Source organism: Streptomyces sp. NPDC111744, from assembly GCF_055634995.1.
Genome location: NZ_JBVKCG010000036.1, coordinates 1 through 50,168, shown reverse-complemented (window position 1 = coordinate 50,168; position 50,168 = coordinate 1). Strand labels below are relative to the sequence as shown.

Annotated in this window: 46 protein-coding genes, 2 pseudogenes and 4 CRISPR repeat arrays; of the genes and pseudogenes, 29 read left to right on the top strand and 19 right to left on the bottom strand. The window is 70.1% G+C overall.

Going from position 1 to position 50,168, the window contains the following annotated elements:
- Positions 1–94 precede the first annotated feature (94 nt).
- The 13 genes from ACZ7OO_RS41055 to ACZ7OO_RS40995 all read right to left on the bottom strand — a co-directional run bounded on the left by ACZ7OO_RS41055 (position 95) and on the right by ACZ7OO_RS40995 (position 10,907).
- Positions 95–283 (bottom strand): hypothetical protein, encoded by a 189-nt coding sequence (locus tag ACZ7OO_RS41055; RefSeq protein WP_471512510.1) that lies wholly within the window; start codon positions 281–283, stop codon positions 95–97.
- 82 nt (positions 284–365) lie between these two features.
- Positions 366–2,789, bottom strand: coding sequence for a DNA translocase FtsK (locus tag ACZ7OO_RS41050; protein WP_471512509.1), 2,424 nt, complete (start codon positions 2,787–2,789; stop codon positions 366–368).
- 95 nt (positions 2,790–2,884) lie between these two features.
- Positions 2,885–3,286: a hypothetical protein gene (locus ACZ7OO_RS41045; RefSeq protein ID WP_471512508.1), complete on the bottom strand. Its 402-nt coding sequence runs from the start codon at positions 3,284–3,286 to the stop codon at positions 2,885–2,887.
- Between the two features lie 11 nt (positions 3,287–3,297).
- Positions 3,298–5,367: a hypothetical protein gene (locus tag ACZ7OO_RS41040; protein ID WP_471512507.1), complete on the bottom strand. Its 2,070-nt coding sequence runs from the start codon at positions 5,365–5,367 to the stop codon at positions 3,298–3,300.
- 130 nt (positions 5,368–5,497) lie between these two features.
- Entirely contained in the window at positions 5,498–5,707 is a 210-nt protein-coding gene (locus ACZ7OO_RS41035; RefSeq protein ID WP_467727253.1) for a hypothetical protein, read from the bottom strand.
- Positions 5,707–6,213, bottom strand: coding sequence for a hypothetical protein (locus ACZ7OO_RS41030; protein WP_471512506.1), 507 nt, complete (start codon positions 6,211–6,213; stop codon positions 5,707–5,709). The genes ACZ7OO_RS41035 and ACZ7OO_RS41030 overlap by 1 nt, the downstream gene beginning before the upstream one ends.
- Before the next feature lie 122 nt (positions 6,214–6,335).
- Positions 6,336–8,018, bottom strand: a complete 1,683-nt coding sequence (locus ACZ7OO_RS41025; protein WP_471512505.1) for a DUF2637 domain-containing protein — start codon at positions 8,016–8,018, stop codon at positions 6,336–6,338.
- A 122-nt stretch (positions 8,019–8,140) separates the two neighbouring features.
- The gene (locus ACZ7OO_RS41020; protein WP_471512511.1) at positions 8,141–8,320 is read right to left on the bottom strand and encodes a DUF5999 family protein; all 180 of its coding nucleotides are present in this window, start codon (positions 8,318–8,320) and stop codon (positions 8,141–8,143) included.
- 187 nt (positions 8,321–8,507) lie between these two features.
- Positions 8,508–8,687, bottom strand: coding sequence for a hypothetical protein (locus tag ACZ7OO_RS41015; protein WP_471512504.1), 180 nt, complete (start codon positions 8,685–8,687; stop codon positions 8,508–8,510).
- A 133-nt stretch (positions 8,688–8,820) separates the two neighbouring features.
- Positions 8,821–9,099: a hypothetical protein gene (locus ACZ7OO_RS41010; protein ID WP_471512503.1), complete on the bottom strand. Its 279-nt coding sequence runs from the start codon at positions 9,097–9,099 to the stop codon at positions 8,821–8,823.
- A gap of 151 nt (positions 9,100–9,250) precedes the next feature.
- On the bottom strand, positions 9,251–9,637 hold the full coding sequence (locus ACZ7OO_RS41005; protein ID WP_471512502.1) for a hypothetical protein: 387 nt from the start codon (positions 9,635–9,637) through the stop codon (positions 9,251–9,253).
- Between the two features lie 156 nt (positions 9,638–9,793).
- The gene (locus ACZ7OO_RS41000; protein ID WP_471512501.1) at positions 9,794–9,952 is read right to left on the bottom strand and encodes a hypothetical protein; all 159 of its coding nucleotides are present in this window, start codon (positions 9,950–9,952) and stop codon (positions 9,794–9,796) included.
- Between the two features lie 169 nt (positions 9,953–10,121).
- On the bottom strand, positions 10,122–10,907 hold the full coding sequence (locus tag ACZ7OO_RS40995) for a hypothetical protein (RefSeq protein ID WP_471512500.1): 786 nt from the start codon (positions 10,905–10,907) through the stop codon (positions 10,122–10,124).
- Positions 10,908–11,391: 484 nt separating this feature from the next.
- On the opposite strand from ACZ7OO_RS40995, the gene ACZ7OO_RS40990 reads away from it, so the two are divergent.
- The 3 genes from ACZ7OO_RS40990 to ACZ7OO_RS40980 all read left to right on the top strand — a co-directional run bounded on the left by ACZ7OO_RS40990 (position 11,392) and on the right by ACZ7OO_RS40980 (position 13,929).
- Positions 11,392–12,150 carry a GntR family transcriptional regulator gene (locus ACZ7OO_RS40990; protein ID WP_471512499.1) on the top strand — a complete coding sequence of 253 codons (759 nt, stop codon included), beginning with the start codon at positions 11,392–11,394 and terminating at the stop codon, positions 12,148–12,150.
- 202 nt (positions 12,151–12,352) lie between these two features.
- Positions 12,353–13,363 (top strand): AAA family ATPase, encoded by a 1,011-nt coding sequence (locus ACZ7OO_RS40985; RefSeq protein ID WP_471512498.1) that lies wholly within the window; start codon positions 12,353–12,355, stop codon positions 13,361–13,363.
- The gene (locus ACZ7OO_RS40980) at positions 13,360–13,929 is read left to right on the top strand and encodes a phosphotransferase-like protein (protein WP_471512497.1); all 570 of its coding nucleotides are present in this window, start codon (positions 13,360–13,362) and stop codon (positions 13,927–13,929) included. The genes ACZ7OO_RS40985 and ACZ7OO_RS40980 overlap by 4 nt, the downstream gene beginning before the upstream one ends.
- Before the next feature lie 7 nt (positions 13,930–13,936).
- Here the strand turns inward: ACZ7OO_RS40980 and ACZ7OO_RS40975 are convergent, their stop codons facing one another.
- Together ACZ7OO_RS40975 and ACZ7OO_RS40970 are read right to left on the bottom strand one after the other, a co-directional pair.
- Positions 13,937–14,773, bottom strand: coding sequence for a DUF1932 domain-containing protein (locus ACZ7OO_RS40975; RefSeq protein WP_471512496.1), 837 nt, complete (start codon positions 14,771–14,773; stop codon positions 13,937–13,939).
- Between the two features lie 4 nt (positions 14,774–14,777).
- Positions 14,778–15,425, bottom strand: coding sequence for an HAD family hydrolase (locus ACZ7OO_RS40970; protein WP_471512495.1), 648 nt, complete (start codon positions 15,423–15,425; stop codon positions 14,778–14,780).
- Positions 15,426–15,532: 107 nt separating this feature from the next.
- On the opposite strand from ACZ7OO_RS40970, the gene ACZ7OO_RS40965 reads away from it, so the two are divergent.
- The 4 genes from ACZ7OO_RS40965 (at position 15,533) to ACZ7OO_RS40950 (ending at position 19,696) form a co-directional block, all read left to right on the top strand.
- Positions 15,533–15,814 (top strand): helix-turn-helix domain-containing protein, encoded by a 282-nt coding sequence (locus ACZ7OO_RS40965; RefSeq protein WP_471512494.1) that lies wholly within the window; start codon positions 15,533–15,535, stop codon positions 15,812–15,814.
- Positions 15,815–16,179: 365 nt separating this feature from the next.
- On the top strand, positions 16,180–17,442 hold the full coding sequence (locus tag ACZ7OO_RS40960) for a hypothetical protein (protein WP_471512493.1): 1,263 nt from the start codon (positions 16,180–16,182) through the stop codon (positions 17,440–17,442).
- Positions 17,443–17,556: 114 nt separating this feature from the next.
- Positions 17,557–19,119 (top strand): helix-turn-helix domain-containing protein, encoded by a 1,563-nt coding sequence (locus ACZ7OO_RS40955; protein WP_471512492.1) that lies wholly within the window; start codon positions 17,557–17,559, stop codon positions 19,117–19,119.
- Position 19,120: 1 nt separating this feature from the next.
- Positions 19,121–19,696, top strand: coding sequence for a transcriptional regulator (locus ACZ7OO_RS40950; RefSeq protein WP_471512491.1), 576 nt, complete (start codon positions 19,121–19,123; stop codon positions 19,694–19,696).
- On the opposite strand, the gene ACZ7OO_RS40945 is transcribed toward ACZ7OO_RS40950, so the two are convergent.
- A complete protein-coding gene (locus ACZ7OO_RS40945) occupies positions 19,693–20,304 on the bottom strand; it encodes a hypothetical protein (protein ID WP_471512490.1) in 612 nt (203 codons plus the stop codon). The genes ACZ7OO_RS40950 and ACZ7OO_RS40945 overlap by 4 nt on opposite strands.
- Before the next feature lie 185 nt (positions 20,305–20,489).
- On the opposite strand from ACZ7OO_RS40945, the gene ACZ7OO_RS40940 reads away from it, so the two are divergent.
- The 5 genes from ACZ7OO_RS40940 to ACZ7OO_RS40920 all read left to right on the top strand — a co-directional run bounded on the left by ACZ7OO_RS40940 (position 20,490) and on the right by ACZ7OO_RS40920 (position 25,735).
- Positions 20,490–20,726: a hypothetical protein gene (locus tag ACZ7OO_RS40940; protein WP_471512489.1), complete on the top strand. Its 237-nt coding sequence runs from the start codon at positions 20,490–20,492 to the stop codon at positions 20,724–20,726.
- Positions 20,726–20,998 carry a hypothetical protein gene (locus tag ACZ7OO_RS40935; RefSeq protein WP_471512488.1) on the top strand — a complete coding sequence of 91 codons (273 nt, stop codon included), beginning with the start codon at positions 20,726–20,728 and terminating at the stop codon, positions 20,996–20,998. Before ACZ7OO_RS40940 ends, ACZ7OO_RS40935 begins: the two co-directional genes overlap by 1 nt.
- Before the next feature lie 57 nt (positions 20,999–21,055).
- Positions 21,056–21,450: direct repeats of the CRISPR family, unit length 29 nt; unit sequence CGGGACACCTCCGCTCGCGCGGAGCCGAC.
- Positions 21,451–21,606: 156 nt separating this feature from the next.
- Positions 21,607–22,875 carry an IS21 family transposase gene (gene istA / locus ACZ7OO_RS40930; protein ID WP_471512487.1) on the top strand — a complete coding sequence of 423 codons (1,269 nt, stop codon included), beginning with the start codon at positions 21,607–21,609 and terminating at the stop codon, positions 22,873–22,875.
- The gene (istB, locus tag ACZ7OO_RS40925; protein ID WP_471512486.1) at positions 22,875–23,723 is read left to right on the top strand and encodes an IS21-like element helper ATPase IstB; all 849 of its coding nucleotides are present in this window, start codon (positions 22,875–22,877) and stop codon (positions 23,721–23,723) included. The genes istA and istB overlap by 1 nt, the downstream gene beginning before the upstream one ends.
- A 126-nt stretch (positions 23,724–23,849) precedes the next feature.
- Positions 23,850–24,610: direct repeats of the CRISPR family, unit length 29 nt; unit sequence CGGGACACCTCCGCTCGCGCGGAGCCGAC.
- Between the two features lie 249 nt (positions 24,611–24,859).
- A complete protein-coding gene (locus ACZ7OO_RS40920) occupies positions 24,860–25,735 on the top strand; it encodes an IS5 family transposase (RefSeq protein ID WP_471512485.1) in 876 nt (291 codons plus the stop codon).
- A 21-nt stretch (positions 25,736–25,756) separates the two neighbouring features.
- Here the strand turns inward: ACZ7OO_RS40920 and ACZ7OO_RS40915 are convergent, their stop codons facing one another.
- Complete coding sequence (locus tag ACZ7OO_RS40915; RefSeq protein WP_471512484.1) at positions 25,757–26,215, bottom strand: SUKH-3 domain-containing protein; 459 nt, start codon at positions 26,213–26,215, stop codon at positions 25,757–25,759.
- 250 nt (positions 26,216–26,465) lie between these two features.
- Here ACZ7OO_RS40915 and ACZ7OO_RS40910 point away from each other — a divergent pair, with 250 nt between their 5' ends.
- Both ACZ7OO_RS40910 and ACZ7OO_RS40905 read left to right on the top strand, forming a co-directional pair.
- On the top strand, positions 26,466–27,482 hold the full coding sequence (locus ACZ7OO_RS40910) for a hypothetical protein (RefSeq protein ID WP_471512483.1): 1,017 nt from the start codon (positions 26,466–26,468) through the stop codon (positions 27,480–27,482).
- A 343-nt stretch (positions 27,483–27,825) separates the two neighbouring features.
- Positions 27,826–28,830 (top strand): DNA polymerase Y family protein, encoded by a 1,005-nt coding sequence (locus ACZ7OO_RS40905; protein WP_471512482.1) that lies wholly within the window; start codon positions 27,826–27,828, stop codon positions 28,828–28,830.
- Between the two features lie 193 nt (positions 28,831–29,023).
- On the opposite strand, the gene ACZ7OO_RS40900 is transcribed toward ACZ7OO_RS40905, so the two are convergent.
- Positions 29,024–29,875, bottom strand: coding sequence for a replication-relaxation family protein (locus ACZ7OO_RS40900; RefSeq protein WP_471512481.1), 852 nt, complete (start codon positions 29,873–29,875; stop codon positions 29,024–29,026).
- Between the two features lie 529 nt (positions 29,876–30,404).
- Between ACZ7OO_RS40900 and ACZ7OO_RS40895 the strand changes: the two genes are divergently transcribed.
- From ACZ7OO_RS40895 to ACZ7OO_RS40825, 15 genes and pseudogenes are all read left to right on the top strand, one after another.
- Entirely contained in the window at positions 30,405–30,749 is a 345-nt protein-coding gene (locus ACZ7OO_RS40895) for a hypothetical protein (protein ID WP_471512480.1), read from the top strand.
- A 260-nt stretch (positions 30,750–31,009) separates the two neighbouring features.
- Positions 31,010–31,456, top strand: a pseudogene (locus ACZ7OO_RS40890) (lamin tail domain-containing protein).
- 314 nt (positions 31,457–31,770) lie between these two features.
- A complete protein-coding gene (locus ACZ7OO_RS40885) occupies positions 31,771–32,433 on the top strand; it encodes a hypothetical protein (protein ID WP_471512479.1) in 663 nt (220 codons plus the stop codon).
- 497 nt (positions 32,434–32,930) lie between these two features.
- A CRISPR array of direct repeats spans positions 32,931–33,203; the repeat unit is 29 nt; unit sequence CGGGACACCTCCGCTCGCGCGGAGCCGAC.
- A gap of 262 nt (positions 33,204–33,465) precedes the next feature.
- A CRISPR array of direct repeats spans positions 33,466–34,349; the repeat unit is 29 nt; unit sequence CGGGACACCTCCGCTCGCGCGGAGCCGAC.
- Positions 34,350–36,148: 1,799 nt separating this feature from the next.
- The gene (gene cas3 / locus ACZ7OO_RS40880) at positions 36,149–38,593 is read left to right on the top strand and encodes a CRISPR-associated helicase Cas3' (RefSeq protein WP_471512478.1); all 2,445 of its coding nucleotides are present in this window, start codon (positions 36,149–36,151) and stop codon (positions 38,591–38,593) included.
- Positions 38,594–39,075: 482 nt separating this feature from the next.
- Positions 39,076–40,737: a type I-E CRISPR-associated protein Cse1/CasA gene (gene casA, locus ACZ7OO_RS40875; protein WP_471512477.1), complete on the top strand. Its 1,662-nt coding sequence runs from the start codon at positions 39,076–39,078 to the stop codon at positions 40,735–40,737.
- A complete protein-coding gene (gene casB / locus ACZ7OO_RS40870) occupies positions 40,734–41,366 on the top strand; it encodes a type I-E CRISPR-associated protein Cse2/CasB (protein WP_471512476.1) in 633 nt (210 codons plus the stop codon). The genes casA and casB overlap by 4 nt, the downstream gene beginning before the upstream one ends.
- A 14-nt stretch (positions 41,367–41,380) precedes the next feature.
- A complete protein-coding gene (gene cas7e / locus ACZ7OO_RS40865; RefSeq protein ID WP_471512475.1) occupies positions 41,381–42,544 on the top strand; it encodes a type I-E CRISPR-associated protein Cas7/Cse4/CasC in 1,164 nt (387 codons plus the stop codon).
- A 5-nt stretch (positions 42,545–42,549) separates the two neighbouring features.
- Positions 42,550–43,284: a type I-E CRISPR-associated protein Cas5/CasD gene (cas5e, locus tag ACZ7OO_RS40860; RefSeq protein ID WP_471512474.1), complete on the top strand. Its 735-nt coding sequence runs from the start codon at positions 42,550–42,552 to the stop codon at positions 43,282–43,284.
- A gap of 105 nt (positions 43,285–43,389) precedes the next feature.
- Positions 43,390–44,070 (top strand): type I-E CRISPR-associated protein Cas6/Cse3/CasE, encoded by a 681-nt coding sequence (gene cas6e, locus ACZ7OO_RS40855; RefSeq protein ID WP_471512473.1) that lies wholly within the window; start codon positions 43,390–43,392, stop codon positions 44,068–44,070.
- A 65-nt stretch (positions 44,071–44,135) separates the two neighbouring features.
- A pseudogene (locus tag ACZ7OO_RS40850) lies at positions 44,136–44,285 on the top strand (type I-E CRISPR-associated endonuclease Cas1e); the annotation flags it as partial.
- A 227-nt stretch (positions 44,286–44,512) separates the two neighbouring features.
- Positions 44,513–44,725, top strand: coding sequence for a hypothetical protein (locus ACZ7OO_RS40845; RefSeq protein WP_471512512.1), 213 nt, complete (start codon positions 44,513–44,515; stop codon positions 44,723–44,725).
- 22 nt (positions 44,726–44,747) lie between these two features.
- Entirely contained in the window at positions 44,748–45,095 is a 348-nt protein-coding gene (locus ACZ7OO_RS40840) for a hypothetical protein (RefSeq protein ID WP_471512472.1), read from the top strand.
- A gap of 193 nt (positions 45,096–45,288) precedes the next feature.
- Entirely contained in the window at positions 45,289–45,534 is a 246-nt protein-coding gene (locus ACZ7OO_RS40835; protein ID WP_471512471.1) for a hypothetical protein, read from the top strand.
- Positions 45,535–45,539: 5 nt separating this feature from the next.
- Positions 45,540–45,956, top strand: a complete 417-nt coding sequence (locus ACZ7OO_RS40830) for a hypothetical protein (RefSeq protein WP_471512470.1) — start codon at positions 45,540–45,542, stop codon at positions 45,954–45,956.
- 193 nt (positions 45,957–46,149) lie between these two features.
- Positions 46,150–46,701, top strand: a complete 552-nt coding sequence (locus ACZ7OO_RS40825) for a hypothetical protein (protein WP_471512469.1) — start codon at positions 46,150–46,152, stop codon at positions 46,699–46,701.
- Between the two features lie 506 nt (positions 46,702–47,207).
- Here the strand turns inward: ACZ7OO_RS40825 and ACZ7OO_RS40820 are convergent.
- Positions 47,208–49,688: a helicase associated domain-containing protein gene (locus tag ACZ7OO_RS40820; protein WP_471512468.1), complete on the bottom strand. Its 2,481-nt coding sequence runs from the start codon at positions 49,686–49,688 to the stop codon at positions 47,208–47,210.
- Positions 49,689–50,168 lie beyond the last annotated feature (480 nt).

Sequence of the window (50,168 nt, the reverse complement as noted above, 5' to 3'; positions counted from 1 at the left end):
AGCCCCGCACCACGAACCCGGGAAGACCGTGAAACGAGCCGAAACCCTCACCGAACATGTCCGCTTGAAACAGCAGCGAGGTTAAACGCCAAGCTCAGGTGCGGGAGAACAGGCTGGCCACAGCGCTCAGTACGCCGCTGATCGCGGGGGCGAGGCCGGTGGAGGCGAGGGCGAAGCCGAACGCGATGCAGGTGAGTGCGGCCACGGTGGTGACGGAGCCGCCGCGCAGCAGGGCGACGACGATCACGAACAGCAGCAGGGCGAGCGAGACGGTGACGGCCACGGAGTGGTCCCTTCCGGGGTTGGGTGTGGGTGGGTGCCGCCCGGCGTGCAGGCCGGGCGGCACAACGGGCAGGAAGCAGGGCTCAGTCGACGGTGGCGGTGAGGTCCGCGCGGATCTCGCGCAGGACGTCGTCGCATGCGTCAGCAGCGACCAGGACCTCGCGGGCCTTGCCGCCATCGGCAGGGCCGACGATCCCGAGGTGCTCCAGCGCGTCCATGACCCGGGTCGCGGTGGCCAGGCCGGTGCGCAGCTTGCGCTGGAGCATCGACACCGACCCGAACTGACTGCTGATGACCAGTTCGGCGGCGGTGAGCAGGGTGTCGGCAGCGACGTCCGGCGGGCTCTGATCGCCCGTGTCCGTCCCGCTGGCCGGGGTGGAGGTGGGGCCGTAGACGCCGTGGTCGACCAGGCGCAGCCGTCCGTCGGCGACCAGGTCGGAGAGGGCGTTGCGGATGGTGCCGGCGGCGGCGTCGACCAGGTCCCGGATCTCCTTGGTGGTCATCTCCCGGTCGACGGCGGCGAGGATCTTTTCCTTGACCGTGGGTGCCTTGGTTCGGGCGGGCTGGACGACCGGGGGCGGCGCGAACTGGCCGATCGTGAGGTCGCCGTCGCCGTAGTCGTCGTCACTCCCGCCGTTCTTCTTGCCGACGGGGGGTTCGATCGTCCAGTCGTGCCAGAGTCCGAGTTCGGTCAGCCGCTCGATCTCGCGGTCGGTGAGCTGGCAGATGCCGTCTTCGGGGAACAGGTCCCCGAGTCCGTCGGGGCTGCCGTCGTCGGGCAGGTGCGCCCATAGCGTGCGCATCATCTGTGCGCCGGAGCCGGTGACGGTGTGTCCCATGCCCTGGGTGGCGGCGCCGGGGACGTCCTGCGCGGTGCCCATCATCCGGTCCATCAGGGAGACGTGGGCGCCGAGCCGGTCGGGGATGGGGGCGAGGTCGACGTCTCCGGCGAGTCCGCCGGTGGCCTGCCGGGCGGCGATGCCGCCGGTGATCCGCAGGACCACGCCGATACCGCCCTGGACCTGGTCCCGCAGGGAGGCGGCGCCGCCCAGCTTTTCCAGGTTCAGGGACTGTCCGGCGAAGACGATGCCGATGCCGAACTTGCGGCCCTCGCGGGCGATGACGTCGGTCATGAACCCGATGTCGTCGCCGAGCAGGTCGTCACCGACCAGGCTGTTGAATTCGTCTAGGACCAGGATGAGGCCCGGGTAGGGGGAGTGGGCGGAGAAGTCGTGGCCGACTTCGGCGTTGATCTCGCCGCGCAGGTCCATCAGTGCGATGGCGGCCTTGAGCAGCCACCAGGTGAAGACGGCGCCAGCGCTCTGCCGGTCGACGTAGCGGCCGACGGCGGACATCTGCGCGTCCGGCCGTGCCGAGGTCACCCAGGTGGCCAGTCCGGCCAGTGCCCACGCCGCGCACATCAGCGCGAGCGAGACGGTCTTGCCGGAGCCGGTGACGCCGACCAGGAAGCCGTGCAGGGTGCCGGATGCGCTGCGCATGTGGACCTTGGCGTCGCGGCCGTCGGGGGTGGTGCCGATTGTGTACCGGCCGTACGTGTCCAGGGTGAGCAGCTCGCGGGTGGCTTTGCGGCCGGAGGCGAGCGGCGCCGACTCGTACACCGTGACCAGGACCTGGTTGCCGTGCGTCTCGGTGACCAGCCGCATCTCTTCCGACCGAATCCCGAACGCGGTGCACAGCTGCTCGTGGGAGACGCGGGCGACCTGTCCGGGCTCGACTTCGGCGAGGATCATGCCGCGTGCGGGAATGCCGTCCTGTGCGGGGCGCTGCTCGATGCGAAGGACGCGGCTGCCGGGGATCGCGCCGCCGGGCCGGGCGACCAGCTGCTCCCACATCGACTCGATGCTCCGGCTGGTCTCTCCGGTGGGGGCGACGGTCAGCAGGATCCGGCCGGGCCCGTGGTCGGTCTCGCGCATGGATACCGCGAGGGTCGGCACGCCGAAGGCCGCGGCGATGGCCTCTTCCTCGATGCGGCCGACCGGGGTGCCCTGCGGGGCGACGATCTCGCACTCGAAGTCCGGGTGCGATGCGGAGATCGTCTGGTGGATGGTCTCCAGGTGGGTGTGGGGGGCGACTTGGTGCTGGTCCCACAGGCGCATGACCAGTCCCTCGAACCCGGACGGGTAGGCGATGCCGGTGAAGTCGCCGGGCGTCCAGGCGGAGCGGGTGGCGGGCAGCCACGCGGCCATGAGGCCGCCCCAGCCGAGCGCAAGGGGGATCTCCCACCAGCGGGTGCCGGGGGTCATCGCGGCGGCGGCGTAGACGGCGCTGCCGGTGACCGGTCCGAGGAGCCGCTGTGCGCTGCGGACGGTGCGGTGGAAGTTGCCGGTCTTGGTCTGCCGGTACAGGCGCCACATGCTGGCGCCGCCGATCGCGGCGGCGCCGATGTGGGCGGCCGGCATGTTGACGTTGGGGAGTACGGCGAGTGCTGCGGAGGACACCCCGTAGGCGCCCATCTCCCACTTCGCCCGCGTGGGCATCCTGCGCATCACGGCAGTTCAGTCCTTCCAGACATGGAGGAGGGGGCCGCCCGCGGTGCGGTGCGGCCCCCTCCGGGGTGGGTTGTGCGGGATGGTGGTGCGGGTCAGGACCGGTAGAAGCCGGGTTTGGCCTGCCGGGCGGGGGAGGTGGTGACGGCTTCGTACACGCCGCCGTACTCCGCCTGGTGTTCGTGCTGGAGCTGGCGGGCGGCCTGGTGGACCCGGTCGGCGGCGCCCATGAGCTGGGTGGAGCCGCCGACCACCTCGCCGAACCGGGCGCCGACTTCGACGACCGCCATCACGTGGCGCGGGTCGACCTCGGCGACCGCGCACAGTTCCGCGACGTCGATCGCGAACCGGGAGTCGTCGCGCATCGACTGCGCGACGGTCTCGGCTGCGTCGAACAGGTCACTCGCGGCTTTCTGCAGGGCCCGGAACTTCGCGCCGACGGCCGTGTAGCTGTTGGCGGCGCCGTCCGCGCCGATCGCGGGTGCGATCTCTCCCACGACGTCTCCTCTCAGTGTTCGTTGTGGAGGCGTGCGGACGGGGCGTGCAGACCCGCATCCTGCGCGGCTGCCTGGGTGGGCCGGTAGTGCCGGGCCATCGCGGTCTCTTCGGCCTCGGCGGCCTCCGCCGCCGCGAGCGACGACTTGGCCATCCGCTCGATGTAGCCGACCAGTTCGGCGACCGCTTCCATCAGTTCCGCGTGCGCGGTCCGGGTCCGGGTGCCGTTGACGTTGTGGTTGACGGCCAGATCCGCGCCCATCGCCTCGAGTTCGGCGAGCAGGCGCCGGGCCTGCCTGCCCAGCTCGACACAGGCGTCGTAGGTGGTCATCCCGGCGGACACCAGCTTCGACAGGGCATCGAGCGCGCCCCCGAGGGTGATTTCCGTGGCGTGCTGCGCGGCCATCCGACCGGGGATACCGATACCGACGGCGGCCGGCACTCCCGCCGTGCCGGTACGGGCGGGGGAAGCGGGCATGGGGATGGCCTCCTTGGGGCGGGTGGTGCCGGGCCGGGAGCCGGCCGGACGCTGCGGAGCGCGCGGCAGGAGCGGCGGCCCGGTGCGCGGCAGCTGCGGGCGGGGCGGAGCGAGCGGGGTGGGCTCCCAGCGGGTGCCGTGCGAACGGGCGGGACCGTCCTGCTCCACCGTGATCACCACGTCCGGACCGTCGTCGGTGTCGAACGCTGACGCGCGCGCCCATGCCCAGCCCGGGGAACCGTCCGTACCTCCGCTGTCCTTACCGCCGCTGCCCTTGTTCCCGGGCCCTTTGCTGCCGGGGTTGGGGGTGTGGGTCTTGCGGAAGTCGGCCCGCCTGGAGCGCGGGCCGCCGTTGGCTTTCCAGTCCTGGCGGCGTTTGTTCCAGCGGTCGCCGATCGTCTCGTACACCGCCTGCCGGAACGTGGTCCGGCCGCGGGGCTTCCAGCCGTTGTTGACCGGTCCGGGGCCCGCGCCGGCGGCCCGGCCGGAGCCGCCGCCCGCACCCCGGGTGCCGCCCGTGCCGCCGGTGTTCTGGCGGCCCTTCCACCGGTTCCTCAGCTGGTCCCCGGTCGCCTCCCAGAACGTCGGCGCGGGCTTGCCATTCTGTGCGCGGCGTACGGCATTGCGCACAGCGCCCTTGGACGGTGTACCGCCCGAGCCGCCCTTGGGAGTGCCGGACGACCCGGTGCCGCCGCCCGTACCGCCAGGAGACTTGACCTGACTGCCCTTGGACCACCAGTCGGCGACCTTGCGGCCCATCGACCGGCGGCCACCGCTCCCGCCGGAACCGCCGGAACTGCCACCAGGGCCGCCGCCGTTGCGGCCGGAGCCCCATGTACCGCCGCCCCGGGAACCGTTCCCCGAGCCGCCGCCGGGGCCGCCGCTGTTGCGCGTGCCGCCTCCGAAGGTTCGGCCGGGGCCGCCGCCGGCGGAACCGCCGCCACGGCCTGACGGGCCGGTGTGGCCTGTGTTGGTGCGGCCCGTTCCGGTGCTGCCCAGCGTCGAACCGCTGGAGCGCACCGGTCCGGACCGGCCTCCCTGGCCCGCGCCGGATCCGCGCCCGAAGGTGCCGTTCCCGAACGCGCCGCCCCGGCCGCGACCGCCGGAGCCGCCGCTACCGAACGCGCTGCGGCCGTAGTCGTGGCTGGACGGCACGCCCCGGCGGCGGACCGCCGATGCTTCGGCTCCCAGCCGGTGCGCGTCAGCGGTGGCTTTCGCGGCCAGCAGCTCGATCTCCCGGCGGTGCCGGGCGGCTTCAGCCCGCAGCGGGACCGCTTCGGTGATCCAGGTCTGCATACCCTCGAACGCGGCGAGGGCGATCGCGAGGACCGCCGCAAGGGACAGTGCGCCCGCCCGGGGTGCTCCCGCATCAGCCTGGCCGGGCGGCTCGTTGCCCTCGCTGCGCAGGACCGCCGCCCCGTCCGGAGCGGCGGGCGCGTGCGGGATGTCGGGGGCGTCCCAGGGGGAAATTCGAACACCCCCGCCGTCGCCGGGATCGGCGGGTGCAGGGATGGAGAGGTCGGGTGCGGGGGGCAGATCCGGAGGCGGCGGGGAGCCGATCCGGGGGAGTGTGAGGACGTTGTCCGGGCGTTGATCGTCGGACACGACCCCTCCCTTCCTGGTAACCGTCCGTGACCACGAGAGGAGCCCTCGCACGCGTACGCGTACACGTGGTTGGGACCCCCCGTCAAGGACATTCGGACGGTGATGATGACGGTGATGATGACGGTCGCGTTCACTGGCAGTGAGCGCGGTACAGGCGCTCCAGCTCTTGGGAGAGCTGGTTGAACACCGCGTGGTCGCCGGACTTCTTGACCTTCTGGAGCGCGCCGATTTTCAGCAGGTCGTGCCAGGCCCGGAAGAAGCTCTCCGGGCCCTCTGCGCGGGCCTGTTCGAATCGGCGGTTCCAGTGCGCGGCCTGCTTCGGGGAGAGGCCGGCGGCCATCAGGCGCCGCGCTTCTGCTGGCCGAAGAAGTCGCCGAGCAGCTTCGGCGCGCCGCCCGGGTGGTCGTCGTTCTGACCGGCCGGGGCGAGTCGCTGGAGCGTCTGCTCAGCGCTGTTGCGGGCCGCCGCGTGCACGGCCGCCTTCTTGTGGGCCTTGGCCAGCGCCTTGTCCTTGCGGCGCTGCATCACGGTCTCCGGCAGCGTCTCCTCGTACGCAGCCACCGTGCTGTTGATGGCGCGGGCGGCCTTGCGCAGGGCCCGCGCCGCTTCCCGCAGGGGCTTGGCGCGCTTACGGGCCCGCGACGCGGCGGACAGGCCAAAGGGCAGGTCACCGGGCAGGCGGCGGGTCTTCACGTCGGCCTGGAGGGCGTCGGCGAGACCGTCATAGGACTGCGCGTCGGACAGCAAGCTGCCACGGTGGGCGGCCTGCCAGCCCTCGCGCTGCCCCGGCACCGCCAGCGCCTGCACGCCCTGCGTCACTCGGGTAGCGATGTCTTTGCTGGTCACGTGGGATTCCTCCTGGTCTACTGGGGGAGCTGTCGACTGTCTTCCGGCAGTCGCAGCGAGGGCCAGCCCACTTCCGATGGGCTGGCCTTCACTGGTGTGTGCCGGACGGGTGTTGGTGTGGGTCACCGCTCGGGGCGGTAGCCGCTCGCGAGCAGGTCGGCGGCCTCCTGGCGGTACTCGGAGGCGGTGCCGGCCGACGTGACGCCCACCTGCCGCTGGATCTCGGCGAGCGGCAGCTGGTCGGCGGTGCCGTCGGCGGCGAGGACCATCCGGGCGACCTTGCGGACCGCGCGCTGGCGCGGGGTGAGCCGTGCGGTGTCTTCCAGTTCGACCGCGCGCCGCTCGATTTCGGCGGCAGCGAGCCGCGTTTCGGCGGCGGCGTACTCGGTTTCGGCTTCACGCTTCCTGGCGTCCTGCGTGGCAGCGCGGGACGCCGCTGTGCGCTCCTCTTCGTCCGCCGCGCGGCGGACGGTTTCGGCGGCGCGGCAGCGGGCTTCGGCAGCAGCCGCCTCGGTTTCGGCAGTGGCCCGGTCGGCTTCGGCAGCACGCTTGCGGGCCTCTGCGATCGTGGCTGTTTCGATGGCCTGCGTCTCGGCGGCGGCGGCCCGGTCGGCGTCCGCTGCCTCCTTCCGCTTCTGGGCTGCCTGACGCTCCAGTTCGGCCGCACGGACGTCGGCGGCGGCCGTGGCCTCCCGCTGTTCAGCCGCCGCCCGGTCGGCGGCGGCCTGGCGGGCGCGGGCCTCGGCGAGCAACGCGGTCTCCAGAGCGGCCTGTTCCTGCTCGGCGGCCCGTTCTGCGGCGCTGACCTGCGCACGAGCGTGTGCACGGGCCTGCCCTGTCTCCGCCTCGACCTGCGCGCGGACGGCTTCGACCATGCCCTCGGACTTCAGCCGGTCGGCCTCCGCCCGTGCCTGTGCCTGCTCCTGGCGGGTCTGGGACTCCAGGCGCCGGCGCTCGGCGTCCTCCGCCCGTTCCTGCGCCTCGCGTTCCTGCCGCTCAGGCAGGGCGAGGGCCTCGGCGACGGTGTAGCCGTAGGCGGCCATCGTCATGGGCAGCCGCTCATCCTCGGTCGCCGCGTCCAGGCTGCCGCCGTGCTTGCGCCTCAGCCACTGCTCGTAGCCCTTGAGGTCCCGCTCGCGGCGGGTCATCTCCGGGTACGAGGTGACCCCGTACAGCCGCATCCGGCGGTAGATCCGCGGCGTCCCGAGCGGGCTGAGCACCCAGCGGTGCAGCGGGATCCGGTCGGTGGCCGTACCGGCTTCGAGCTGCACTTTCTTGATGAACAGCTTCCGGGCGGCCTCGACGCCGATCACGAACAGCAGCGGCATGACGCCGTGGCTGGCGGCCCGGACCGGGTCGGTGTTGATGTCGCCCTGCGACGACGCGTTGAACCAGATCGTCGCGGCCGTCATCGTGTGCGCGGCCACCCGCAGCAAATGCCACGGGGTGTCCTTGCGGATCAGGTACAGGTCCAGCGCGAGGAACGCAATGATGCTGGCGTCCACGCCGACCGGGAACCAGGGCGCGAGCCCTCGGCTGAATCCCCAGTTCAGGGCGACTTTGGCGAGAGTGCTGTAGGACATCGCGAAACCGATGACACCGACCAGCGTGCCGCCGAGCGCGGCGGCCGCCGACAGGGCCAGCATCAGCCGGTCCCGGCCGGTGTTGATCGCGTTCCGGTTGTCCGTCTCCGAAACGAACTCCGGTGCTCCCGAAACGAAGCCGGGCGCGTCCGAAACAGCGGTTGGTGGAGCCGAAACGGGGGTGTCGGGTGCCGCCTGGCGCGGCACGTCGGTGATCGTCATGGGGACCTCCGAAGGGGTCGGTCAAGGGCGTGCCCGAAACGAATCCGCCCGCTCCCGAAACGGGGGCGGGCGGTGCCGAAACGGCGGCCGGTGCAGCCGAAACGGCCGCACGGTGGTCGGAGTCAGGCGGGGCGGTGCGGGCCCACGATGCGACCGTCGGGCAGGAGGTCGCCGGTGTCGTCGAAAGCGAGCAGCCCGTTGCAGAGCAGGCTCCAGCCCTGCTCCGGGTGGGCCACCAGGACGGCGGCGGCCTCCCGGTCCGGACTGTCCGCCGACGGGCACGGCGAGTCATGCCGGCACAGCGAGCGGGGCAGTCGGCCGGTCGGGGTGGTGGGGGTCAGGGTGGGCATCAAGGCCTCCCGGCAGGTGGTCGGTCGCGCGGCTGCGCGGCTCCCCTGGACGCCGCACAGCCCGACCGCCGACGGGGGCGGGGCCGGGCTGTGCGGGTCAGGCAGTCGGCAGAGGTGGCGGTGCCGGACTGGCGGATCGTCAGCGCTGGTTCTTCTTGCGCTGACGGTTGAGGTAGGCGTCCTGCAGCGCGGCGAACGACTCGAACAGCCGCTGCCCGGTGGGGCAGCGGCTGGTGTCGGTGCACGACGTGCAGGTTCCTTGGTGGGCGCGGTGCGCGGTGTGCGCGGCCTGGTAGCGGGCGAGCAGATCGTCAGGCACGGTCAGTGCCCGGCAGCCCGGCAGGCATCACAGACGCCTCCCGACCAGCCCTCGAACCAGCCGCTGCACACGGAGCACTGGCCGCTCACGGCCAGGACCAGACGTAACGCGGTAGCAATCAACCAGCGCGTCATCAGCGGGCCTCCGTCCCGGCCGGGACGACGACGGCCAGCTGCTGCCGACCCCGGCACGCGCTGCACGCCGACCAGCGTCCGCACAAGCCGCATGCGTCCTGCTCCGTGTCGTCCAGGTTGACGGCGGCGAGCCGGGCCCGCATCTCCGCCACGGTGCGCGGTGCGCGCCGTCCGGCGGGGATCCGGGCGTCCTGCTCACGGACGACGGCCAGGAGGTGCTGACCGAGACGCTGGTGGGCCTCATCGGTCGTGATGGTGCGTGTCATGCTGTCAGCCACAGGGACTCCTTCCCGAGTTCCTGTACTGGCGGCCCCGGAGCTCTCACCTTCCGGGGCCGCCGCCTGTGACTGGCCGGACGGCCAGCCACGGCCCGTCTCCCGCTCCCACCCGCCGGTGGGCGGGAGGCGGGAGGCGGACCGTGGCGGATCGTCAGGCAGCCGCCGCGAACGACTGGGGCGTGCGGCCCTCGCGGACCAGGCGGTCCGACGTCGTCCACGTGTCGCCGACCGCGTACGGCTCGGCGTCGACGCGCATGATGTCGCGGACGATCACCGTCCACAGCGCGGTACGCCGGAGCAGCGCGCTGGCCCGCTCGGGGTCACGGATGACGGCCAGCACTTCGTACGCGCTGATGCTGGTCTGGTAGATCGCGCCGACCGCGCGGGGGCCGATCTCGGCGTCGACCCGCGCGTCACGCTGCGGGTGCGGGCGCCCGCCAGCCGGGGTCGGCCGGTCCGGGGCCTTCTCGTGCGGAAGCGGACGCTTCGGCAGCTCCGGACGGCTGACCAGGGTGGGGGTGGCTGTCATGCTGTGCATGTGGTGGGTCGTCCTCTCACAGAAGGGTGACCTACGACAGGACCCCCGGGGAGGCACCCCCGGGGGTCCATCGCGTGAGTGCGTCCTGCGCACTCCGCCGACCACCAGCCCACGGTGAAGCAGGGCTGGTCGACGGCGGGCAGCGCGGGCTGCGGGTCAGTTCTGCCGTGCGGCACGCTCGGCGTCGCGGGCGTCCAGCTCATCCATGAACTGCTCGTATTCGGCCTGGTCCATCTCCTCGTACGTCCGGTGCATCTCCGCCAGGTCGGCCTGCTCCTTCTCGTACGCGGTCATCCCGTCCTGCTCGCCTTCCATGGGCCCTCCTGGTCATCAGTGGGTGAGGTGCGGCCTGCGCACTCCGCCGTCGACCGGCTCGCAGTGAAGCGGGCCGGTCGACGGCGGGCAGCCCAGGGCTGCGGACGGCTACGGCCCCGGTCGTCCCGTTCAATCGGGAGGGCCGGGGCCGCGAGGTTCGTCCTGGTGTTCAGCTCGCCGGTTGTCCCGGGCGAAGCGTGGTGCGCGGTACGGCGGGAGACTCCGTCGGGGCGTCGCCGGCGGGGAGCTGCGCGCGCCGGGTGTCAGCGTCTCCGACCTTCGAGAGGACGGCGCTCCACTGCGTGGCGCGCGTGGGTGCGGCGGCCGCGTACTGGCGGTCGAATCGGCGCCGCTCCTGGGCGAAGAAGTCGCGGACGGCGCGGCGGCGGGGTTCCTGGCGGAGTAGGCGGAGGAAAGTGACGGCGAGGCGTTCGCCGTCGCAGCAGGGCAGCGGCAGTCCGTCGCGGCCGGTGATCTCGCCCTTGCAGGCACGGCACTGCTGCTGGTGCTGCCGGAACGCGCGGCGGACCGTCTCGGCGCTGAGCGGGGCGGGGGTGAGCTGACTCGCGGCCGGGGCAGGGGCGGTCTTGGGCTGGGGCAGCACCTTGGTGGCGCGGCGGGAAGCGGTGGTGGGGCGGGCCTCGATCAGCACCGTGCGCCAGTCATCAACGCTGATGTCGATGGTGACGCGGCGGTCACTACCGGCCGTGCAGCGGCGGGGGTTCGGGGTGCCGGCGGGGTCGGTGTGGTGGGGCACCAATTTCGGGGTGCCGTTCATGCCGGTGATCGGGCACCAGGTGCGGCAGTCGGGGCAGACCATGTGCTCCCGGCCGGGAGCAAGGTCGATCTCGGTGGCTGGGAGGGTGGAAGCGGCGATCGGCGGGCGGGGGTTGACGCGCTTGGTGCGGGTCTTGCGGCACCGCTTGCGAGCCGTCGGGGTGGCGGTCGTGGTCACGATGACTCCTCGTCTCGGAGGGGCTGGACGCGTCGAGGTGTCCTCTCCGCCCGCCAGGCCGCACAGGCCGTGGTGGCCCGCGCGTCCTGATGGACGGACAGCACATCAGCGCTGCTTCGTGCGCCACAGGAGCCATGACCCGGGGGATTTGGTGGTGGCTATCACCCCGGCCCTCCCCAACTACTAGGGGAAGGGGCTTCCTGCAGTCCTGCAGTGAGGAACCGACGTTCCGGCTCCCTCATCCGGCGCCTCTCCAGAAGCGGTTCCGGGTGGGGAAGCCGGGCCCGTAGTGAACCCGGCAACAACCTCGTTAACGAGGTTGCGAGACTAAGTAGAGACCATCCTCGGTATCAATGTCAATGACCTCGTTACCGAGGTTGAGATGTTCCGGTATCCTGACCCAGCCGCCCGAACCCGCCAGGGCGCCCCGCAAGGCACCTCGATAGCAATCACCCATAGGATCGTTATCGAGGTAGGGAGACAGATGGCAGCAGACGAGACCGGCGCACAGCCCACCAAGGCTCAGCAGATCGCTGACGAACTGAAGGCGGCGATCGAGCGGGGCGACTACGGGCCTGGTGATCGCTTGCCGGGAGAGAAAGCGCTGGCCGAGCAACACGGGGTTGCCGGTCTCACTGCCCGTGCGGCGCTGAAGATCTTGCGCACACAAGGCCTCATCGAAATGAGGAAGGGGGCCAGCCCTCGTGTCATGTCGTTCGAGCTCATTCGGCGCCACGGCATCAAGCGACTGGCCCGCGACCAGTGGGGAAGCGGAAAGACGATCTGGTCCGCAGATGAACGACTGCCGGACGTCGATCAGATCGCTGTCTCGGAAAGCGTCGCCCCTCCGCCCCACATCAGGGACGTGCTTGAGCTGGCTCCAAGCGAGACGGTTTGCGTACGCAGTCGTCGGTACCTGGTGGACGGACGCCCCGTCATGTTCGCTGAGTCGTATTTGCCTCAGTCGCTGGTTGAGGGATCTCCCATCACGCAAGCCGACACCGGCCCTGGCGGGATTTACGCGCGCCTGACAGATCTTGGCCACGCACCGGCGCGCTACCGAGAAGAGGTCCGCGTACGCATGCCCACCGTCAGGGAGGCGGCTCGTCTCGCCATCCCCACTGAAAGATCGGTCATCAAACTGGCTCGCACGGCCTTCGACTCTGAAGGACGAGTCGTAGAGATCAACGAGATGACCATGGATTCGGCCGCGTACGTGTTGGACTACGAATTCGACGCCTGAGCACTGCAACTCCGGCACAGCGGCCTCCGCCTGATAGCTCGTTCTGTGGGAGCCATCACACCGGCAAGATCCTCAGATCGACATCACAGCGGCTTGTCGAAACTCATGCACGTGCTTGTACACAGGTTTTCAACATCCGCGTACACATGGGATTTCGGGGTCTGGATCTAGGCTCCGGCACATGACATCGGAGGCCCAGAGGGTGGCAAAGCACTTGGGTTGGCGGCCGGAGCATCTGCGCGAGCATCGTGAAGCGCACGGGCTCACGCTGGAGCAGGCGGGGGAACGGCTCCGGCAGGTAGCCGAGCAAGCCAAGTTGAAGGGCATCCCCGCCGCCAACCCCCAGACGCTTTGGCAGCACGAGCAGGGCGAGGTGTTCCCGGGACCTCATTACCGGCGCGCCTATTGCCTCCTGTACCGCGCCACCGAACCGGACCTGGGCTTTCGCACGGCCCTGCCGGGCGAGGAGACGTCGTTCAAGGTGACGCCGGTGGACGACCGTCTCAACGGCTCGCACGTGCTGGCCGTGGAACGGGCCATCCATGCCATCGCTCCCGGCTCCGAGGCGGCCGACCACGTCGCCCTCCAGCAGCGCATCATTGACGCCTGGAAGCGCCGGCACACCGGGGGTGATCCGCACCGGCCCGCGCTGATTCTGGTCGGTGGGTACGCCGGGAGCGGGAAGACCGAGCTGGCGCGCTTCTTCGTTCAGCTGACAGGTTGGCCCCTGCTCGACAAGGACCCGCTCACCCGCCCGCTCGTGGAGAAATTGCTGGTCGCTCTGGGAGCCGACGCGAACGACCGGCACACGGACGTGTACCGGGAGAAGGTCAGGCCGGTGGAGTACGACTGCCTGATGCAGTCCGCGATGGCCAACATCAAGTGCGGCATCAGTACGGTGCTCACCGCGCCGTTCATCTCCGAGATGACGAACGCCGACTGGATGCGGAGGCTGGCCAACCGCTGCAACGCCTTGGGCGTCGACGTCTACCCGGTCTGGGTCCGTTGCGATGAGGAGTCGATGCGGGAGTACATCACGTTCCGCTCCGCTGCCCGGGACGCCTGGAAGCTCGCGCGCTGGGACGAGTATGTCGCCACGATCGACATGGACCTGCGGCCGGCGGTGCCGCACCTGGTCGTCGACAACCGGCTGGGCACCGCGGTCTCACTCGCGGACCAGGCAAGGCAGGCGATGGGAGCGATGTACGCATGACCGGGCAGACGGGCCTGATCCTGTACGGCCCGCCAGCCGCGGGCAAGGACACCATCACCGGAGTGCTGTCTCGACTCGATTGCCGCTACCGGCAGTTCGAGCGGTTCAAGGTCGGCTCGGGCAAGAGCCATGGTTACCGAATGGGGACCGCTGAGCAGCTGCTCGCGCTGGAGGCTGCGGGCGACGTCGTCTATGCGAACCGCCGGTATGGCAACACGTACGCCATCGATCGGGCGGGCTTGGATGCGGCGTTCAAGGTGGGGGTGCCGGTGGTGCACCTCGGGCAGGTCGACGGCGTCCAGGCTTTGATCGACGGCTACGCGGCTGACTGGTCAGTGGTGCTGCTGTGGTGTCCGCGAGAGGAGACCGCGCGCAGGTCCGAACGCCGGGGCGACCGGGACACCGCTGCGCGGCTGGCCGCGTGGGATGCGACCCGCAAGGACCTGGACGCGCATCCGAACATGGCCTGGAGCCTCACCGTCGACACCGCAATAACTTCGCCGGAGGAGTCGGCACGGGTCATCGACCGGCTTGTGGCGCGGCAGGCGGGAGCAACGCCGGCATGAGCGCGGGCTACGGCTGGGAGAGGAGGGTCAGGGCGTCCATGAGTGTGAGTGAGCTGTCCTTGGCGTCGTTCCACCGTGCCAGCGTGGCGGCGGCTGCACGCAGCATCTCCGGGGGAAGGCCAGCGTCCTCGAGGGCGTCGGCGACCTCTTCCATTTCCGGGCCCCACCGCCACGCGCGGGCCGCGGCCTTGGCGATGTATTCGGGCTCGGCAAGGTACGAGTCGCTGCGTCGGGCTGCAACCTGGAGGAGTTCCTGGTCGACGCCGTGCTTGTGGGCGAGGCCGACCGAGAGCGCCACAAGCACGCGGGAGGCTTTTTGGAAACCGGCGTACGCCAGTTTCAGCGCCGACGCTGTCCCGATCTCCGCGCCCAGGGCCATGGTCTGCACGCCCGTGTTCACGAAAAGAGCTTCAACGCTGGCGACCGCAGCGGCAGGGCCGGACAGGTACAGCGTCGGGCTCTTACCGCCCACGGGCGGGGAGCCAATGACGCCTCCGTCCACGACGGTCGCCCTGGCTCCGAGGAGATCGGCGATCCGCGTCGTCCGTTCGGGGTTGATGGCGTTCGCGTCCACGTATACCCCGGCGTATCCGTGCTCTGCGACGTCGCGGGCCAGGTCCTCGGCGGCAGCTGGCGGGCAAAGGCTGATGACGATGTCGCTGCGGTCCAGCAGCTCGGCCAGGGTGGCCACTGCGGTCAGGCCAGCCTGCTCGGCACGCGCGATGGTGGCTCGGCTGCGCCCGGCCCTGCACCACAGAACGGAGGCGTTCGTTGCGGCACAAGCCGCGACGGCGGCGCCCATGCTGCCGGGGTGGAGGATGCCGACGGTCGGCTGGTGGGGCATGGGGTTACTCCGCGGAGTGGGTGAGGAGGTAGTCGATGGCGTCGGTGACGTCACCGACGGTGTGGTGGGGTGCGACAAGGTCGGGGGGCCAGGGGCGGCCGTCGACCCAGATGGTGCGGAGCCCTGCCCGGTAGCCGCCAGCAATGTCGGTTTCGGGATTGTCGCCGGTCATCCAGTCGCCCGGGGTGAGCTGAGTACCGCAGCGTGCGGCCGCGAGTTCGAAGAGCCGGGCGTCTGGCTTGCGAACGTCGATATCTCCCGAGGCGGCAATCCCATCGATCAGGTCTGCGAGGCCAGTTGCCCGGATCTTTGCGCGCTGAATGTCGCTGGAACCGTTGGTCGCGACGCCTATGCTCCACCCGCCGCCCTTGAGGCGTTCCAGGCTGTCGAGGACGGCGGGCCGGCAGTGCACGGCGGCCGCCATGCGGTCCACGTATACGCGCCACAGATGATCGGCCGACTCGTTGAGCTGGAAGGTGTGGCGCAGGCGCTCGAAGTCGCTACGGTCCGCTCGGTCTGCCAGTTCGGCGATCAGCCAGCGCTCGATCTCGGGGCCGTAGCCGTGATCGTGGCTGAGCTGAGTGATGGCAGCCGTGAAGGCGGATCGGCGGTCGACCAGGGTTCCGTCCAGGTCGAAGAGAGCGAGACGCATGCTGGTGACCCTAGCCCGACAGAATCTTCACCTGACACGTCGCTAACTCCACAGCACAGAGTAGAGACATATGTATAGTTCTGGATCACGTGAGAAGAGGGGGAACAGTGTCTGAACTACTCGATGCAGTCGACGCTCTACTCGCGCGGCCGGACACCATGCCGCCGCCGGAAGTTCGAGCACGTCTCCGCAAGGCCGACGGGCTCACCCAGGAAGAAGTCGCCAGCGTTTTCGGCGTCACCAGGGTCGCGTTCCACCGCTGGGAGACCGGAACGGCCAAGCCGCACCGCCGCCGCCTGGAAGCTTATGCCCGACTTCTGGAGGGCTGGGCTAATAAGTACCCAGAAGTGATGTCCGGCCAAGATTCGCCTCACCAAAAGGCAGGCTGAGAAGACCAATGCGCTCCCGATCTCCGTAAATGCGAAGCGGCCCCTGTCGCCACAACAGGAGCCGCTTCCAAGTCCGACTCGCACGCCCTTCTCAAAGCTCCGAGTCGTGTCCGGTGAGGTGACCTCGCCGGGGGTGATACCCGTGGGCCTCGCGGCCCTCGTGGTCACCTGTACCCAGAGTATGCGCACCCGATTGCGCAACGCCACTACTCTTGGGATCCGCATAGGTCACATTCCACCGGTACGGCTCCCCTACCTGGGGAGATGACCCAGTTGCGTCGCCTGTTCTACCGTCCGCCAGCCGTGCGGACTCTCGCGGCCGTTTCCGTCCCGGCCGCCGCCAGCCTCTCGGTGAGGGGGGCGGCATGAGCGCATCGAAGCGTGCCAAGTCCTCGCCGACGCGTCCGACGACGTCGGCAGCCACCCCGGACCAGGTAGTCGAGCTGTACGGCCCGGAGACCGACGGCTGGTACGACACCCGCGTCATGGACTGGATCCCCCTGTCCGAGCAACTCAAGGACGGCGAGGTACGCGGGTACTTGATCCTGCGGAGCCTGGTGGTCGACAAGTTCAAGAACCACGTCCGCGTGCTCACCCTCCAGCTGCTGTGCGAGCTGATTCCCAGTCCGAGCGGCGGTCCGTCCAGCCTGACCCGCATCCGGAGCATCCTCGACGGTCTCACCAAGGTCGGTCTAGTGACCACGCCGGAGGGCCTGCCGCTCACAACGTCGTCCCGCGCAAGCGCCATGACCAAGTCGCTTCGCATCCGGATCAACGACCGAGCTCCCGACGGCTACACGGGGTGGCGGAACTCCGAGGACAAGCTGAAGGCGCTCGGTACCGCCCTCGCCGATCTGGTCGAGAACGACGCCGACACCGGTACCGCTCCGGGCCCCCGCCGGGCCGCCTCCGGGGCGGGTCGGAAATCCGACCCGCAGCCTGGACCGGGTCGGATTTCCGACCCCGGGGGTCGGATTTCCGACCCCGGGGGTCGGAAATCCGACCCGGCGGGTCGGAAATCCGACCCGTTGAGTCGGATTTCCGACCCGCTCGCGGCATCTGACCAGGTCAAACGCGATGTTCCTCTGGTTTTTCCCTCTGGATCTTCCTCTGGTCTCTCTCCTGTCGCGGGTAACGCTGAGGCCCCTGGAGACGTCCCTGCGGACGGAGAGAGAGAGATCGAGGCTGCGCCGGGGGGAGAGAACCCCTCCGGGGCTGAGGTCCCGCACCAGCGAGAGCGCTCAGACCAGACCGCAGCAGCAGGAGGCCGGATCGTGGCCGCGTACGCCGCTGCCCTCGGACGACCGGTGCTGAATGGGACCCGGGCCAGGCTGGAAGGCCAGGCCATCGAGCTGCTAGGCCAGGGACTCCCCGAGACCTGGCTGTGCGACCGGGCCCGGGAGATGGCCGCACGCGGCTGGACGGACATGCACCGGCACGTGGAAATGTCCAAGGCCCCCCTCGCTCCGGCTGCCGTCAGCAAGGGCCGTTCCGGCGTGCCGGAGTGGTGCGGGCAGTGCGGCGAGGGCACCCCTGCCGCCAGGCTCAATCCGCGGTTTCGGACGCTCGGGGAGCTGGGGACTGGGGAGAAGTGCCCGCGTTGCCACCCTGACGTAGTGGGCCGGTAGGCCTGCCGGACGCCCCTGTGCGGCCCCGGTAGGCCTACCGGCGGGGTTTTCCTCGCCGGGTCCCGGGGGGCGGCCCTCAGACGCTCACACAGACGATCAAGGAAGGAAGTTCCGATGGACCGGGACAACACCACCCCCGGCCTCGCGGCGATCGACGCACTGCTCGCCGGGGTACAGGAAGAGGTTCCGCTGCCGCGCCCGGAGCTCCGGCGCCAACTGCGGGAGAGCATCGGCCTGTCGAAGGCTCAGGTGGCGCGCGCGGTCGGTGTGAGCGCGTCGACGCTGAGCGGCTGGGAAGCCGGCCGCGAGCCCGGCGGCGAGTCTCGTGCGCGGTACGCGTACTTCCTGGAGCAGGCACAGGCCAAGCTCGACAGCCGCACGCAGACGGCCGCCGACCCCGCGGCCGCGGACAGCTCCAGCCCGACGGAGACGGCCGTGACCACCACCGCCGACGACGGCCAGGACGAACTCGCCGTGCCGCAGCCGTGTGTGCTTTGCGGGCAGCCGGCCAGCCACCAGGTCGCCGGGTTCCCGCAGCACCTGGACCCCTCCGAGTGCGCCACCACGCCCCAGTCCCCGCAGCCGGCACCCGCACCCGCGGCGGCGGCTCCGGTTGCGAGCGCAAGTGGTCGGGGCCGCGCCGACGGACCGCGGCAGGCCTCGCGCGGGGTGAAGGTCGTGGCCGCCGGCCGCCGGGTGCAGGCCGCCGATGTCCCGGACCCGCTCGCCGGGCGGATCTCCTCGGCGGTCGCGGCCGCGCTCGGCGAGCACGGCGGGGACGTCACGGCCGCGACCGAGGTCCTGGTGAAGCGGGCGATCCCGGACGCGATGGCGCTGCTGGACCAGTCCCGGATGGGCGGCCGCTACGACGTAGTGGCGCACCCGTGGCTGCCCGATGCGCTGCGCAAGCAGTCCGCACGGGGCGCGGACCAGGTGTGGGAGGCCCGCCCGAAGTGGACCCGGCCCGAACTCCCGGCCGGCGCCCACGAGGTGACCGCGCTGGACGTCAACGGCGCGTACCTGTCGGCGCTGAAGACCCATCTGCCGCTCGGACAGCTGGAGCACTCCGAGGGCGGGCAGCACGACCGGCGCCGGGCCGGTATCCACCTGATCACCCCGCCCAACTGGGACCACGACGCGGTCCTGCCGAACCCGATCGGCGAGCGTGACGAGCCGGGTCCGCTGTGGGTGACCGAGCCGACCCTGCGCCTGCTGCTACGGATCTCCGGCCCGAAGTACGGGCTGTGCGACCCGCCCGTGATCCACGAGTCCTGGACGTCCGGGGCCACCGAGGGTCTGCTGGAGAAGTTCCGCATCACGCTCAAGGACGCCCGGGACCGGGCGATCGCCGACGGCGACGAGGTGACGCTGGAGTACGTCAAGGCGATGTACTCGAAGTTCGTCTCGACCATGGGGGAGTCGAACTACAACCGGGAGCTCTACCGGACCGACTGGATGCACCTGATCCGCTCCCAGGCGTTCGCGAACCTGTGGTGGAAGGCCCACCGCGCCTACGACGAGGGTCTGATGGTGGTGCGCGCGATGGGCACCGACGAGCTGCACGTGGCCGGTGACTGGCGCGCTATCTTCCCCGAAGGGCGCGGCGTGACCGAGGTGAAGGTCAAGGACGTCTACACCGTCGGCGAAGCCGCCCCCGTGACTCCGGAAGAGGCCTGACATGCCCGAACGCAACCTCGACTTCGGCAAGTTCGGCGCGCGCGGCATCAAGGGCCACGAAGCCGTCGCCCGCCAGCTCGACGCCCTCGCCGGGTACGTCGCCACCCCCATCACCGTCAGGCGAGGCCTGCTCGCCCGCCTGCACTACCTCACCCGATCCGACCGCGCACGCGCCGCCGCCCGGGAAGCCGGCCTGACCGCCACGCCCCGCACCATCCGGGCCTGGCTCGCCGGCACCCGCCAGCCCTCCCGCGCCAGCCTCGCCGCGATCGAGCAGGCCTACCGCGCGGTCCGGCGCGAGAACGTCGCCCGCTACCTCCTGGCCCGCCTCAACCGCGACGGCCGCGGCACCCGCGTGGAGTTCCACCCGCTCAACCAGTCGCAAGTCTCCCGGCCCCAGCAGCGGGCCGTGGCGTACCGGACGCTGAACGTACGGCGGTGGGACCGGATCGTCGCCGCATGGGCCGCTGACGATGACGACGCCCTGGACAACGCGTGGGTGGACGACGCGGTGGTCGACCTTGGCTCCCAGTGGGGCCAGTACGAGTACGTCACCAACATCGGATTCGCCGCCTAGCTATCGCTGCTTCGGCGCAGGGACAGTCGGCGCCGAGGCGCGGCGGGCGCGTCCAGGACGAGGAGCAGCTCCCGGCGGAACGCAGTCAGGGCCTGCGTCGCCACGTCCTCGTCGTCGAAGTGGTCCACGACCGCAGCGAGCACGTTCTGGGCCGCCTCGGCCAGTGCTTGCTCCGGGCGCCTTATCAGCGGCGCGGCAGCAGCTCCGAGACGGCTGAGGGGCGCGGTCAGCCTGTCCGCCGCTGCCGAGAACTCCTGGTCCCACTGACGGAGCACCGCAACCATCTCGCCGGTTTGGGCGAGGAAGCCGGGAAGGCCCTGCCCTGCTCGTTCCCGCGCCGCAGTCGCCCGGATTAGCGCGTGCGCGCTGACGATCAGTCGCGTTCTCCAGCCGCCTACCCCGCGATCGTGCATATTGCCTGCCACCTTGACCGCGATCACCGCAGCGAGCAGCTCATCGGCCTGAGCTTGCAACTCTGCCTGGTCATCGGCCAGTTGCTTGCGCGCCTCCGTACGGCGCGTCTGCCAGTCGTTCCCCACCGCCCCGAGGAACACGAGAGCCACGGCACCGGCAGCACTGACGAGCGGGTTGAGGAGATCAGCGTTCATGCTCCCCTGGACACCACCCCGGACCCGCCAGGTTCCCCCTCGCCGCCTGTACAACCGTACGATCTGGAAGGCGCGGTCGCGATGGCCTCGCCAGGACCCCCGCCCAAACCGCCAGGAGGTCCCTCAGCTGACCCGCTCGGCGATACCGTGGTGTCACACGCCCCGTACCGCGTCTGGAGGCTCCGATGAACGACCAGCCGGTCCCCGCCGACGGAGCCGTCCGGCAGCAGCTGGAGCCGGCGGCCGCCGAGGCGGTCCGCGCGTACGCGGCACGAACCCGCGAACAGGCCGACCAGTTCGCCGCCGTCCTGGAAGACATCGCCGAAAACGGCCTGCCCCCGGTCGAGGACTGCACGCCCTGGGAAGAACTGCGCGAATCCCACCTCGCCCGACTCGCCGCGCAGCGGCCAGCCGTCGCCTGATGACCCAAGGACACGGACCCCGCCGCGCCCGGATCGCCTTCTCCGACTCAGCCGCCAAACAGCTGGAGAACCTCACCAGAGAGGCAGACATCCACGCCCTGGACCGCGCCCTGGTCGTCATCTCCGTCGACCCCGAGATCGGCGCACCGATCCCCGGCGACACCGCCAGCCCCCAACTGCGCCAGTACACAGACGACATCGAAGCCGTCCGCATCCTGTACTTCGTCACCGTGCTGCGCACAGTGGTCGTCGTCGCTTACATCGAAGTCTGACACGACGCTGATCAAGCAAGCCGACACCCCGGGCAACGCACTGTCGCCGTACTACCCCGGGACACCTCCGCTCGCGCGGAGCTGACCAGTCGGTGGGAAAAGCGCTGGGCTGGCTGGACGGGGCACCTCCGCTCGCGCGGAGCCGACGACGGCGTCTACGTCCTGCACTGGCTCGACGACGGGACACCTCCGCTCGCGCGGAGCCGACGAGTGGGACTCGATCGAGGCCTCCGACGCCTCCGGGACACCTCCGCTCGCGCGGAGCCGACTGCGCCGCAGTCGTCGGGCCCTGGGGGCCCTCCGGGACACCTCCGCTCCCGCGGAGCCGACGGGGAGATACATCCCAACAACCTAGGAGTCACCGGGACCCCTCCGCTCGCGCGGAGCCGACATCCATGCCGTCAGGATTGCAGAGCCTCACGCCGGGACACCTCCGCTCGCGCGGAGCCGACGGCGATCAGGTCCCAGCCGCTGGCCTCGATGCGGGGACACCTCCGCTCTCGGCAACGGGTGAAACGAGGGCCACGGACGGCGGATGAAAAGTGAGCCACTCTGCGATCTCTTGATCATTCTGACTTCACTGGTTCTGAAGTCGGGAGGAAGAGAGGGTGATCCACGTGGAGGACTGGGCTGAGATCCGCCGGATGCACCGGATGGAGGGGCTGTCGGCTCGGGCGGTGGCCCGTCAGCTGGGGATCTCCAGGAACACCGTGCTGCGGGCGCTGGCCTCGGACCGTCCGCCGCGGTATCGGCGGGCGCCGAAGGGCTCGGCGGTGGACGCGGTGGAGCCGGCCGTGCGGGAGCTGCTGAAACAGACCCCGACGATGCCTGTCACGGTGATCGCGGAGCGGATCGGCTGGGAACGGGGGCTGACGATCCTGCGGGAGCGGGTGCGCGAGCTGCGGCCGGCTTATCTGCCGGTGGATCCCGTCTCGCGGACGGTCTATGAGCCGGGTGAACTCGCGCAGTGCGACCTGTGGTTCCCGCCCGTGGACATCCCGCTCGGTTACGGCCAGAGTGGGCGGCCGCCGGTGCTGGTCATCGTCTCGGGTTACTCGCGGGTGATCACGGCTCGGATGCTGCCCTCACGGCAGACGGGCGATCTGATCGACGCCCACTGGCGGCTGCTGACCGCGTGGGGAGCCGTGCCGAAGATGCTGGTCTGGGACAACGAGGCCGGAGTCGGCAAGGGACGCCTGACATCCGAGTTCGCTGCGTTCGCGGGCCTGCTCGCCATCCGGGTGCACCTCTGCCGGCCCCGGGACCCGGAAGCGAAGGGCCTGGTCGAGCGCGCGAACGGCTACCTGGAGACCAGCTTCCTGCCCGGCCGCCTCTTCACCGGCCCTAACGACTTCAACCACCAGCTCGGCGCCTGGCTGCAGATCGCCAACCGGCGCCATCACCGTGTCATCGACGCCCGGCCCATCGACCGCTGGGAGAACGACCGGGCGTCGATGCTCGCCATCCCGCCGGTCGGCCCGCCCCACTGGTGGCCGCTTCGCACCCGCCTGGGCCGGGACCACTACATCCGCGTCGACACCAACGACTACTCCGTCCACCCCCGCGCGATCGGCCACATGGTCACGGTCCACGCCGACACCGAGGAGATCACCGTGACCTGCGGCGACGACCTGGTGGCGCGTCACACCCGCTGCTGGGCCAGACACCAGAGCCTGACCGACCCCGAACACGCCGCGGCGGCCCGGAACCTGCGCGGTGAGGTGATCCACCAGCAGGCAGCCCGAGCGGCCACCGCCAGGGCTGCGGCCCTGGCCCCCGACCGCCTCGGCATCGAGGTCGAACAACGCGAGCTGGGCGCCTATGACCGCATGTTCACCCTCATCGAGGGCGGCGGCGGGAAGGAGGGGGACACCTGATGCCCCGCACCACCGCTCCCGCGAAAACGCACCCTACGGCCGACGCGGGCAAGCCCGACGGCCAGGGCGCCCGCACGGGCCAGCAGACTGCCGCCGACCTGGCCTTCCTCGCCCGTGCCATGAAGGCCCCGGCCCTGCTGGACGCCGCCGAACGCCTGGCCGAACGCGCCCGCACCGAATCGTGGACCCACACCGAGTACCTGGTCGCCTGCCTGCAGCGCGAGGTCTCCGCCCGCGACTGTCACGGCGGCGAGGGCCGCATCCGCGCCGCCCGCTTCCCCGCCATCAAGACCATCGAGGAGCTCGATCTCACTCATCTGCGTGGTCTGACGCGCCAACAACTCGCACACCTGGGAACATTGGACTTCATAGCGGCGAAAGAGAACGCCGTCTTCCTGGGACCGCCGGGCACCGGCAAGACCCACCTGGCGACCGGACTCGCTGTCCGGGCCTGTCAGGCCGGCCACCGGGTCGCGTTCGCCACCGCCGCCCAGTGGGTCGACCGCCTCGCCGCCGCCCACCAGACCGGCCGGCTCCAGGACGAACTGGTCAAGCTCGGCCGCTACCCGCTGATCGTGATCGACGAGGTCGGCTACATCCCGTTCGAGGCCGAGGCCGCGAACCTGTTCTTCCAGCTCGTCTCGAACAGATACGAGAGAGCCAGCGTGATCGTCACCTCGAACAAGCCCTTCGGACGCTGGGGAGAGACCTTCGGCGACGAGACCGTCGCCGCCGCCATGATCGACCGACTCGTCCACCACGCCGAGGTCCACTCCCTCAAAGGGGAGTCCTACCGCATGAAGGGCCGCGAACTCGGCCGCGTCCCCACCGCCACCGACAACGACTGACGAACAAGCGAGGCCGCACAGTGGCTCACAATTGAACCGTTCGAACTGGTCCCAAATTCAGCCGTTGCCGACACTCCGCTCGCGCGGAGCCGACTTCACCGACGACGACAACTGCGACGCCGCATCCGGGACACCTCCGCTCGCGCGGAGCCGACTGCTGGTGGTGCCGTTGGCGAACCGGCCGCGGCGGGACACCTCCGCTCGCGCAGAGCCGACGGACCTGGGCCAGCCGGTCCAGGACACCAACTCGGGACACCTCCGCTCGCGCGGAGCCGACGAAGTCATCCAATTCATAGGCGGTGGGGGTAGTGGGACACCTCCGCTCGCGCGGAGCCGACCCCTACCAAGGAGAACAAAACCGATGTCCTCTCGGGACACCTCCGCTCGCGCGGAGCCGACGCAGGCGGAGCGGTACGGGTAGACGGAGACAACGGGACACCTCCGCTCGCGCGGAGCCGACTCCAAGTCCACGTCGGACTTCTCCGAGGTGAGCGGGACACCTCCGCTCGCGCGGAGCCGACGCGGCCGGGTTCAGGCCGGCCCAGGCGAGCAGCGGGACACCTCCGCTCGCGCGGAGCCGACGGTGTCGGCCGTCCTGGTGTACAACGTGCGGATGGGACACCTCCGCTCGCGCGGAGCCGACCCCCGCTAAACGGCACCGACGCTCACCGAGGCCGGGACACCTCCGCTCGCGCGGAGCCGACCCCACTGAAGCACGAAGCAAGGAGTGGATCACCGGGACACCTCCGCTCGCGCGGAGCCGACAGATCCTGCAACGCGCTCGCGGCGTCCCGCGCCGGGACACCTCCGCTCGCGCGGAGCCGACACGGTCCCGCACCTGCGGCCCGTGCCCGACGACGGGACACCTCCGCTCGCGCGGAGCCGACACTTCGCGACCTGCAGCGTTAGAGCGGCTTGGTCATTTCTTTACTTTTTGTGGTGCGGTGGGGTCTGGTTGTTGGGCGGGGTGTGGGGGTCATGGAGCCGGGATTCCGGTTCGGCGTTGTGGTCGGCAATGAGGGTAACTCTGCTTGCCGTGCTGTGACTTGGAGAAGTGCTGGTCGGGGGGTGTTGTCAGTGGGTGGTGTTAGGCCGTGTGTCGAAAGTGGATCTCGGGCTGTGAATGATCACGGTCCATGGGTCGGGGAGATCTCACGGACGAGCAGTGGGCTGTGCTGGAGCCGTTGTTGCCGAAGGGGATGAAGGCGGGGCGACCGCCTGTCTGGCCTCGGCGGCAGCTGATCGACGGCATACGGTTTCGGGTCCGGACCGGTGTTCCATGGCGGGACGTTCCCGTCGAATACGGGCCGTGGGGCCGGGTCTACGACCTCTTCCGTCGGTGGCAGCGGGAAGGCATCTGGCACCGCATACTGACTCGGCTCCAGACCTTGGCCGACGCGAAAGGCGCGATCGTCTGGGACCTGAGCGTCGACTCCACGGTGTGCCGTGCCCATCAGCATGCGGCCGGGGCCCGCAAGCAGGGCCACCTGCAGAAGCAGCCACCGGGCGGCATCTTCACCGAGCCCTGTGATCATGGGCTGGGGCGGTCGCGCGGCGGGTTCACCACCAAGCTGCACCTGGCCGTCGAGCAAGGTCAGAAACCCATGGCGATCGTGGTCACGGCAGGACAGCGCGGGGACTCGCCGCAGTTCGAACCCGTACTGGCAAAGGTCCGCGTGCCCCGCATCGGGCCGGGTCGGCCACGCGTCCGTCCCGATCGGGTGCGGGCGGACAAGGCGTACGCCTCCCGCAGAAACCGCGCCTACCTGCGCCGACGCGGGATCCGATGCACCATCCCGGACAAAGCTGACCAGGCGCGCAACCGCCGGAAGCTCGGTTCCCGCGGCGGCCGGCCGCCGCACTTCGACCCGGTCGACTACCGCCAGCGCCACGCGGTCGAGTGCGGGATCAACCGCCTCAAGAGGCACCGCGCCGTCGCAACGCGCTACGACAAACTGGCGCTCCGCTACGAGGCGACCGTCCTCATCGCAGCTATCAACGAGTGGCTGTGATCAGCACCAGTGGTGCGGCGACTAGAAGAACGTCATGTCCCAGTCGCCCGAGATCAGGGCCCGCATGGCTTCCTCGAACCCGTGCCCGAACCGCTGAACTCCTGCGTCACCGCCCAAGACGATGTCACCGTTCTCTGCGAGGAGAACCATCTCCTCGGTCGAGAGGGCGATGCCCACCGGCAGGGCGGACATGCCGAGGCGCTTCTCGAAGTACCGCACGTTCGACGCGAACGCCTCTGTGGCCTCCCCGACCGAGATCGTCAGCGAGGTCTCGTCCCCGGTGACATGGGACGGCCAGAAGACCGTCGTCTCGCCATACTTCCCGAGGAACGCCACGAGCTTGTCGGTGACGTCGAAACCCGCATCCTGGTAGGCCAGGCGGGCTGCCTCGACATCCACGGGACCACACTCGACGCGCAAGGCACCGGCGAATGCCCTGCCAAGGGACTCCTCCCTAGCCCTGCTGTGCTCGAAACTCATCCGTTGTGCCCCTCTCTGAGCATGTCGGGCACCCACGCCTCACCTTGTACATACGGGGAAGACAGACGGGCGGTCAACCGCGTTCGCGCCCTTCGGAACCAACGGCTCCAGCACGGCCCGCTGCTCGTCCGTGAGATCTCCCTACCCTCCGAACCGCGATCACCCACAGTGCAAGATCCGCTTTCGATACACGGCCTAGGCATGGTCGAGCGCCACCCGCAAGAAGAGCCTTCGCACCCTGCGAGTTCTGATGGCCTGGCTCGGCACCGGAACTCCGATTACTGAACGGGACGTCGTGGGTGTCGGTGATCTCTCCCCGTATTACAACACCGTGCGGGTCGCCGGATTCCTGCAGGCCAAGGGCATGCTGACGCTCGACTCGGACGCCATCGGCACCCACGAGGCATCGGTTCGCCGATGGGTGGACCAGGCGCCAGCCCAGTTCCGGGCAGACCTCCGCTCCTGGATAGGCGTGCTCCGGGGCTGCGGAAAACGCCCCTCGCCGCCGATGTGCTGGGGCACGATCCGCGGCTACACCCTGCACGTCGTGTCCGTCCTCGGCACCTGGGAGCATCTCGCCTCGCTGGGCGAAGTGACCGAGCAGGAAGTAAAGGCGGCGGCCGTCAACTATTCGGTGTTCACCTCACTGCGCTCGCTGTTTCGAGCCCTGCGACGCGAGCGCCGCATCTTCCGCGATCCTGCCAGAAACGTGCACCTCACCACCCCGGTGAGAGTCCCCCGGCCGATCCCGGCGGACCGCCTCAAAGGCCTGCTCAACCTGGCCGGCGGCGCCAAGGACCGGCTCGCCCTGGTCCTGATGGCTGTCTACGCGGTTCGCCCCAAGCAAGTTGCTGAAATCCTTCTCGACGACCTTGACCGGTCCACAGGGCGGCTACGGATCCGCAGGCCGAACCGGCTCGATCACGTGATCTGCCTCGACGAGTTCGCTCTGCGACTCGTCAAGGAGTGGCTGGTCGAACGTCACCGCAGGTGGCCCCTGAGTACCAATCCCTATCTGATCGTCAGTCCTTTCACTGCACTGCATGTCGATCGTCCGTCCGTAGGAATCGCCAACTTCTCATCGCTTCGCGACCGCGTCGGCATCAACTTCACCCAGCTGCGACAGGACCGGTTCCTGGACGAAGCACGGGAGACCGCTGACCCAGTCAGGCTGATGCGTCTCTTCGGGATCACCTCCTACACCGCGATCCACTACGTCCGCACCGCCCACCCCGAGCGCTTCGCCATCGATCCGACGCAGGCATAGCAGCTGCGTCACAGCCAGCCGACCTTCTTGATCACATCGGCTGCGACCTCGCCAACCGAGCGCGTCGTGGTGTCAACGCTGAAGTCATCGACTGCTGTTTGGTCGAGGATCCTAGCCAGCTCGCTAACTGCTCAAGCCGTTCCCCAGGATCGTGGATGAACCCGGGCCACATGATCACCCAGGCAGATTCCACGTAACTTCTAGCGTTTGGAGCCGCTCCAGGTCGTCCGGAAGATCCCGCGAGTGATCGAACATGTTTTTGATCCTAGGTGTGCGACCGCGGCCTCCGCACTCGCGTGTTCGATTATCTGTTCGATACTGTGGCGGGGGAGGTGAGCGCCGGATGAGTGCGGAGTCGACGGGGCGTCGGCCGGGTGTGGTGATGCATGTGCGCTGCCCGGCCCGGCTGTCGGAGGAGACCTACCGGCATGTCCTGGAGCAGCTGGGGGAGCTGTCGCCGGTGGTGCAGGCCCTGCCGCCCACGGCGGCCCTGGCCGACTTGCGCGGTGCGCTGCGTTATCACGGTGCGACCGCCTCCCACCTGGGGGAGATCCTGCGGTTGCGGACGGTCTCCCGCTACGGCATCGATGTCCGCGTCGGCATAGGCCCGACCATCACTGTCGCTGCGACCGCTTCCGCGCAGGTCCCGTACCCGGGCGGGGTCCTGGCCATCGAGGCCGCCGACGCCGCGGACTGGCTCGCCCTGCTCCCGGTGGAGGACCTGCACGGCATCGGTCCCCGCCAGGCCGCCACGCTCCGCCGCTACGGCGTCGACCGTGTCGGCCTGCTCGCCGCACTGCCGGCCGCGACCGTGCAGCGCCTGCTGGGGAAAGCGGGCCGGACAGCCGTCGACCGGGCCCGCGGCAACGACCCCCGCACCGTCACCCCGCAGCGCCTGCCGGCCTCCGTCAGCGTCCGGCACCGGTTCCCCCGCGACGTCCTCGATGGCGCCACGGCGCGTTCGACTCTGCTGGGCCTGGTCGTGCAGCTCGGAGCCGAGCTGCGCCGCCGCGGGCAGGCCGCGCGCGCTCTCACGCTCACGCTGACGTTCGCCGGCGGACCGGCGTGGGAGCGGACCCGCCGCCTGGCCGAACCGTCCGGGCACGAGGACGACCTGCGCCAGCTCACCTACCAGCTCATGGACGCCGCAGGCCTCCAGCGGGGCCGACTGACCGGTCTCGCACTGCGCGGCGAGGACCTGGTCGACAGCGACCAAGCCGCCGAACAGCTCAGTCTCGACGCCGCCCGGCAGGCACGGCTCGCTGCCGAGGGGGCGGCCGACCGGATCCGGCAGCGTTTCGGGCCCGGCGCGATCGGTCCGGCCGCCACCTACCGGCCGGCATCCTGACTACGAACGGCGTCCTTAACACTCGGAAGTCTCTGACCTGGGCACTCATCACGCGCATGACCCGCATGACTCAACCGGGCAGACCAACATGGTGGGCCGCTCCCGCTGACTGGTGATGGTCGGGGCTGGCCCGCGGCCCCGACCACGGGGCCCGACCACGCACTGCTCTCCCCGACCAGGGCTGGTCAGCGCGCTACGCCTGCCGGTGCCCGGGCTCGGTCCAGCCAACTCGCCGGCCGGGGTCGTGGACGGGGCGCCACACGGGTGCGGAGGGGCCGTGGTGGAGCAGGTCGGCCAGCGGCGCCACGAGCACGGGGACGTCGTACGGGAAGCGGGCCAGCAGCCCGGCCCCCGCGCGCAGGGCGCTGATCCGGTTCTCGACACCGGCGGGTCCGGTGCCGTCCAGGACGAACAGGACGCGGGGGAAGAGCGGGTAGCGCCGCCGCCACTCCTCAACCGCCGGTACCTGGAGGGTCGGCCGGCGCCCCGGGACCACGGGCACGTAGCGGTAGAGGCGCTCGTACGCGGGCAGTTTGGCGGCGAGGCGTTCGGGGCCCATGGTGGCCCGGTCGACTTCCACGAAGGCCCGCAGCATCGATCCGTTGTCACCGTCGATAGGGCCGCGCCGGTAGTACAGCAGGGCGTCGGGGATGACGGCCTCTCCGCTCCCAATCGGGTGGTGGACTTCGGGGATCCAGTCCAGCGGCTCGCACACATCGCCGCGGCGGCGGGCGTCCTCGAGGAAGGCGAGCGCGGTCTCGGTCACGGTCAGCGTGTGGCCGGCCTTCAGTCGTACGGCGGTCGGATCGGAGACGGTCCTGGAGGGCCGGTGTCCGCGCAGTTCGGGCCATTCGGAGGCGAGTTGCACGCCGTATGCGGTGGGGAACCACACCCGGGTTCGGCCGGCCTGCGGCAGGGTGATGCGGTCGACCAGCCCCTCTGCGCGCAGTCTGGCCAGCCTGCGCCTCGTCTGCTCGATGCGCACCAAGGGGGCGATCACCCGGTGCATCTGCTCGGTGGTGGCCATCCGGTACTGCGCCAGCACGCCCAGCGCCAGCCGGTCCCCCGCTGCCCGCGTCCACGCCGATCATTACGGATCCGCTCGCTTTCCAGCCGGTGTGGGCACCGGCCTGCCCGGCACCGCGTGTACCGGTTACAGCAGCAGCCGGCCCCGACCAGGGCTCCGACCACGAAGGCCCGACCACGGTCACGAAGCGACAACGCCTGTGTGGACCAGGCCCACATCCCCGCCGACAACCCGACCGGCAACCGGCCGCACCCTCTGCCGCGCCCGTTTGGAAACCCGCAGGTCACCACGCTGACCCTGCCGTGGTCGGGAGGCCGACATCCCTCTACGCCCCCGAGTCCACGCCCCACAGCAGGAAGAAAAGAGAAGTGGGTGGGTGGGACAGGCCTCGGGCGGCGGGCGAGGGGTGGCCGCGCAGGTGTCCACGTTGCGCGCGACGGCAGGTGCCGCGCGCGGTGCCGGGCAGACAAGCTGCCCGGCCGGCTCCTGTGGGTGATCTACGACGGGCGGCCGTGACCGGTCTGCCCGGGGCGGGAATTGATCGCGTATGCACCTGCCCCGACGTCTGCTCACCACGGCGGCAGCCGTCGCCGTCCTTGCGACCGCGCTGTCAACTGCTCCGCTGGCCACGGCGGCCGTATCCGCGCCGTGCACGACGACTTGGAAGGTCGTCCAGCGCGTTCCCGTGCGCAAGCCGGCGTGGAACGAGGGGTCGGTCGCGACGACGCGTTCGCCGGTCGTGCGGTATCTGCGCCGGGGCGAGCGGGTGACGTCGTGTGTGGTCGCGGTGGGCCGGGGCGGGTGGTCGCAGTACCGCGAGTGCGGCGGCGGGAGCCTGTGGCGGATCGTGCCCGGAGGGCAGGTGCCGGCGCGCTGCCTGGGGAGGACATGAGTTCAGCGGCTGTTACGCACTTTCAGGTGAAGGCCCTGCCCTGGAGGAGGAGTTGAGGTAGCGGTCCGTCCCAGCGATCCCGCTGCTCACCGGGATTTCCGGGTGACGCTCCGTCAACTTCCGCCCCGGCCGCCGACCCGCACAACGCACCCCGGCTGGGCTCCGGCTTTCATGCTGCAGGTGCCGTGGTGTCTGGCCCCGAGAAGGGGAACCTCGTGTCCGTATCTGTTTCCGCCCCCTGTCTGACCGCCACCGTCGCCGTGGCGGCCGCTGCTGTGGGGCGCTCGCGCTGCCCGCCGCGGCCGCCGGCCAGCACCCGGCCCGCCCGCACCACGATGTGGTCATCAGCGCCGTGCAGTATGACTCCCGGGACGTGACGACCGTTCCGACCGCTCCCTGAACAACGAGTGGGTGGACGTCACCAACTCCACCCGCCGGGCGGTGAACCTGGATGACTGGACGCTGACCGACGAGGCCACACCTTCACCTTCCGCCACTTCCGTCTGGAGGGCCGGGCGACGGTCCGCGTCCACACCGGTGTGGGCCGCGACAGCGCCACCGACGTCTTCCAGGACCGCCGCGCCTACGTGTGGAACAACGACCGTGACACCGCGACCCTGCGTAACAACCACGACCGTGTCGTCGACGAGGTCTCCTGGGGCCAGCACCGCGGTGGCCACCGCAACGGCGGCACCATCCGCCGCTGACTCACACGGCGGTGCCGGTGGCCGGTGACCCGGGCCCGGCTTGCGGCATACCGGTCCGGCAGAGCGATCGGTGTCGGCCGGCGACCGGGCGGGGTACCTGCCACCCGATCGCTGGCAACCCGGCGCCTGCTTGAGCCTGTACGTCCACGCCGGTGCCGTGAGGCCGGTGTCCGTGCCGGTGCCAGGTCCCTCGCCCTGAGCTCTTCGGGCGGGTGTACGCCGGGTGTGCGTCTGCGCGCTCCACCCCGCGCGCTACGGCACTGGCAGGGTAGGGCAGCATCTGGGCAGCCGTCGCCAGACCATGAGGGGCTGTCATGCCATTCACCCGCCGCGCCACAATGACCGTGGTGCTGTCCTGCCTGCTGCTCGCGGGCTGCAAGTCCGCCTCGCTGGGCGGCTCGTCGCCGTCCGGGACCACGAGCGCGCCGGGGGCGGCGTCGGGGACGAACGGAGCGGGCCGGGCGATCGCGGTGGGGGCCGGCCCGCAGAAGAAGTACGCGGTCCAGCAGCAGCCGGCGGCGGGATCGTGCCACTACCGGTACGAGAAGGATGAACCTCTGGAGGACCCGGCGTGCACCCCGGGCGCGGTCTCCCCGGCCGTCACCCAGGCGAACCTGGCGTCGACGATCTGCCGCAAGGGCGGCTACACCTCCGGGGTGCGCCCTTCCACCTATGTGACGGGCAAGGAGAAGAAGCTGAACGCGGCCTCCTACGGGTTCACGGGGAGCATGCGGGATGCCGAGTACGACCACTTGATCAGCCTTCAGCTCGGCGGCGACCCCAACGACTACCGCAATCTGTGGGTGGAGCCGACCGACCCCGGCCACAAGAAGGGTTCCGGGGTGAACAACCTCAAGGACCCGGTGGAGACGAAGCTGCACACCGCGGTCTGCTCCGGCAAGGTCACCCTCGCCGCGGCGCAGCGGGCCATCGTCACCGACTGGACGACCGCGCTCAGCCGCCTCGGCCTCAGCTAACCGGGCGGCCAGTGGCCCGCCCGCGGCCGGCCGGGAATGCAGGATGCGAAGGCCGTGCACCGGCGGCGCTGGTGTGGGAGCGTGGCAGAAGTCCGGGCCCGCCGCTTTCCCCCGTAGCGGCGGGCCCGGACGTGTGTCTAGTGGGCGAGGGTGACAGTGACGGGCTGGTCGGGGCAGGCGGCCAGGCGCTCGGCGAGCGCGGCCTGCTCAGCGGGGTCGATGCTCAGCTGGTAGCCCGTCTTGTCGGCGACCCAGTCGGTGACGTAGGTGCACCAGTAGCCGGCGTACGGCGGCAGCCACTCGGTCGGGTCCCTGTCGGCTTTCGACCGGTTGGAGGCCGTGGAGACCGCGATGAGCGCGCGGGAGTCGTCGAGGTCGTTGGCGTAGGCCTCGCGCGCGCGAGCGGAGGTGTCCCGCCGACGGTGCGTTCCAGGAAGCTGGTTCCCTCGTCGGCTCCGCGCGAGCGGAAACGACGAAGCCCCCTCGCGGCGAGGGGGCGGGACACCTCCGCTCGCGCGGAGCCGACGGGCACGACTGGGCCAGCCCTCGCACGGGTAGCGGGACACCTCCGCTCGCGCGGAGCCGACTGCGAGACGCCCCGGTCGTTGAGGTCGCCGCGCGGGGCACCTCCGCTCGCGCGGAGCCGGCCTCATCATCGCCGCGCCGGTGCAGTTCATGCACGGGACACCTCCGCTTGCGCAGAGTCGACCTCCGCGTGATCCGCATGCCCGACGGTAACTCCGGGACACCTCCGCTCGCGCAGAGCCGACGATCATCAGGCGATAGCGATGACCTGCTCGTATGGGACACCTCCGCTCTCTCACGGAGTCGACCCGCACGAGACGCCGGGCGGCCTCCAGATCGTCGGGACACCTCTGCTTGCGCGGAGCTGACTTGGCCAGCTTCGTGACCATGTTCGGATGGACCGGGACACCCCCGCTCGCGCAGAGCCGACCATCGCTGACCGCTCGCTCGGGACACCTCCACTTGCGGGAGCCGACTGCAGGCGGGCGGTCCAAGCAGGATCCTCCATCGGGTCACCTCCGCTCGCGCGGAGCCGACACAGGTCAGCGCCAGCAGACGGCCTTCGCGTGGGGGACACCTCCGCTCGCGCGGAGCCGACTCGTCCTTGGGGGTGTAGAACGCCATCGTCATCGGGACACCTCCGCTCGCGCGGAGCCGACAGCAGGTCGCGGAAGGCGAGGACTTCATCGAGCGGGGCACCTCCGCTCGCGCGGAGCCGACAGCGGTGCCAAGACCCTCGCCGAGCTGCACGCCGGGACACCTCCGCTCGCGCGGAGCCGACCTCAAGCCGGTCCGCTGCTCACTGTCCCTCAGCGGGACACCTCCGCTCGCGCGGAGCCGACGTGACGAGCGTCGGCAACATGCTGCCGAAGGACGGGACACCTCCGCTCGCGCGGAGCCGACTTTTTGCCGCTGTCGTACAGGATGTCCGCGCCCGGGACACCTCCGCTCGCGCGGAGCCGACCCCTTCGAGCCGACCGGCGACCACGCCAAGGACGGGACACCTCCGCTCGCGCGGAGCCGACCCCTTCGAGCCGACCGGCGACCACGCCAAGGACGGGACACCTCCGCTCGCGCGGAGCCGACTCCACCACGACCTTCGGCAGCGGCAACCTGAACGGGACACCTCCGCTCGCGCGGAGCCGACGCCCTCTACTACGACGGCAAAGTCCCCGAGGTCGGGACACCTCCGCTCGCGCGGAGCCGACCACGCCGACCGCTGCACCGAAACCCACGCCACCGGGACACCTCCGCTCGCGCGGAGCCGGCATCTCGTCGAACGTGGCGTCGGCCTCGATGAACGGGACACCTCCGCTCGCGCGGAGTTGACGTCTCCTCCAGCGGCCGCCGTGGCCCCGACTACGGGATACCTCCGCTCGCGCGGAGCCGACATCTTCGGCAGAGAACCCGTCTACATCCTCGCCGGGACACCTCCGCGCGCGGAGTCGAAGCGAGCATGCTCTACTCCTCGCCCCGAGCGACGGGACAGCCAACCCCATGTCCAGCGGGATGTACAGCAGGTCCCACGGGTGACCTCCGCGCGCGGAGTCGACGGATCGAGCCCGATATCTGCCGCGGCAGGTCCGGGGCACCTCCGCTCCCGCGGAGCCGACCTGTCGGCGAGCGCCTTCATGTCCTCCCAGACTGGGACACCTCCGCTCGCACGGAGAAAGCGAGACTTGTTACATCGTCTGGCCGTTGGGCTGGGGTACACCTCCGCTCGCGCGGAGCGGGCGGCTCCGTTTCGATCTCGCGCGTACGCCGGTACGGGCCACCTCCGCTTGCGCGGAGCCGACAGGACGATCTCCCCGGCCAGCAGGGTGTACGCCGGGACATCTCCGCTTACGCGGAGCCGACTCCGCCCGCCCGTACGTCAGGGGGTCGAGCCCCGGGGCACCTCCGCTCGCGCGGAGCCGACAGACGCCGCGCGAACGCCATTCGCCACTGAGCTGGGACACCTCCGCTTGCGCGGAGCCGACATGCGCGCCGACCGCACCCTCGGCGGCGCCGTCGGGACACCTCCGCTCGCGCGGAGCCGCCGACGATGGCGCGGTGACGCTGGATGTGATGACGGACGGGACACCTCCGCTCGCGCCGAGCCAACTGCACCTTCCACCCCCACCAGCCGGCAGCCGCCGGGACACTTCGCCTCGCGCGGAGCCAGCTCGTTGGGGATCTCGGCGTACGCGGTGAGCTTCGGGACATCTCCGCTCACGTGGAGCCGTCTTCGGCCAATTCGAAGCCGACGAGAACGGCGGCGGGATACCTCCGCTCGCGCGGAGCCGACTGCTTGCCCATACGACCCGCGGCGCCGCCGACCGGCACACCTCCGCTCGTGCGGAGCCGACCTCGGCATGCTGCTGCAGTTCCCGGCCTTCAACGGGACACCTCCGCTCGCGCAGAGCCGACCGGCCGGTGACGCGGACCTTGACCTGAGCGTGCGGGGCACCTCCGCTTGCGCGGAGCTGACTGCCCCGATGGATACGAGCGTCTGTGGGCCGACGGAACACCTCCGCTCACGGGGAGTCGTCGCCGCCTGCCGGGCCGTGATGGCGAGGAGTTCGAGACACTTTCGCTCGTGCGGCGCCGACCCGAAGCCGACATCCCGGAAGACGGGCTCCAGCGGGACACTTCCGCTCGCGCGGAGCCGACTACGGCGTCTACCCGCTCCCGTACAACAAGGACGGGACACCTCCGCCGTGCAGAGCCGACCACGTCCTCACCGGAACCGACGACGGCGCCCGCGGGACACCCCTCGCTCGCGCGAAGCCGGCCAGAAACGCGGTGGAGCTGATCGCGCCGGTGCCCGGGGCACCTCCGGTCGCGCGGAGTGGCCCTGACCTGGTACGTCGTCTGGCCGTTGGGCTGTGAGGCACCTCTGCTCGCGCGGAGTTGACGACGCGGACTGGTTGGACCCGGCCGTCGTTTAGGGGACACCTCCGTTTGTACGGAGTGGGTACGGTCGTCGGTCTTGTTGAGACCGGCGGCCTCGGGCCGTCTTCGCGTGTGGCCTGCCGGGTGCTGTGGCCGGGTTGTCTGTTCGAACTTCCCCGCTTGATCTGGGGTTTGGGATTCTTGTTGTCAAGGTGCGTGCGGTGCGGGGCTCGCTGGTGGTCATCAGGCTACTGGTGTTCGGCGGTGTGGTTCCGTGTGGTTGTGTGATCTTGAAGTTTCGTGATCGGGGTGGTTCGTGGGACAGGGGGTTGGGGTGGATGTTCGCGGGGCTTGGGGGAAGTTGGGGCGTGGTGTTGTTCCGCATCCTTTGATCTGTCATGTGCTGGATACGGCGGTGGTGGCTGAGGGGCTGGTGGGGGTGTTGGTGGGGCCGCACTGTCGTGCGGAGCTGGATGCTGGTTTCGGTCCGCTGGGGGATGCGGCGGGTTGGGTGTCGGTGCTGTGTGGTCTGCATGATCTGGGGAAGCTGTCGCCGGCGTTCCAGGGGTTGCGGCAGGACGTGGCGGTGCCGGCCCTGGGGCCGGTGGCGGGGGCTGACGTTGGGCGGTTGACCCAGTGGCGGGATCCTGGGGCGCGTACGGACTGTCATCACGGTCTGCTGACGGCGGTGCACCTGGCGCGGTTGTTGCGGTCGTGGGGTGCGGTGCCGGCCACCGCGCGGTCGGTCGCGTGGGCGTTGGGCGGCCATCACGGGATGGTTCCGTCGGCTGCGGCGGTGCAGCAGGCGCGGGAGGCGGTCGGGGACAACGGGGGGCCGCGGTGGGCAGCCGCGTGCGACGAGCTGGTCGACCGGGTCGTCTCCTTGTGGGGCCTGCCGCAGTCGGGGGAACTGCCGTGGCAGGAGGTGCAGTTGAATCCGGAGGCGGTGGTGGCGCTGGCCGGTCTGGCCTCGGTGAGTGACTGGATCGCCTCGGCACGCCCGGAGACGTCGTATGCGGGCCTGGATGTCGACCCGGCCGCCTACCTCGCGCAGGCGCGCGTGGACGAGGCGCGCAAGATCGAGAAGCTGGCGTGGCGGCCGTGGCGGCCGCCACGCAAGACGGGGTTCGCGGCTCTCTTCCCGGACGAGGCGCAGCCGCGTCCGGTGCAGGTGGCGGTCGAGGCGGCGGTGGCCGGGATGCGGGGGCCGGGGATCGTGGTGGTGGCGGCCCCGACGGGGGAGGGCAAGACGAAGGCCGCGTTGCAGGCGGTGGCGGAGATGGTGCGCCGACTGGGTCTGCAGGGCTTCTATGCGGCGATGCCGTCGCGTGTGACGAGCAATCAGGCCTTCGAGACCGTGGAGGAGCTGCTGGAGGAGGCGGACGTGCCGGTGCGGCTGCTGCACTCCGCGGCCGGCGAATACCTCAAGGGCCGTGCCGCGGCGGTGGATCCGGCCGCTGCACTGCGGCCGGTGGGTGTCGATGTGGACGGTGAGGGCGACGGGGACGGACAGGCCGCGCAGTGGTTCGCCCACAAACGAGGTCTGCTGGCGCCGGTGGGGGTGGGGACGGTCGATCAGGCGCTGATGGCGGCGCTGCGCTCCAGTCATGTCTTCGTCCGTCTGACGGGCCTGTCGGGCAAGGTCGTCGTGTTCGACGAGGTGCACGGCTATGACGTCCACATGTCGACGCTGATGGACCGGCTGCTGTGGTGGCTCGGCCGCATGCGGGTACCGGTCGTGGTGCTCTCGGCGACGTTGCCGTCCGGGCGTCAGCATGCGCTGGTGGAGAGCTGGCGGGCCGGCGCGCAGGGACGCAGACCCGGCACGTCGGCGGTCACCGCAGTGCCGGGAGGGTATCCGCGGGTGGTGTGGGCGGATGAGGGCTGCGACGCCGTGCAGGTGGTGGACGTGCCAGCCTCGGAGCTGAACAGCGACCGGGTGGTGGAGCTTTCGCGGGTCGCCTTTGCGGAGCGGGCCCGGTGGGCGCTGCGGCAGGCCGGTGAGGGGCGCTGCGTGGCCGTGGTGCAGAACCTGGTCCGGCACGCCGAGGAGGCGTATGAGCAGATCCTCCAGCTCGTTCAGGCGCTGCCGCAGGCGGAACGGCCCGAGGTGTTCTTGCTGCACGGGCAGCTGGAGGAGGCACAGCGGGCCCGCGTGGAGGCCGAGATCCTGGCGCGGTTCGGCCCCCCGCACCCCGACCGGGAACAGGTCCGGCCGCAGCGGGCGATCGTGGTGGGCACGAAGCTGCTGGAGGAGGGCCTGGACGTGGACTTCGACGTGATGATCAGCTCCCTTGCGCCCATCGACAGCCTGATCCAGCGGATGGGCCGCATCCAGCGCCACCAGCGCGACGGCGACAGACCCGGCCTGTTGCTGGCTCTGACCGGAGTTGAGGAGGAGGCGGGAAAGGTCGCCTTCCCCCGCTACACGACGAACGTTCATGCGGAGGCGGTGCTGCTGCGGACCTGGGCGGTGCTGCGTGGGCGTACGCAGGTGCGCTGTCCCGACGAGGTGCAGCACCTGGTGGACCTGGTCTACGGCCCGCAGGAGGCGGTCCTCTGCCCAAGGGGCTGGGAGCGTCAGTGGGAGCGGGCGGCAGCCCAGCTGCAGCGCAGCATCGCCGGCCGGGAGGAGAAGGCCGAGGGTGTGCGGCTGCCGCAGCCCCGGGACGATGTCCAGCTGTGGGAACTGACCGCGCGTGCGACCAGGGCGAACCGGACCCGGCAGGACAGTTACCGGCGCGACGGCGACTGGCAGTGACCTGATACCCGATGGCGAGGAGAGCGCGGCCGCCGGTGAGACCACGAGGCCGCCTCCGCGGGATGCCCGGTTCGATCGCCCCCGGCCCCGGTACCCCGTCGGCCGTTCCGTTCGCCGGCCGCGCCCCTCCCTCAAGAACTGCATCAAGAGCCGACGACCGCGACGAGACGCTGCCGGGCTCCTTGCCGCTCGGACCGCGACGAGGACGCCCCCGGCCAGGCGGTGGAAGTGCCGCGCGGGCTGCCGCTGCGGCCCACTGTCTCCCGGCAGAGGAGGGCTGCGACGCTGCCATGCCCTCAGTTGAAGGACGAGGCCACGCAGCGCGGTACCGCTCCCGGCGTATACCGCACCGGCCTCGGGCTGAGTACGGATTCAGCCGACATCGGGGGCGAGTGATCCATTCCGGGTGAACCCGCCGCGATTGTCAGTGGCGTTTGCAAGACTCGCCCCCTGCACGACAGTTGGGGGAGGAACGACACACTGTGAGCTTCAATCTGCTGACCGAGCCATGGCTGCCGGCGGTGCGCATGGACGGCGCTCGGCAAGAGATCAGTCTGGCCCAGGCGCTGCGTGAGGCAGCTTCCTACCGGCGTCTTGCGGGATCTTCACCGACCATGACCGCGGCACTGCACCGCCTGCTGCTGGCTCTCGCGCACCGGGTGTACCAGCCGCTGGACGCCGCCCGCTGGGCGCAGCTGTGGCAGGCCCAGACGAGTGGGGGACTGCCCGCGGCAGAACTGGCCGGCTATCAGGAGAAGTGGCACTCCCGCTTCGATCTGTTCGATCCGGACATGCCGTTCTTCCAGTGCCCGGCTCTGGACAACACCCCGGGCAGCACGGCGAAACTCGTGGCCGGCTGGGCCACGGGCAGCAACCGGACTCTGTTCGATCACACCACTGCTGACCAGCGTCCGGTCCTGCCGCCGGCGCAGGCGGCGCGCTGGCTGGTGACCGTGCAGGCCTACGACACCTCCGGAACGAAGCAGCCCTACCGCAAGGAACGCTCCTCAGAAGGAGGTCTGGGCAATCGCTTCGGCTGTGTACTGGTCGAGGGCGCCAGTCTGCACGAGACCCTGCTGCTGAACATGCAGCGCTACCAGCCGGACGACGAACTGCCCGCACGCACCACGGGGCGGGACCGGCCGGCGTGGGAAGCCGAGCACCCCCCCGACCCCGAGCCGGATGCGCGTACCCCGCTGGGCTGGACGGATCTGCTCACCTGGCCGTCTCGGCGCATCCTGCTGTCCACCACGACCTCCTCCGGCACCACCGAGGTCAACGGGGTCGTGCTCACTCCCGGTACGCGGCTGGAGGGTGACCTCGTCGAGTGGGAGGCCATGGCGGCCTACCGGCGGCCTTGGCTGAAAGGCGGCAAGCAGGGCGATCTGAGGGCGGTCACCCTTAACGAACTGCGCGGCGTGTGGCGCTACAGCCAGGAGCTGCTGCTGGCGTCCGACAAGCGCTGGTGGAACACCTGGCGCGCAGCCCGCTATGCCAAGGGGCCGCTGCCTGCCCAGGAGCCGGAGCGGCGGCGGCCGGCGGCACTGGACCACATCGCCGAACTCGTCGAGGACGGCCACATCCCCGAGGACACCGTCTACACCCTGCGGATCTTCGGGCAGCAGCTCGGCGACCAGGGCGGAGACACCTACGCCTGGTACGAGGAAGCCGTTCCCGCGCCGGTGGCACTCATGCGGGCCGACAGCGCCCGCATCGGCCGCATCCTGGGCTACGCGGTGTCCCTGGCCAACGACCTCGGCGAACAACTGAAGCTCATGGAACGCCAGTACGCGGCTGACTTCCACCGCCAGCTCAGCAAGGACCAGGAGAAGGAGTCCAGCGAGCTGGAGATCCTCTACTGGCCGCAGCTGGCACCGCCGTTCGCCGCCTTCCTGCGGGAACTGGGCCAGGCCCTCCTGGACGGCACAGGCGAGAGCGAACCCGCCGAACGCTGGGGCCACGCGGTCTGCGAACTCGCCGACAAAACCGCCTGGCAGTGGCTGCAAGGGGCCCCACGCCGCGACCGCTTGCTGCTGACCGCGAGCGCCCACTTCGACGACTTCCAACTTGCCCGCCACAAACTGCAGCGCATTTTCCGCGGCGGCCTCGCCCGCTACAGCGCGCCACCCCCGGAGGACGCATGACCACCCCCCGCCCCGCACCCGGCCAACCGGACAGCATCCAGCAGCGCCGCGGCGAATTCGTCACCCACCTCTACGGCCTGCACCGGTCGATGTCCTCCGACAACCAGCACGCGGCCGCAGAAGCCCGCCGCACCATGGCACGCCTGCGGCGTTGCTTCGCCGGCTCCCGCCAGGAAGCCGACGCCTACACCATCGTCTTCGACTTCGACCCGCCCGAGACGGAACAGCACATCTGGCTGCTGGTCGCAGGCCTGTTCGCCCTGCACCCCCAGCCGCATCACGGCGAACGCAGCAGACCCTCCATCGGCACCGCCATGGGCCAACTCACCCAGACCCGCGGTGACTCCGTCCAACGCCGCTTCACCCAGCTGGTCTCCGTCGAAACCGCAGCCCTGCCCCACTACCTGCGCCAGTGCGTACAGCTCCTGGCGACCGCCGACATCCCCCTCGACTACTACCGCCTCCTCAACGAACTCGTCGATCTCCTGGCCGACGACCCCTACGGGCGCTACACGGAACGCCGCCAGCGCATCCGCCTGACCTGGGCCCGCGACTACCACCGCGCCGGCCGCCCCACCCCCGCCGCCCCGGCCGACCCCGCCCCGGCCACCGCCGACACCACCGCCTGAACCGGAGACCCGCCATGCTCATCGAGCTCCACCTCCTGCAGTCCTTCCCCGTCAGCAACCTCAACCGGGACGACCTCGGCCAGCCCAAAACCGCCCGCTTCGGCGGCCACACACGCGCCCGCATCTCCAGCCAGTCCCTCAAACGCGCCGCACGCCAACTCCTCGCCCAGCACGGCCTGGACACCTCCGAGCTCGGCGTACGCACCAAGCGCCTCCGCGACGCCGCAGCCGGCATCCTCGCCGACCGCGGCCGCGACAAGGACGAAGCCCTCAGCGTCTGCCAGGCCGGCCTGGAGGAGATCGGATTCGCCGCCCACGCCGCGACCGGCCTGACCAAGTACCTCCTCTACGTCGGCCGACCCGCGCAGGAACACCTCGCCGACTACTGCGACGAACGGTGGGACGCCCTCGCCAAGACCGTGGCCGACGCGAAAACCCGCAAAGAGAAGAACGACAAGGCACCGCAGAAGAAGACCGCGAAGACGGCCACGGCAAAGCCCACCAAGCAGGCCCAGGAACAGGTCGAGCGCATCCTGGACGGCACCCGGGCCGCGGATATCGCGCTGTTCGGACGCATGATCGCCGACAACACCGACTTCAACGTCAACGCCGCCTCACAGGTCGCCCACGCCCTGTCCACCCACGCCGTCGTCAACGAATTCGACTACTACACCGCCCTTGACGACCTCAGGCCCGACGCCGAACCCGCCGCAGACATGATCGGCACCGTCGACTTCAACACCGCCTGCTTCTACCGCTACGCCAACCTCGACCTGGACCAACTCGCCACAAACCTGCCCGCCGACCCGGACCTCGCCGCCCGCGCGGCCCGTGCCTGGCTGTACTCCTTCATCCACGCCGTGCCCGGCGGCAAGCAGAACTCCATGGCCGCTCGCACCATGCCGCAAGCCCTCCTCGGCGTCGTGCGCGAAACCGGCGCCTGGAACCTGGCCAACGCCTTCCTCAGCCCCGTCACCGACGTCCCCGACCTCATGGCCGCATCCAGCCAGCGCCTCGTCGACCACTTCCAGCAGCTGCGCACCTTCTACGGCGACACCCAGCTGCGCCACACCAGCATCGCCACCATCGGCCCCGCCCTCACCGGCGTGCCCGACGAGATGAAGGCCCCCACCCTCGACGCCTTCACCTCCGGCCTGCTGACCGCGACCAAGAGCTGATCGCCATGCCCACCCTGCTGATGTGCTTCGACGCCCCCATGCAGTCCTGGGGCACCAGATCCCAGTTCAACAGCCGCGACACCGCCACCGAACCCACCAAATCCGGCGTCGTCGGCCTGCTCGCAGCCGCCCTCGGCATCCCTAGGGACGCCGACGAGGACATTCAACGCCTGGCCATGCTGCGCATGGGCGTACGCGTCGACCGGGAGGGCGTCGTCGAAAGCGACTTCCACACCGTCCAGAACGTGCCCAACACCAAAGGACAGCAGCACCGCACTGCCGTCACCAAACGCTTCTACCTGGCCGACGCCCTCTTCCTCGTCGCCCTCGAATCAGACGATGCCCCACTCCTTGACCGCCTCCAAGAGGCTATCGACCGGCCGCACTGGCCGCTCTACTTCGGCCGCAAAGCCTTCGTCCCAGCCCGGCCCCTCGCGAGCCACGGACTGCCAGGCGAGCGCCGTGCCCTCACCCAGCGACCGCTCGACGAGGCACTGGCCCTCCACCCCTGGCTGGAGAACCAACCCCACATCCGCGCCCGCCACCGCCCCGCCCCCGACGAGCCCGCCGAGACGTGGCTGCGCACCGTCATCGACGCCGAACCCTGGATCCTCGACGTCGAACTACGCCACGACCATCCACTCTCCTTCCGCCCCCAGCAACGCGCCTTCGCGACCCGAGCCGTACACACCGGCCACATCCCCCTCACGCCCGCAATGGTCAGCAATGACGCCGCCTGAGCGCCTCCGCTCCGGCTACGGGCCCGCCTATTTGCGGCGTCTCGCCGCTCCCACCCCGCCAACCTTCACACCCGAAGCCCGCCCCGCTGCGGAAGGGAGCATCCGATGACCCTGTGGCTCACCCGCCTCGCCCCCGGCCCCACCTCGCGCCTGGCCCAGCAGGAACTGAGCGACAACCACGGCACCTCCCTGCACCGCCGCGTCATGTCCCTCTTCCCCGACGGCGTAAAGGACACCGCCCGCACCCACTTCGGTGTCCTCTTCCGCATCGAGGACACCCCCTCCGGCAGCCACCTCCTCCTGCAGTCCAACCAGCCCCCCGACCCCACCGGCCTGCCCGACGGCTACGGCACCCTCACCACCCGTCCCCTCGACGGCCTCCTCACCACCCTCAAGCCCGGCCGCACCGTCCGCTTCCGGTGTACGGCCTCCCCTGTGCGCAAACCCGGAGCCACCACCCGTGCCCTCTGCAACCTCCCCGCCGTCGTCGACCTGCGCGGCGACGCCGCCGACGAATGGTGGCAACGACAGGCCCACGCCGCCGGTCTGAAACCCCTCACCCTCACCTCCCAGCCCCTCGACGCCGTCCGCGACCGCCCCGGCACCCGCCCCAACACGGCCGCCAAGCCCGGCAACACCATCCGCCACCACCGCGTGCGCTTCGACGGCACCGCCACCATCATCGACCCCGACCTTTTGCGCACAGCGATCCACAACGGCATCGGCCGCGGCAAGGCCTACGGATGCGGCCTGCTCAGCATCGCCCCCGCACCGGACCCCACATGAACGCACCAGCACAGCCCACCCAGACAGGACGAGGCCGCAGACGCCTGGCCGCCCCCACCATCGCCATGCTCCCGCGTGTCATCGACTCCCTGTCCTTCCTCTACCTCGACGTCGTACGCATCCACCAGGACGACACCGGGGTCTGCGCCGAGATCACCACCGAACGACGCGGCCGGAAAACCGTCTACCTGCCCACAGCAGCCCTCGCCTGCGTACGTCCGCTCCGCACCCGTGGAGGTGTCCCGCCGCAACGGCCCTCGGCCCGAACGCAACCGCCGTCCGCTCCGCGCCCGCGGAGGTGTCCCCGTCCTCGGCACCCCGATCCCGGAGAGCGCTGCAAGCGCTCGGACTCATTGCTGCGATCGGGATCGCGCGTGGGGGTTGAGAATGACGAAGGGTGGGGCGATGGACTGGTACGAGTTCGAGGCGGCCGGAGTAGCGCATGCCGAAATGGTTGGAGACGTACCTCGCCGGCTACTTCCTCAGTCTGGTCGTGATGGAGTGGACCTGCCTCAGCGTGATGCCGACGCCCACAGTATGGCGGTGGCTGTACGTCGCACTTGTGATGGGTCCGGTAGCGGCGTTCGGGATGAGCCTGTACCTGTCCGGGCTCTACGGCGTGATCATGTTTCTGGGGCGAAGGGGCGGACGATGACGAGCAAGCTGGAGGGGTCGAAGTGAGCGAGCCGCGGATCGACGAGTGGGTCGGACTGACGAAGTCGGCCGAGAGGTACCAGCCCTTCTGGGAGAGCGTCAGGGCGAGGGAGACGCTGGGCAACCCCGTGTCGTACGTCGTGATGACCGGCAAGTACGTCATGCAGACGTCCACGGACATCGAGCTGGCCAGGCTGTTCGCGGAGCACCAGTACTCCGACCAGGACGAGGTCGGAGAGTTCGAGTGGGTGCCGGACGAACACATGAGCCATTTGCAGCACCTCCGGTACAGGAACGTGCACACCGGGGAGTGGGAGTCGACCATCAACTCCATCTCGACGGTGCCGGCTTTTCCGGAGGTGTCCCGGTGAGCATCGACGGCGAACGCTGGAGGACAGCCTGCTGCGGCGGCCGCTGAAGGCGGAGTCGTTCCGCGAGCTGTACGGCGGGGCAGCGCGGAGCGCGGACGGTGCGCCGGTTCGGTCGATCACCGGCCGTATGACCGTGCATCCGCTGGCCTATATCGACGATTTGAAAACGGCGCGGGGAAGTTGGGAGATGGGAATGACTGACGAGTTGACGCCCGGCGAGAAGGCTATGGAGCAGATGAACGCCGCTCTCGGTGGGCGCCTGGTGGAGGAGTACCGGAGGGGTGCCGAGTGGGTGCTCGCCGAGATCAAGCACGAGGCCGGCAGGTTCCCGGACGAGGTGTTCGCTCAGGTCCTGACCGCGCTCACGAGTCAGACCGAGGCCCGTCTGGAGAAGGCGCTCCACGCGCGCGAGGCCGAGCTGGCTACGAGAGAGGACTGAACGACGTGGGGGGCGTGAACAAGGGGATGATCGCTGCGGCCGTGGCCGCGGTGTTCCTCGTCGCTGGGTGCGCCGGCGGGGGAGACGGCGGAGGGTCGTCTGCGAAGTCGACCGCGGCGAAGGCCGAGGCCAACCCGGAGGCGACTGAGTGCTTCGTCGGGGTGATCAAGGCGCTGAGGCTGATCTTCGGGAAGGTGAAGGGGGATACCCCTGCCGGAACGGCCTCGGAGGAGGAGGAGGCGTTCGCCGAGTTCGGCGTCAAGGCGCAGGGGACGCCCACGTGGGACATCTACGAGGAGTACCAGGAGATGGGCGTGCGGGAGTTGGCGCAGGGCCAGCGGGCGACGACGGTGGACGCGCTGGCTGCGTACGCGCCCTCGGTGAAGAAGGAGTGCGTGCAGGCGTACTCGGAGGGGAGCTGACGTGCAGAAGACACCTATGCGTGGGGGAGCGATGAGGGGGGCCGGGCGGGCGGCCATAGGTACCGCGGTAGTGCTGGGGGCCCTCAGCGCGTGCACGGCTGCTCCGGAGGCGTCTCACACCGTTTCCCACGCGGTCTCGCCGGCGCCAGCTCACGGGTCCAGTAAGCATCCGTCCGTCAAGGCGCACCCGGTCGTGAAGAAGAGACCCGCGCCGCGGCCTGTCACCACCAACCTGCGGTTCAGCGGGGACATCAAGGGGACAGTACGCGGAGCGCTGAAGGTCCATGCGACCAAGACCGGAGCGCACTACGACTACACCGGGGATGACGGAGTTACGCAGTGCGTGCTGCCTGCCAAGGATGGTTCCTGGGGGGCGCAGATCATAGTGCGCCTGAAGGGCATCGACTGGCAGATCTCCATGGGGAACGGTGACTCCTTCGGGGCTCCAAAGCCGGGCAAGTATACGGCGGTGTATGACAACCAGGTCGGCGACGTGAAGAACTCGCTGGGTATCGACGTGGCCTCGGACAAGGCTCCGGACGACACTGTGATCGGCAGTGGGGTCGGCGACTTCCAGTACGTCTACTACCTGCCCGATGACCGCAACAATGGCAAGGCGGAGGTCACGATTGACCCCGGCCTGACCTCCGGCACGCTGGACGCCTGGCTTGCTCCCTTCGAGCAGGAGAACTACCAGGAGAAGCCGCTGTTCCACGTGACCGGTCGCTGGTCCTGCAAGGCTTAGCCCCAACATCGCTTCCTGTTCGCTCCGCGCCCGCGGAGGTGTCCCGACGAGATCATCACGGTCGGGAACAAGGCCAAAGTCCGCTCCGCGCCCGCGGAGGTGTCCCCTGCGGCAGGGCGACGTTCGGAACGAGCGCGATGTCCGCTCTGCGCTCGCGGAGGTGTCCCTCGCCACGCCCCGGGGCCGGCTCAACGGAATCCGTCCGTTCCGCGCTTGTGGAGGTGTCCCGCTGAACGCCGCGCGGGTCGTGGCGCCGAACGTGGTTGGGTCTGCTTCGTGCTCGCGTGCCTGAGGGAATGCCTGGGCGTCCCGCCGTGTTGGAGGAGGTGTGGTTGTGGAGGGGACAGTGTCCCCGGGCCTCACCTATTGCCCATGGGGACGATCGTTCGGCTGAAGCCTCATGGAGCCTTTCGCCGCGTAGGCGACCGCCCTTCACGACCACGTACACGTCGGTGGCCCGTCCCGGATCTCACGGGGTGGGCCACCGTCACGTCCGGGCGTACCGGCTACCAGCGCATGCCGAGAGCATCGAGGTCTGCGCGGCGTTGGGGGCTGAGTTTGGCGGCCCTCTGGCGGACGTTGTCGAGCCAGGCCCCGAGCTTGTGTTCCGTGCCGTCCACGATCTCTACCGTCTTGCGGGGCACGGCGAGGTGACCTTCACGGGCGTGGTACTGGCGGGCAGCGGCGAGGTTGGCGTTCCATCGGGCGTCCTGCGTGCGGGGCGCGCCCGCCAGCTGCTCACCGTCGGCCAGGGGCTCGATCCCGATCGTCTCCAGGAGGTACTGCTGTGCGGGCATGAGCTTGTCCCATCCGGCCTGCTGCCCAGCCAGCCACATCCCAAGGTCCTCGCCCTGGACGATGAGCTCGCCTGGGCCCGCCGGGAGGGTGCCGCCGGCCTGGCGGTGGGCGAGGGTGAGCCTGTAGGCCCGCTGCCATCCGATCTCCCATGCTGGGCACCACCCGGGATCGACCTCTGCGAGGGCCTCCAGACGGCTTGCTGACAGCTCCCCGGTGTACGGGACGCCCGTTTCCCCGCTCTCGCGCCGTGCGGCGTTCTCAGCGGTCTTCCGGGCCGCTGCGCGCTGGTTCTTGGCCCATACCCCGAGGGGGAAGTCGTCCCAGACGACGGAGGTGGCGGGCAGGAAGTGCCCGTGCACCTCGGCGTACGCGCGGGCCACGGCGAGGCCGGCCTCCCACGCGGTCGCCTGCACGGACCACACCATGCCCAGCGCCTCCAACTCCTTCACGCGGGAGGCCTCCAGGGTCCCGGCCGCGTAGTAGCGCCTCTGGTCGGCCACCCAGGTCCCGAGCGGGTGCCCGCCGATCGCCGGCCAGTCCTCCGGCGTGACGTACGTGTACGGCACCCGCAGCTCGGTGCTGCCGGTCTCGCGCCGCCACCGGGTGGCCGCCTCGATCCCGCGCCGCCAGTACGCCGCCTCGGGGTCGATGACCCGCAGCCGGACGAACTGGGTGAGCGCGGCCGGGTCGCGTTCCTCGCTGAACCTGAGCACCCCGGCCGCCGCCGCACCCACCCGGACGACATCCTGCTCCCGGTCGCCGTCCTCGCCGTCGTGGTCCTGGTCGACGTCGTCCTCGCCCGTCACCGAACGGGCGTTGCGCACCCGGGGGTCGGCGAGCGCTTCGATCGTCTCCGTGTCGTGCGCGCGCAGCGCCCCGAGGATCTTCGCGAGGGTCCCGTACGCATCCGAGGTGAGCAGTTCGTTCGCGTCCTCGTCTTCTCCGAGGAATACCGGAACGATCAGCGTGGCCAGTTTCCCGACCCCGGGACGCATCCGCAGAGCACGCCCGACCATCTGGACGATATCCACCATCGACCCACGTGCATCCGCGAACAGGACCGCGTCACACTCGGCGGTATCGACACCTTCCCCCAGAACACGGACCGACGAAAGCACCCGCAGTTCCGCGCGCACATTCCACCCTTTAGATTCCGGTGCTCCGAGGAAATCAGAGGCGAATTCACTCAGAACCTGCTGACGGTATGCGGGGGCATGTTCGCCGTACAGCCACTGCGCCCACACCCGCTCGGCCGGCGGGAAGGTGTCGGGGTCGTCCTCGGCGAGCCGGCCTGCCGTCACCGGCACAGCCGCCGCCATCGCCTCCGCCTCCCCGACCCTGCTGTGAAAGCTGAGCACGCGCCGGAACCGCTCCTCAACAGCCGCGCGCATGAGCCCGGTCTGCACCGCCGCGAGCCGGGTCCCGCGGACTGCGTCGGAGCCGGTCGCCTCGGTCCTCATCGCCGCGTACAGAGCGGGATCACGAATGTCCAGACACAGCACCTGATACGGCGCCACCAGCCCCATCCGAATCGCCTCGGACAGCTTCAGCTTGTACGCCACCGGACCGAAAACCTCGGAGTCCTCATCCATGGACGCCACCAACCGCGGCCGCTCCCCCTCCCACACCCTCGCCGTGGCAGTCATGTACAGCCGCCGCACGGCCGGGACTTGAGCCTGGTCATGCACGGCAGCCCACGGCTTGCCCGCATCTCCGCTGGTCCGGTGCGCCTCATCCACCACCACCAGGTCCCACACCGGCAAGCCCGAGGCGTGTGCGCGTTGGAGGGTGCCCATGCCGACCGAGGCGTACGTCGCGAACACGGTGACCGCCTCGGGGCCGGCGGTCCACGCGATCAGTTCGTCCGGGTCGGTCGTGCAGGGCACGCCCTGGCTGTCCGCGCCCCGCAAAGAGCACACCCCTACCATCGCCCCGTGGCGGCCGCCCTGGCGCCAGGCGGCGGCCATCTGCAGCAGCAGGTCCAACGTCGGCACCAAAACCAGCACTCGGCGAGCCGAAAGACGATTCGCCGACTCCACCCCGATCAGCGTCTTACCGGACCCGGTAGCGGCGATCACCTGAGTCCGCAGCCCTCCGGGAGGGATTCCCTTTCCAGGCTGTTCTGAGAGATTTCGCAGCACCGAATCAACTGCCTCAACCTGATGCGGACGAAGACTCACGCGCGTCATTCCAGACCCATTTCCCGCGCCATTTCTCGGCGCGCCCGAGGTGATTTTGAGTTCGAGGGGAACCTAGCCCTTCAAACGGGGGAGGTACCCAACCATCGTCCCAGAATCTATCCAGGCGTCTTAAGTGACGCACACTGGTGTTTGGGCATGATGGAAAATGGTTGATCCTGAGTTGTGGCGCACGGTCAGGCCGGGAGTCGGGCCCCGGTGTGACTCGATGCCGCCGGGAGGGTTCCACCCTTGACGCTCCATTAGTCACGCCCGACCTGACGCCCCGCCACCCGGCCCCTCTTGCTGCGGCTTTCACCGTACCGGGGCGCGGAGCGCCCCGGTACGGTAGGGACCCGGCGGAGCCGGGTCCCACTGCCGGGCCACGGAGTGGACCGGCAGTCCCGGAACGGAGTTCCGGGTATTCGGCGCGGAGCGCGGATAGGTGCCGCGTAGCGGCACCGCGTCGTGTCTGCGGAGCAGACCGCGCGC

Bases quoted from the DNA above. Each gene is read 5' to 3' on its own strand.
- ACZ7OO_RS41050 (WP_471512509.1), bottom strand. From the start codon at position 2,789: ATGCGCAGGATGCCCACGCGGGCGAAGTGGGAGATGGGCGCCTACGGG.
- ACZ7OO_RS41035 (WP_467727253.1), bottom strand. From the start codon at position 5,707: ATGGCCGCCGGCCTCTCCCCGAAGCAGGCCGCGCACTGGAACCGCCGA.
- ACZ7OO_RS41025 (WP_471512505.1), bottom strand. From the start codon at position 8,018: ATGACGATCACCGACGTGCCGCGCCAGGCGGCACCCGACACCCCCGTT.
- ACZ7OO_RS41005 (WP_471512502.1), bottom strand. From the start codon at position 9,637: ATGCACAGCATGACAGCCACCCCCACCCTGGTCAGCCGTCCGGAGCTG.
- ACZ7OO_RS41000 (WP_471512501.1), bottom strand. From the start codon at position 9,952: ATGGAAGGCGAGCAGGACGGGATGACCGCGTACGAGAAGGAGCAGGCC.
- ACZ7OO_RS40990 (WP_471512499.1), top strand. From the start codon at position 11,392: ATGGCAGCAGACGAGACCGGCGCACAGCCCACCAAGGCTCAGCAGATC.
- ACZ7OO_RS40980 (WP_471512497.1), top strand. From the start codon at position 13,360: ATGACCGGGCAGACGGGCCTGATCCTGTACGGCCCGCCAGCCGCGGGC.
- ACZ7OO_RS40975 (WP_471512496.1), bottom strand. From the start codon at position 14,773: ATGCCCCACCAGCCGACCGTCGGCATCCTCCACCCCGGCAGCATGGGC.
- ACZ7OO_RS40970 (WP_471512495.1), bottom strand. From the start codon at position 15,425: ATGCGTCTCGCTCTCTTCGACCTGGACGGAACCCTGGTCGACCGCCGA.
- ACZ7OO_RS40960 (WP_471512493.1), top strand. From the start codon at position 16,180: ATGAGCGCATCGAAGCGTGCCAAGTCCTCGCCGACGCGTCCGACGACG.
- ACZ7OO_RS40955 (WP_471512492.1), top strand. From the start codon at position 17,557: ATGGACCGGGACAACACCACCCCCGGCCTCGCGGCGATCGACGCACTG.
- ACZ7OO_RS40950 (WP_471512491.1), top strand. From the start codon at position 19,121: ATGCCCGAACGCAACCTCGACTTCGGCAAGTTCGGCGCGCGCGGCATC.
- ACZ7OO_RS40945 (WP_471512490.1), bottom strand. From the start codon at position 20,304: ATGAACGCTGATCTCCTCAACCCGCTCGTCAGTGCTGCCGGTGCCGTG.
- ACZ7OO_RS40940 (WP_471512489.1), top strand. From the start codon at position 20,490: ATGAACGACCAGCCGGTCCCCGCCGACGGAGCCGTCCGGCAGCAGCTG.
- ACZ7OO_RS40935 (WP_471512488.1), top strand. From the start codon at position 20,726: ATGACCCAAGGACACGGACCCCGCCGCGCCCGGATCGCCTTCTCCGAC.
- istB (WP_471512486.1), top strand. From the start codon at position 22,875: ATGCCCCGCACCACCGCTCCCGCGAAAACGCACCCTACGGCCGACGCG.
- ACZ7OO_RS40920 (WP_471512485.1), top strand. From the start codon at position 24,860: ATGGGTCGGGGAGATCTCACGGACGAGCAGTGGGCTGTGCTGGAGCCG.
- ACZ7OO_RS40915 (WP_471512484.1), bottom strand. From the start codon at position 26,215: ATGAGTTTCGAGCACAGCAGGGCTAGGGAGGAGTCCCTTGGCAGGGCA.
- ACZ7OO_RS40910 (WP_471512483.1), top strand. From the start codon at position 26,466: ATGGCCTGGCTCGGCACCGGAACTCCGATTACTGAACGGGACGTCGTG.
- ACZ7OO_RS40905 (WP_471512482.1), top strand. From the start codon at position 27,826: ATGAGTGCGGAGTCGACGGGGCGTCGGCCGGGTGTGGTGATGCATGTG.
- ACZ7OO_RS40895 (WP_471512480.1), top strand. From the start codon at position 30,405: ATGCACCTGCCCCGACGTCTGCTCACCACGGCGGCAGCCGTCGCCGTC.
- ACZ7OO_RS40885 (WP_471512479.1), top strand. From the start codon at position 31,771: ATGCCATTCACCCGCCGCGCCACAATGACCGTGGTGCTGTCCTGCCTG.
- casB (WP_471512476.1), top strand. From the start codon at position 40,734: ATGACCACCCCCCGCCCCGCACCCGGCCAACCGGACAGCATCCAGCAG.
- cas7e (WP_471512475.1), top strand. From the start codon at position 41,381: ATGCTCATCGAGCTCCACCTCCTGCAGTCCTTCCCCGTCAGCAACCTC.
- cas5e (WP_471512474.1), top strand. From the start codon at position 42,550: ATGCCCACCCTGCTGATGTGCTTCGACGCCCCCATGCAGTCCTGGGGC.
- cas6e (WP_471512473.1), top strand. From the start codon at position 43,390: ATGACCCTGTGGCTCACCCGCCTCGCCCCCGGCCCCACCTCGCGCCTG.
- ACZ7OO_RS40845 (WP_471512512.1), top strand. From the start codon at position 44,513: ATGCCGAAATGGTTGGAGACGTACCTCGCCGGCTACTTCCTCAGTCTG.
- ACZ7OO_RS40835 (WP_471512471.1), top strand. From the start codon at position 45,289: ATGACTGACGAGTTGACGCCCGGCGAGAAGGCTATGGAGCAGATGAAC.
- ACZ7OO_RS40820 (WP_471512468.1), bottom strand. From the start codon at position 49,688: ATGACGCGCGTGAGTCTTCGTCCGCATCAGGTTGAGGCAGTTGATTCG.